Source organism: Nonomuraea sp. NPDC049750, assembly GCF_040659625.1.
Classification (GTDB): Bacteria; Actinomycetota; Actinomycetes; order Streptosporangiales; family Streptosporangiaceae; genus Nonomuraea.
Genome location: NZ_JBFANB010000057.1, coordinates 1 through 49,471, shown reverse-complemented (window position 1 = coordinate 49,471; position 49,471 = coordinate 1). Strand labels below are relative to the sequence as shown.

Sequence of the window (49,471 nt, the reverse complement as noted above, 5' to 3'; positions counted from 1 at the left end):
AAGCTCGTCGAGCGGCCGGACGAAGCGCCCTCCGAGGAGGAGTCGCCCATCGCCGCTTAAAAGATCTTGATCCACAAGTATTGACGATTGCTCCCCGGGTGCACGTTGCGATGCTCGGCCGTCCCAAAGGGCGACCGCCACGGCATCTGGTCAGGCAATACGCCTCTCAAGACCAGAAAACCATTCACAAACGATTCACCTATCAAGCAACATACAGGGCCATATCTCCTTCAGAACGCCAGGCGCGTCGCGTGAGCACTACAGGTTCCGAAGTACACAACCAGAAAAGCCCATCAGGAGTATCACCAACTCATGCTTCCCTTGCAAAGAGGGCTGACCACAGTATGAGCTTGGAACGCGTGATCGCCGCCGCCTCGAGGGGCTGGCAGAGCCCCAGGTAGAACAACCCCACCGGCCGTGGCCACGACGTTGCCGAATAACGCGTCGCCGAAAACAACCCTGTGGAGCAAACCTCCAGGTAATTCCCCCCGCTGAGCTACCTGGCCGTGCTCACACGACATGACCGGGTCCCATCTTCTGTCGGATCTCAACTCGGGCGACCGCCGCCGGTGCGCTGTTGTCGTCCAGGTGGCCGACGCGAACTTCCGCCCCGAGCGGCGCCTTACCTCGATCGAGCGACCAGTACACGTCCCCGACTCAGGGGCAACCACCCTGACGCAGGGGTGATCGCACAGCGCTGCGATCAGACTCCCTCACGGGGCATCTGACTGCAGGTCGAGAGTGAGCTGATCCTCATTCTCTCGTTCGGGCTGATGGAGCAGGCCAGCGACGCGCCTGAGCGTCGCCAGACTGGTGTCTGCCTTGTCCGGGAGCCGACCGACCAACTCGGCCAAAACCAGGGCGGCGCCCACCGTGTCCCACAGCGCCCGGTGAGGCTGCCCGTCCGGAACCAACGCCTTCACCTCGTCCTCGAGTCCGTACTGGGCGAGCAGCACGGTCAGGTTCCACCGCTTGATGTCCGGCCGCAGATGGCGGACGAGGCGGGCGGTGTCGATCAGGCCGGCGGGCTCGATGTCGGGCAAGCGCAGGTGGATGAGCCGCCAGTCCACGCCGATGTTGTGGCCGACCAGGATGCGGCCATGCAGCTTCTCGGCGATGCTGCCGCGCAGCGCGTCGAGGTTGGGGGCGTTGGTGAGGGCAGCGCCGGAAAGGCCAGGCGAAATCCAGGGGCGGGGCCGGATCCAGCGGCCGGGGTTGACGATACTGTGCCAGGCCGCGCCCATGTCAGGGCGGCCCTCAGCCAGCGGGACGACCGCGATCTCCAGGATCGCCTCGTTCTGGCGGTCCTGCGCGCCTGTGCCTTCGAGGTCGAGTGCGACGAGCTCGGCGGCCGTCCACGTCTGGTCTTGCATTCAGCGCTCCAGGTGTCGGGTCAGTCGTCTTCGTGGCGGGCGGCGGACGCGAGCCGTTCGCGAGCGCCGGCGAGCAGCGACTGGTCCTCGGTGCTCAGCTCATAGCCTTCCAGGGCGCGGCCGTGGGCGGCATGCACGTGCGGGTGCTCGACCTCCCAGAACTGGAAACCGAACAGGTGCTGAAGGGCGTAGCGGCGCTGCTCGCCGAGCTTGGCGGTCAGGACGTGCCCGTCCTCGATCAGGAAAGGCGTGTTCGTGTCGAATCCGAATGAGTCGAGTGCGGTGCGGATCTCCTCGGTCGTCGGCGGCGTGAGTGCGGCAGCGCAGCGGGCCACCTGCTCGGGCGGGCAGATGTCGCACAGTTCGGGCACGCCGAGGTGCCCGTTGTAGTCGGGGAGCTGCCAGCCGTACGTGACACCGCACGAGGTCTTGCGGAACAGCGGGACCGCGATCCCGGAGTCGCGCCACGCCTGGACAACGCGGGCATCCAACTCCTGAGGGAGGATTTTGCGGCGCTGCCAGTTCTCGCCGTACGGCACCGGCACTCCCAGGCTCTCAAGGTAGGCCGTGTTCTCCTCTTTGTGGTAGTAGCCGGTGAACACGATCGCGTCCACCCGGGCATCGGCCGCGACGCCCAGCACATGCGTCATGGTGTCGGGATCGTCGTTCCAGCCCGGGACAATCGGTCTCCAGTAGAGGATCACCTTCGTACGCAGCTTGTGGCGAGCCGCGGTGATGATGGAATCCACCGTGGTGGTGGACTTGGCGATCGGCTCCACCCGGTCGTCGCGGATGCCGGAGTAGGTGAACAGCAGCGTCGGCCGTACGTGCTTCAGGCCCTCCAGGCGCGCCATGTCGGCCTTGGTGACGTGGAAGCGAGTGATGACGAGTACCAAGTTGGTCAGGCCGCGCCGGTCGAGGTCCTCCAGTACGGCGAAGGTATGCGGCTTCACCCCCGGCAACATCGGGTCCGTCGCCTTGTTGAACAGCTGAATCGGCGTGGTGTCGGCCACGAACTCGGGGTGATCGACGAGCATCTGTACCGCCTCGTCGGTGGGAACGAGCAGTTGCGGGATCTTCTGCTCAAAGTTGCCCCAGAAGTGGCGAACGCAGTACGCGCAGTCCAGCGGGCAGCCGATGATGTGGTTCAGGCTGAGGCCGGATTTACGGTTCGTGATCATCTGCGCCATGTACGGGTGGAGCGTGGCCTGCTGGGTGGCGGGCATCAGGCGCAGGTTCGCGGGTCCGGCCGTGATGGTGTCGGCGGCGATGAAGACGGGCTTGCTCATCGTGTGTGCGCCTCCTGGTCCAGGATGTGTCGGTGCGGTTCGCCGAACCAGATCCTGAATTCGGCCGCCGCGTCGGTGGGGTTGTCGCTGGTGTGGACGAGGTTGCGGATGAACCGCCCCTCGGCGGCGGCTTTCTCGGCGCTGTCGTCGCCGTAGTAGCCGCGGATCGTGATGGACGGCGCGCGGGAGGGGTCATAGTGGCCGAGCAGGTCCCGTACGCGCTGCGCGGTGTCGTTGGTGTAGCCGCGGGCGAGTGCCACCGTCACGGTCGAGCCGACGTAGTGGTCGATGAGGTCGGCACGGACATCGAACGGGAAGCGATGTTGCAGCTCCAGCATGTCGGCGTAGTGCGCGAGGATCTGCTGGGCGGTGACGACCACTTCCCGGATCTGGACGATGGTCACGGTGCCGGCGATCCATTCGAGGATCGGCCTGACGAGCCTGCGCTCTGTCGCGTCGGGCTTGCACATGACGACCGTCCAGTAGTCCCATCCGCCTGGCGGTCTGAGATTCGTGCCGTTAGCCCTGCGCGTGATCATGCCGCTCCCTGCGGTATTCGGTTCGGCCAGCGCCGCTCGACCAGCCAGCGATAGCCCGGGTCCAGCGCTTGGAGGATGTCCGTGCTGACGGGCCGGTCGGTGTGGGTGATCTGCCGGTACGCCTCCCACGCCAGAAGGACCTGCTGCCAGTACGGAGCCAGTCCGGTGTCGGCGACGCTTTCCACGGTGTGCTGCTGGGTGTTGGACCGTAGCCCGCCCTCTTCCTGGGCGAGCAGGCGCAGCGAGGTGAGGCAGGCGTCGGCGGGCATGTCCGGGAAACGGAAGGCCGGCGGCTGGTAACCGTCCGCGCCCACCTCTGCGAGGATCTTCCGGACCTTGGGCCGGTTGGGCAGGTTGACGTGCATCGACCCGACGTGGTGGCTGTAGTGCCCGACCTGTACGCCGAGTTGGTGAGCGGCCAGTTCCTGGAAGACGGTGAAGGAGAAGACGTCGCTCGGCATGCCCATGAACGCGTCGTTGCCGCGCATGTAGCACGTCAGGTGCAGCCGATTCTCGCGAAGCAGGAACTGGGCGGCGATGGTGCAGGACACATCGGGGTTGTCGTCGATCATCAGTTCCGTCGGACTGAAGATCGACAGAACGGCACGTTTGGTGTCGTTGTCCTTGCCCAGCAGGTCCAGCACCCGTTGCCACTGGGTTCGGCCATCAGCTCCGGTGGTGAACAGGCTGCGGCCGTAAGCCGTACCCGTGAGAGTGCTGCCGTCGCGGCTACTGGCCCTCATCATGGGCGCGTAGTAGCCGATCATGTCCAGGTCGGCGCGGCCGGACCAGTACCAGAGCACCTCGGCCCAGTTGTAGGCGAGGTTGATCGGGCGTGTGGCCAGGTACGGCACACGCTGCGTCGGGTCTGTGATGCGGAAGGACACGTCGAGCGATTCCAGGGAGGCGTTGCCTCGCGTGGAGATCCGGTGATCGGGACTCGTCGTTACCTGTCGCAACACCCTGGTGTACGCCTCATGGAAGGTTTGTGCGCACTCAGGTGTCATCGGGGGATCCTTCGGTCGCGGACCATGCTCGTGCGGTCGGCACAGTGGTCCGGGCGTGGTTGTACGGACGAAGGGGTGACCGCTGTAGCGGGGATGGTCATCGGTACTGGCCCGCTCGGCACTCTCGTGCCCGGCAGAACCACCCACAGTTGCCAGGCGGAAGAGTCGTCAGCCTCGTTGCCCTCAAAGTCCAGGTGAGGACGTATGGGGTCGAACGCAAGAATCCGCTGCCACAGCCCTTGCGGGGTGCCGGCCTTCCGGTAGGCGCCGCCCTCGGCCGTTTCGCCGAGGTAGAAGGCGGTGAAGTGCTGGCTGCCGGGCTCCCAGAGCACGAGCCATTGGCCGCAGGTGTGGCGCTGTAGGTGGGCGGCCCACGCCCATCCGAGTTCGTCGGGGACGAACTGGATGCCGCTCGTGATCGGCGGAGAGTTGCTGGTCATCAGAATGCCTCGGGCGGATGTCAGGGGATGGAAACGGGTGCGGAAGGTCCGTATACCCTCCATCACGTACGGTGACGATTCCCTTCCACTCTGGATTCGTACGGCTCAGGCGGGAACACCAGCGAGTCGGGCAGTCAAGAGTCAGACCGCGGTCAGATCGCGGTCAGATTGGCGAGGCTTCGGGCAGGCCGCTGTGCGACGATGCGGACGGAGGGAGACAGCCGATGTCCGAGCCCAATCTGCTGATGCAGCAGGCGCGAGAACGATTGCCGTCCCCTGCCGATCCTGGCGAGCACGCCTCGCGTCAGGAACTGGCAGACCTGGTCAACACCTGGTTGTTCGAGAACCACCACCGGCGGGGCGGCCTGACTCAGGAGTATGTGGGGAAGTTGGAACGCGGCGAAGTGCGCTGGCCCAACCGCGACTATCGAGAGGCACTCCGTACCGTTCTCGGCGCGGAATGTGACCGGGACCTCGGGTTCAGTCGATCACGACGTACCGACTCGGCCGTTACCGTGACAGAAGTGGACCGGAAAGGCTTCATCCGTACCGCGCTGGGGGCAGTCGCCGCTGTCCCGCTCGCCGAGCTGGCCATGCCTGGCCAGATCATCGCACCGCCCCCGGTGGTACATCCCTCCGATATCGCCGAGCTGCGGACCATCGCCAGCGTCTTCACCACCTGGGATCACACCTACGGAGGCTGTCTCGTGCGTGAGGCGGTCGCCGGGCAACTGCGCTTCGCGGTGGGGCTCCTGAAGCAGTCCCGCTGCCCGGTAAAGCTGCATGCTCCCCTGTACTCCGCAGTTGGCTGGCTGGCACACGCGGCGGCATTCATGGCGTTCGACGCCTATGCGCACGAGGACGCCCGCAGGATGTTCGCCCTCGCGCTCACATGCGCGGAGGAGGCGAACGACTGGCATCTCCGGGCCAAGGTGCTGTCCTCGATGGCGCGGCAGGCCATCTGGTGCGGCGACGCCGACAACGGACTGACTCTGGTGGAATTCGCGATGGTGCGGGCCGACCGGTTGACGCCGGCCGAGCGCGCCATGCTGCGTTCGGCCCAGGCGCGGGCATTCGCCAAGCTGGGCCGGGCACAGGAGGCGTGGAGGGCCGTCGAGGACGCGGACACCGAGTTCGACCGCATCCGTCCCAGCGAAGAGAAGCCATGGATGCGGTACTACGACGCCGCCCAGCACTCGGGCGACACCGGCCATGCGCTGTTCGACCTGGTCATCGACGGGATGATCGTCGGCAAGCCAACGGACGGAAAGCCCGTTGGCGAAACAGTCAACGAGAGGTACTTGGGCGAGGCGTCCATGAGACTGACGAATGCGGTGACCGGCCACAGCGCCGCGTACGTTCGGTCTCGCGCGATCAGCGGAATCAAGCTGGCCTCCCTCACCATGGCCACAGGAGATCCTGAGGAAGCGGCCTCCATCGGAGGCCGTGCGGTCACCGACGCGGGGACGGTACGTTCTCGTCGAGCTCAAGACGACATGAAGGAGCTTGCCGGGTTCGCCCTCCCCCACAAGAGTCGGACGCCAGTGGCCGTGTTGCGACACCGCATCCGGGAGGCCGTCCAGGCATGACCCAGACCAGCGACGCCGAGGCGTCCGCGTGGGCCACGCTCGACATGGCCGGCCGCCGCTTAGGACTCGATCCGGCCGGTGCCGAGCTGATCCGGCTCGGCGAGAACGCCCTATACCGGCTTCCCGGCGGGATCGTCGCACGCATCTCCCGCGTCGGCCAGTTTGCCGCCGCGGCGCGCGAAGTGGCTGTGGCGCGCTGGCTCGAGGCCCACCACGTACCCGCCGTCCAGGTATGGCCTGATGTCGACCAGCCCATCGAGGTAGACGGCCGCGCGGTCACCTGGTGGCGAGAGCTACCACCCCACCAACAGGGCACGGCGCTGATGGTCGCGACGACGCTGCGCAGCCTTCACGATCTCCCGCCACCGACCGAGTTCGACATCGGCCGATTGGATCCGTTCGTACGACTCGCAGAGCGGATCGATCGTGCGGCCACTCTCGACGAGTCGGACCGGGCCTGGATGCGCGCCCGCCTGACCGATTTGAGGGCGCGCTACGCAGCGCTACCCGAGGGCCTGCCGGAGACCGTCGTGCATGGGGACGCATGGATCGGCAACGTGGTGAGCACAGACGACGGCGACGTTGTACTGCTCGACCTGGAACGCTGCTCGGTCGGCCCGCCCGAATGGGACCTGACCTCCACGGCCGTCAAGGCTTTCACCTTGGCCGGCATCACCGCCGAGGACTATGGCACCTTCGTCCGGGTATACGGGCACGACGTCACCTCGTGGGCCGGGTTCGAGACGCTGCGGGACATCCGTGAGTTCCGTATGACCTGCATGGCGGCCCAGGTCGCCGCCGAGAATCCCGCTCGACGCGACGAGGTAATGCTGAGGTTGGCGTGTCTCCGTGGCGAGCTTGGGCCGAGGCCCTGGCCCTGGACAGCCGTACCATAGCGTCGCATCGTTTCCATGATCGGCGTGGGCCTGAGTGGCCAGGTATCTCTCACACGCCCGTGATAGGACCTCGATCACCAGATCGTGCGCGAGGCCGCCATCAGCGCGGAGGCCGCCACGTGCCTGATTGGATACTAGACACCGGGACTTCTCCAGTTACGATGCTCGGCCGCCCCGAAGGGCGACCGCCACAGCACCAGCTCGACCGGGATACGCAGGCAGAACGAGTTGCGATGCTCGGCCACCCGGAAGGGTGACCGCCACCAGCGCGGTCACTACCGCGCCACCCACTGTGGACGCGTTGCGATGCTCGGCCACCCGGAAGGGTGACCGCCACGACTCGGCGTCAGCCGCGCTGCTGTACCAGTACGTGTTGCGATGCTCGACCGCGCCGAAGGGCGACCGACACCTCGGTGCGACGGTGCTGACGATCGCGTGGATCGTCGTTGCGATGCTCGGCCGCTCCGAAGGGCGACCGCCACCTGCGTCAGGTTCGGATTGTCGCAGAGCTGGAACGAGTTGCGATGCTCGGCCGCCCCGAAGGGCGACCGCCACCGCCACATCGATCAGCGTGTCCACGTCGTCAGTGGAGTTGCGATGCTCGGCCGCCCCGGAGGGCGACCGCCACGTCTTGAGCGGGATCAGCGGGTCCGGCAGGGGTCAGTTGCGATGCTCGGCCGCCCCGAAGGGCGACCGCCACGGCCCCTGATCAGGCAATACGCCTCTCAAGACCAGAAACCATTCACAAACGATTCACCTATCAAGCAACATACAGGGCTATATCTCCCTCGGAACACCCAGCGCATCGCATGAGCACTACAGGTTCCGAAGCACACGACCAGAAAAGCCCATCAGCAGTATCACCAACCCACATCCCCCTTGCACAGAGGACCTGGCCACAGTACGAGCCTGGAACGCATAATCGCCGCCACCCCGAGGACGGAAAGCGCTCCAGGCCCAGCACCCGGGCATCGTCAGCGCCCACGACATCGCCGACCCACGTATCGCCGCAAAGAACGCAGTGGAGCACGCCTCAAAACAAGTCCGGCCCCCGAGCCCTCAGAGCGGCGAGATCCTCACACAACCGTCCTGACCGGACCCGGCCAGGACGGTGGGTGTGGCCGGCCGGTCAGCCGATGGCGTAGGCGCGGGTGATCGTCTGGGTCAGTCCGATGCCCTCCGCGTCGGTCACCACCGCGCGGAGCGAGACGAACCCGGCCTCACCCGGGTTCGGCACCATGGCGGACCAGCCCGAGCCGGTACGGACGACCGGGATCTTGCGCCAGTTCGCGCCGTCGTCGCCGGACATCTCCAGCCGGACCGACTTCGCCTTCACCGGCGCGGACCCGGCGTTGCGCTCGATCCGGATGGGCAGGCGGGTCACGCTGCCCGGCTTGGCGCGGTTCGAGGTGTCCAGGCCCTCGGGGTCGTACCGGACCGCGGTCAGCGGCAGCGGCTGCGCCTTGGCCGTGGTCGCGGACGGGAAGGTCCAAACGGACTCCACCCCGGTGGACAGCGCCGAGTGCGGGACCTGCCTGCGCATCGACGCGGTCAGCGTGTACGAACCGCGCCCGGAGGGAAGGTCGGCGCGCAGCCGGCATCCGTCCTGCTCGTAGACCCAGCAGCCGGCGAGGTCGGCGGTGGCCAGCACCTGCCCGTCCTTGGCGAGGGTGGCGACGCCGGTGGCGGCGGTGTCCGACCCCGTCCGGCCCGCGCCTCCGTCGGAGAACAGCCCCACTCCCGAGAAGGTCAGCTTGTCGCCGGTACGGTCGCCGCCCGGCAGCAGGAACGCCGGCCCGATGACCGCGGCGTTCCAGACCTCGCTGGTCTGGCCGCGCTTCAGGGCCTTGCCGCCGTCGAACATCAGTGAGGTGCCGACCTGGAGCCCGCTCTCGTAGGTCAGCCCGGGGGTGCGGTACTGGATGAGCGTGCCGGGCAGGGTGATGTCGCCGACCAGCGGCCCCAAGGTCGAGCCGGGGAAATCAGGGTTACGCAGTCCGGACATCGGCGTGCCCGTGGCCGCCGCTCCCGCGGCCCGGTAGGTCGCGGTGACCTTCGCCAGATCCTTCTGCCGGAAGTTGTGGGCAGGATCCTCGGGGAGGCCGTCGGTGCGGTGGTCGACGATGTGGTAGGCGTACGGGCTGGGAGAGGCGTCCTTGCTGAGCCACGTGGTCTCCACACCGTAGGTCAGACCTGCCTGACGGCTGGGAACGACGAAGAGGTTGTCGTTGACGTCGCCATTCGTCGACCACCAGGAGTTCCAGGCGCCGTGGGTCACCCCGAGGGCGTAACCGCGCTGACGTTCGGCGCTCGGATCGTCAAGCGTGATCTTGGCCGCTTTGCCCTGGCGCGCGTCCACCGTCAGCTTCTGGTCGCCGCCGTCGATCTTCAGCGCGGGGTCGGCGATCGTCATCACCCACTTCCCGTCGACCTTCTCCGCGATCTCGGTGTAGACGCTCCAGTCGCCCTCGGGCAGTCGTACCTTGGCCACACCGTCCCGGAAGGCCGGCTGGTGGAGGGCTCCGGTCTTCGCGTCGTAGATCTGGCTCTGCATGGGGTTGATGGGCCGGCCCTGCTTGCCGACGACGGTGAGCGTGACGTCGTAGGACTCGGGCTCGACGTAGGCGCCGGCCAGCGTGCGGACCACCGTCTCGCCCGACCTGGCGGTGACCGTTCCCGGGTAGTCGCCCGGCGCCTTGCCACCGGCGTCGATGGTGAGCGTGACCGAGGCCGTGCCCTTGGCCGGGACCGTGACCTGATCGGCCGGCAGCTTCAGCACCTCGCCCTGAGCCGACAGGTCGAGGGTGATCGACGCGTCGCTGGCGTTGGCGTACGTGATCGTTTTGGTGGTGACCCGCTCGTCGGCGGCGTTCCAGGGGAAGGCCGCCCAAAGGTTGCCCGGCGCGACCGTGACCTGCTGTTTCAGCACGCGTACCAGGTCGATCAGCCCGGCTCCCTGCTGATAGAGCGTCGCGTCCTGAGCGGGCGCGGCGCTGCCGATCAGCGCGGCCTTGAGCTGCGCGCCGGTCCACTCCGGGTGGCGCTGAGCCAGGATCGCCGCTGCTCCCGCCACGTGCGGGCTGGCCATCGAGGTGCCGCTGAGCGGCCGGTGGAGGCCGTCGGCGGTGCCCGCCGCGGCCGCGGCGACGATGTTCACGCCCGGCGCGGTCACGTCGGGTTTGATCGCGTGGTCGCTCACTCGCGGCCCCGGGCTGGAGAATTCGGCCAGGCGGCCCTTCTTGTCCACCGCGCCCACGGTCAGCGCCGCCTCAGCGCTACCGGGACTGGTAACCCTGCCGCTGGCGCCGCCATTTCCCGCCGCCGCGACGAACAGCGTGCCGGTCCGCTCAGAAAGCGTGTTGACGGCCTGCTCCAGGGGGTCCAGATCGAGGCTGTCGGTGTCGCCGAAGCTCATGTTGACGACCTTGGCCTTGACTTCGACGGACGCCCACTCCATGCCGGCGAGGATGGCCGAATCGGTCGGACCCGCGGGGCCGCCCACTTTCCCGATGGCCAGCGTCGCCTCCGGTGCCACGCCCCGATACTTCTGGTCCCTTCCCGCCACGATCGAGGCGACATGAGTGCCGTGGCCGAGGGAGTCGCGGATGTCGGGTTCGTCGCTGAAGTTGCGCTCCTGCTGAACCGCGTCCTTCAGGTCCGGATGGTCGGGGTCGTAGCCGGAGTCAAGGACCGCGACGGTGACGCCCTTGCCCGTCATGCCCTGCTGCCACGCCTGCGGGGCGCCGATCTGCTTGACGCTCTCGTCCAGCGAGAACGACCTGCGGCCGTCCAGCCACAGCTTGGTACGGCCCGCCGTCAGGGCGCGGGCGCCGCCGCCCGTCAGGTCCTTCCAGGTCTGGGCGGCGTTCGCCTTCGGCACGCGCGCCGCGCTCATCCCGAGGCTGGATAACTGGCGGACCCGCTGGGCGCCCTGCGGTGCGACGGCCTGCCCGGCGGTCCCTTGCGAGATCACGGGTATGTCGGGGGTGTCGGCGTCGCCGTACTTCCAGGCCAGGAGCTGGGTGACGTCGAACAGTCGCCGGTCCAGCACACCCTGGGCGATCAGCGGCGTGGCGTCGGCGGGTATCACGTACAGGTGGCCTCCGAGCACCTGGCTCGTGAAGTCCGCCCGCCTGCCGGGACCGGGCACCACACGGTGCCCCGGCCCGGTGACCACGACCCGGTCACCGGTGATCAGGGTCACCCCGTTCTCCTGCCGAGGCGGGGCCGGCTGGGCCCACGCCGGCGTGACGCCGATTGCTCCCGCCGCGAGGGCGGCGATGAGCGACTTGCCTAAGTTCACGGTCTACCTCATAGACGTAGGTTGATGATCTTCTCCTCTACTATTCACCGAAAGGCGCATTCATCTTCCTGATCACAAAATTTCGTGCCGCCTGGTGACGCACAGCGAGACGCCCGGCGAGGAGCTTTCCCTGCCGAGCGTCCTTCGTTGGGGTGGAGCGTTGATCTCAACGGCGATGGCGGCGACGGCGGCGCGCGAGCGCCGCACCACTGCTGTCACTACTGGACAGACCCGGAGGCGCAGGAACCGGCGGGCGGCTCATGCCGAACAAGCACAGGATAGACATGGTGTTCTCCGTGGGATTCTGGTGTCAGCGGGGGCGGGTGCTGCCCCCGCTCTCCACGTTAGAACACCCCGTGCGCCCCCATCCTGCCCGCCGAAAGGGCTTCTGACCTGGATTTTCCTCTCCCGCACCCATGCTGAGAACCAAGCCCCGGCGCCGTCCACCGCGCTTTGCGCCGCGGATATGTCGTTGTGGCGTTCCGGCCCTGTTAGGAAAGACTCCGCCCGCTCAGAGAGCGGTGCTCTCCCGGACGATGAGGCGGTGGGGGACGACGATCTCCGACGGCGTGGGCGCCGAGCCGTTGATCGTCTCGATGAGGACGCCCACCGCCAGCCGGGCGATCTCCGCCTTGTCCGGGGCGACCGTGGTGAGGCTGGGCGTGCTGTACTGGCCCTCCTCGATGTCGTCGATGCCGACCACCGCGACGTCGTCCGGGATGCGGCGCCCGGCCCTGTTCAGGGCGCGCATCGCGCCGAGGGCGAGCAGGTCGTTGTAGCAGAACACGGCGTCGGGCGGGTCGGGCAGCGCGAGCAGCCGCTCCATCGCCTCCAGGCCCAGACGCCGGTGGAAGCGCGGGGTCGGGACGATGAGCCGCTCATCGACATCAAGTCCCATCCGGGCGTGCGCCTGACGGTAGCCGGACGTACGCAGCTGCGCGGTCTCGCCGGTCGCGTACGGCTGGTCGCCGATGGCGGCGACGCGGCGGCGGCCCTGCTCCAGCAGGTGCCCGGTGGCCGTACGGGCGGCGGCGACGTTGTCGATGGCGACGTGGTGGAAGCTGCCGTTGAAGATGTGCTCGCCGAGCAGCACGATCGGGACCCGGTTGCCCCGGCCGCGCAGCTCCTCGGCGGAGATGGCCAGCGGGCTCAGCAGCAGGCCGTCGAACATGCTGGCCCGCGAGTCACGGGCCAGCAGCTCACGCTCCCGCTCGGCGTCGCCGTCGGTCTGGTCGACCATCACGACGTAGCCGTGCGCCCGGGCCGCGGTGATCACCTCGCGCACCAGCTCGGCGAAGTAGGGGACGTCCAGCTCGGGGACGACCAGGCCGATCATCCCCGTGCGGCCCTGCTTGAGGTTGCGGGCGATCAGGTTGGGCCGGTAACCCACCTCGTCCAGCACGACCTGCACCCGGGCCCGCAGCTCGTCGGAGACCGGCGCGTAGCCGTTGACCACGTTGGACACCGTGCGGATTGAGACGTTCGCCCGCTTGGCGACGTCACGCAACGTTGGACGGGCCATGTTCCTCCTCTGCGGTTGGTGTGATCATAACTCACTCTTGCATCGTTGCAGAGGAGTATGCATGATGTCTGCATCGTTGCAGAGCATTTCCGCCGACTGTGCCGTACCCCCGTCCGAGGAGTAGAGATGTCCACACCCGCCATGGCCCGCCGCGGCTTCCTCAAGGGAGCGCTCGGAATCGGCGCGCTGGCCGCGGCCGGCGCCTGCGCTCCCGGCGGCGGCACCAGCGCGGCTCCGAGCAAGCTGGCCAAGCCCACCGTCACGGCGTCCACGTCCGCCAAGGGCGAGATCACGATCTGGAACCGGTCCGGTGACCTGTTCAAGGTGTTCGACGCGGCGATCGGCAAGTTCCGGGAGGCCTATCCCGGGGTCAAGGTGAACCACCTGGCCGTCGACATCGACGCCAAGCTGGCCAACACCCTGATCAGCGGCACCGACGTACCGGACGGCAGCTTCTGGGACGACGCCAAGATCGGCGGTCAGTCCGAGCACCTGTACGACCTGACCGACCTGATCGCCCCCTACCGCGACAAGGTCGCCCCGTACAAGCTGTCCGTCAACACCGTCGGCGGCAAGATCTTCGGCGTGCCGTGGGACCTGGACCCCGGCCTGCTCTGGTACCGCGAGGACATCCTCCAGGACGCCGGCGTCGACCCGGCCGGGATCGGCACCTACGACGACCTGCTGACCGCGGCCCGGACGATCAAGGAGAAGGACCCGAAGTCCAAGCCCATCCACTTGGACAAGAATCCGTTCCTCGGCCAGCTCTGGCTGGAGATGCTGGCCAACCAGCAGGGCACGAGCCTGGCCGACGCGCAGGGCAAGCTCCGGCTGGAGTCGGCCGAGTACCGGCGGACCCTGACCTGGATCCAGGACGCGGTCAAGGGCGACCTGGTCACCCACGCGCCCTACCTGGAAGCGGCCGACATCAACACCCTCGACAGCGGGCAGCAGGTGTTCGTCCCGTGGGCGATCTGGTGGTCGTTCGCGCCGCAGCAGCTGCTCAAGGCCACCAAGGGCAAGTGGCGGGCCGCGCCCCTGCCCGCGTGGACGCCCGGCGGCGCCCGCAGCGGCGCCATGGGCGGCAGCAGCTTCGTCATCCCCGCCAAGGCGAAGAACCCCGACCTGGCCTGGCTGCTGTATGAGTTCCTGTGCTTCACCGAGCCCGGCTGCACGGCCGTCTACGGCCCCAACAGCATCTACCCCGGTGGCCTGTCCACCTCCGTGCCCTCCTTCACCCCGGCGCTGAAGCCGGACAAGCCGCTGTTCAAGCCGATCGACGCGCTCGGCGGCCAGGACCTGTGGAAGGTCGCCGTCGAGGCCGCCGCCACCATCCCGGCCGCCGCGCCGATCCCCGTGTGGTGGGCCCAGTCCGTGGACTATCTCGGTGACAACACCCAGCGCCTGATCGAGGGGAAGATGTCCCCCGACGACGTGATCGCCGAGTCGGCCAAGAAGATCCAGCGCAACCTGATCGACCGGGCCTGATGTCGACTCTCACCGCCACGACGGCCGGGCGGGCCGCCACCGGCTCGCGGCGCCTGCCCCGGCTCTCGCCGTACCTGTTCATCGCGCCGTTCTTCGCGGTCTTCGCGGCCTTCGGCGTCTACCCGCTGATCTACGCGCTGCGCCTCAGTCTCACCCGCTGGCGCGGCGCGGGCGAGGCCACCTGGGTCGGCGTGGGCAACTACGTCTACCTGCTGACCAACCCCGACTTCTGGGCCTCGCTCGGCAACAGCGCGGTGATGTGGCTGCTGATCGTGCCGGTCCAGGTCATCGCCGGGCTGGGCGCGGCGGTGCTGCTGGCCAACGCGCGGCTGCGGCTGCGCGGGCTGTTCAGGGTCGCCTTCATCGCGCCGTTCGTGACGCCGCTGGTGGCCATGGCGCAGGTGTGGATCGTGGTGTTCGACGAGAACTACGGGCTGGTCAACCACGTGCTCGGGCTGGTGGGCCTGCCCGCCGTCGGCTGGCTGACCTCCACCGCGTGGGCCAAGCCGACGCTCGCGCTGCTGTTCCTGTGGAAGACCACCGGCTTCGCGATCATCATCCTGCTCGCCGGGCTCCAGGCCGTACCGGGTGCCGTGTACGAGGCCGCCTCGATCGACGGCGCCTCGCGGTGGCGGCAGTTCTGGTCGCTGACCGTGCCGCTCGTCCGGCGCAGCATCGCCTTCCTGGTGGTCGTGCAGACGCTGGCGGTCTTCCAGATGTTCGCCGAGCCGTACGTGGTCACCGAGGGCGGCCCCTACGGCTCCACCACCACGGCCGGCCTCTACCTCTATGACCACATCTCGGCATCCGACCTGGGCACCGGTGCCGCCAACTCCTTCCTGCTGGTGCTGCTGGTGTTCGGCCTCTCGCTGGGCGCGGTCCGGCTGCTGCGCCCGAAAGAGGAGGTCTCATGAAGCAGGCCAGGCCCGGTCCGGTGCAGTACGTGGTGCTCGCGCTGCTCGCCGTCGCGTTCCTGTACCCGATCTGGTGGGCGCTCAGCTCCTCGCTCAAGCCAGCCGCCGAGATCATCACCAGCCCGCTGTCGGTGGGCGGCCCGACCCTGGACAACTATCGGGCCATGTTCGCCGACGTGCCGATCGGCACCGGCTTCGTGAACACCGCGCTGGTCCTGGCGGTCAAGGGCGCGATGACGATGGTGTTCTGCCCGCTGGCCGGCTACGCCTTCGCCAAGTACACCTTCCCCGGCAAGAACGCGCTGTTCGGGGTGGTGATGCTCACGCTGATGCTGCCGACCCTGGTGCTGATCATCCCGCTGCTGCTGGAGATGAGCTCGCTGGGCTGGGTCAACACCTACCAGGCGCTGATCCTGCCGGGCAGCGTCGACGCCTTCAGCATCTTCTGGATGCGCCAGGTCATCGCCGCCATCCCGGACGAACTGCTCGACGCCGGGCGGGTGGACGGCGCGAGCGAGTTCGGGGTCTTCGCCCGGGTCGTCATCCCGGTGATCCGGCCCGGCCTGGCCGCGCTGGCCGTGCTGACCACCATGAACATCTACAACGACTTCGTCTGGCCGGTCGTCGCCGTCAACGACACCGCGCACCAGACGGTCCAGGTGGTGCTGTCGACCCTGGCGCAGAACGTCACCGGCAACCGCGTCGGCGCCGACTTCGCCACGGTCTGGGGTGAGCTGCTCGCCGCCGGCAGCATCGCCATGCTGCCGCTGCTGGTGATCTTCATCCTGCTGCAGCGCCACTTCATCAGCGGAATCCTCGCCGGCAGCGTCAAAGGCTGACCGCGCACACCTTCTCATGATCGGAGCACCCTTCCAATGACGCCGCGTGCGGAATACCCGCGCCCCCACTTCGACCGGTCGCACACCTGGTCGAGCCTGAACGGCGACTGGGACTTCCGGGCCGACGCCGACCAGCACTGGGACCGGACCATCAGCGTGCCGTTCGCCTGGGAGACCCCGGCCTCCGGCATCGAGGCCCACTGGCTGCCGGTCGCCTGGTACCGCCGCCGGATCACCGTCCCCGCCGGCTGGGCGGGGCAGCGGATCGTCCTGCACTTCGGGGCCGTGCACCACGAGGCCACCGTCTGGGTCAACGGCACCGAGGTGGCCCGCCACGTGGGCGGCTACACGCCGTTCGAGGCGGACATCACCGACGCGCTGCGCGAGGGCGAGCAGGAGATCCTGGTACGGGTCTCCTCCCCCGCCGACAAGCGGGAGATCGCGCACGGCAAGCAGCGCAGCATCCCGCGCGACGACTTCGACGGCGTGTGCTTCACTCCTTCGTCGGGCATCTGGCAGAGCGTCTGGCTGGAGGCGCGGCCCGCCACCCACGTGGCCGCGCTGAAGCTGCGCCCGGCCGAGGGGCTGGACGGCATCGAGGTCGAGGCCCGCGTCGAGGGCCCGGCTCCGGCGACACTCCGGCTGACCGTGCGCGGCCACGGAACGACGGTGGAGATCCCGGTCTCCGACGGCGCCGCGCCGCAGGCCGATGGCGACGCCGGTCACGCCGCACCGCAGGCCGATGGCGGTGTGGCGCGGGCCGTGCCGCAGGCCAGAGGCCGTGTCGTGCGAACCGTGCTGCAAATCGCCGAGCCGCGCCTGTGGTCGCCCGAGGACCCGCACCTGTACCACGTGGACGCCGAACTGGTCTCGGCCGACGGCACCGACCGGGTCGCCGGCTACACCGGGCTGCGCCGGATCGAGGTGTCCGGTGAGGACCTGTACCTCAACGGCCAGCGCCTGTTCGTGCGCGGCGTGCTCGACCAGGGCTACTGGCCGCGTACCGGCATCACCGCGCCCGACGACGCCGCGCTGCGCCGCGACCTCGAACTGGCCGCCGCGGCGGGCTACAACCTGGTGCGTAAGCATCTCAAGCTGGAGGATCCGCGCTTCGTTCACCATGCCGACACGCTCGGCATGCTCCTCTGGGCCGAACCCGCCGCCACCGGCCGGTTCTCGGCGGAGTCGGTCGCCGCCTTCGAGGCGCAGATCGCCCCGATGACCGAGCGCGACGGCAACTCCCCCGCGATCGTCATCTGGGGCCTGTACAACGAGGAGTGGGGCCTGGACTGGGACATTCCCGGCGACCCGGCCAAGCAGGAGGCCGCGGCCCGCGCGTACGACCTGCTCAAGGCCCTCGACCCGACCCGGCCCGCGGTCGAAAACTCCGGCTGGGCGCACGTGAAGACGGACCTGCTCGACTGGCACTACTACGACGAGTCGGCCGCCTCCTGGGGCCGGACGATCGCCGCGCTGCTGAACGGCGACCAGGACGACTTCCCCGTCCCGCTCGGCCCCGACTACGTGGTCCGCAAGAAGCTGACCGGGTCGCCGTCGCAGCCGCTGCGCGGTCTGCCCAACCTGAACAGCGAGTACGGGACCGGCTTCACCAGCGTGCAGCGCGGCTGGCAGCTGCGCTGGCAGACCCAGGAGATGCGCCGCCACGACCGGCTGGCCGGCTACGTCTACACCGAGATGTACGACATCGAGCACGAGTCGGCCGGGCTGCTGGACTTCGAGCGCCGCCCCAAGGACCTGGCCGGGGTGGATCCGGCGCACGTCAACGCCACGACGACGCTCGTCCTGGATGTGGTCCCGGTCGCCCCCGGCCGTGACCTGCTCAGCGAGACCGGGCGGGTCACGGTCCCGGTCCGGATCTCCCATCACGGAACGGACTCCGTCAGCGGCCACCTGCACACCGCCTGGTCCCCCGTCTTCGGGCCCGCGCCCGCGCGAGCGGGAACGGCCGGGGAGCGGGCCGAGGCCAAACCGTTCCTGCTCGGCGCGCCCGCCGAGGTGCACGCCGAACTGCCCGACGGCTGGACCAGCGGCCGCCTGCACATCGCCCTCGTGTCCGACGACGGCATCGTCCTGGCCCGCTCCGCAGTCGATGTGGACACCCACATCGCCCCGGTCATCGGCGACGACCCCCAGGCCCGCCCCTGAGCACAGCCGAAAACGTCCCGGTGAGATCCGCTCACCGGGCCCCACCCCAGGAGACACCGTGCGCATCGCACCACCCCCCAGACGCCCGTTACCGCTGGTGATGGCGCTGACCCTGATCGCCGGGCTGCTCGTGGCCCTGGCCGGTCCCGCCTCGGCCGCCCCGGCCGGGCAGGTGCTCTACTCCCCCAACCTGACCACCTATCCCCAGGGTGACGCCAGCTACCCCAGGGCCGTCCGGCTCGACTACGACGGCTCGCCGAACGAGACGATGCTGGCCACGTTCGCCCGCAACAACCACAACGCGCCCAACGCCTTCCCGATCTACCGCAGCACCGACGGCGGCCGTACCTGGACCGCCAACCCCATCTCCACGATCACCTCGCACACCTCCGGCTGGGACCTGGGCGCCCCGGTCCTGTACGAGGTGCCGCGCACCGCGAACGGCCTGAACCAGGGCGACCTGCTGGCGGCGGGCACGGCCTGGCACGTCGGCGACTTCACCGCGCAGAAGGTCGAGGTGTTCAAGAGCACCGACCACGGCGTCACCTGGACGTGGCTGTCCAACTGCACGCAGACCAGCGGCCAGCCCAACACCGTCGGGCACGGCATCTGGGAGCCGTGGTTCCTGCTCGCCCCGAACAACACCCTGGCCTGCTTCATCTCCGACGAGCGGCCCGCGAACACCCCGACCAACAACCAGGTCATCGGCCACTACACCTCCACCAACGGCGGCCAGACCTGGAGCGCCACGCTGACCCAGGACGTGGCCTTCCCCGCCGACAACCTGGCCAGGCCCGGCATGTCCATCCTCACGCCGCTGCCGAACGGCACGTTCCTGATGGCGTACGAGCTGTGCCGCGACGCCACCGACCCGGACCACGCCTGCGAGGTCTACACCAAGACCAGCCCCGACGGCCTCAACTGGAGCGCGGCCGGGACCATCGTCCGCACCTCCGACAGCCGGGAGCTGCTGCACACCCCGTATGTCGCCTGGCTGCCCGGCGGCGGGGCCAACGGCACGCTGCTGATGTCCGGCCAGCGCGTGGTCGCCGGCCCCACCGGCAACAAGACCGTGAACGGCGAGTCGGGCCTGGTCCTGTTCGCCAACACCAACCTGGGCGCCGGCGCGTGGACCGAGATCGAGGCCCCGGTGACCGTCAACCCCACCGGCGGCTACGCTCCCGGGGCTCCGGCCTGCCCCGGCTACAGCTCGCCGATCGTGCCCGCCGCCGACGGCACGAGCTTCCTCTACCTGGCCGGGACCCAGCTCACCGGCAACCAGTGCCAGGTCCGCTACGGCATCGGCACGCTGGGCGGCCCGGTCGGCCAGATCACCGGCCCGGCCACGGCCGGCAAGTGCCTGGACGTCGACACCAACACCAACGCCAACCGCAACGCCGTCCAGCTCTGGGACTGCGGCGTCGCCACCGGCCAGCGCTGGTCCATGCACCCGAACGGCACGATCCGGGCGTTCGGCAAGTGCCTCGACATCGACGCCAACGCCACCGCGAACTTCAGCAAGGTCCAGCTGTGGGAGTGCAACACCGCGGGCGGCCAGCAGTGGCGCAAGCAGGCCAACGGCTCGCTGCTCAACCCGCAGTCGGGCCGCTGCCTCGACAGCCCGCAGGGCGCCACGGCCAACGGCACCCGCCTGCAGATCTACGACTGCAACGGCCTCGACCCGCAGAAGTGGACCGTCCCCCAGTAGCCCCTACTTCACCGCGCCCCCGGTGATCCCGGAGATGATCCTGCGCTGCGCCACGGCGAAGACGATCAGCAGCGGCAGGCTCATGAGGATGATGTAGGCGAAGATCAAGTGCCAGTTGTTGAGGTAGAGCCCGGCGTTGGCCACCTGGAACAGGTTCAGGGGCAACGTGTCCATCCGTCCGCCGATGACGAAGAACGCGTAGAAGACGTCGTTCCACACGTACAGGCAGATGAGGATCGTGGCGGTGGCCAGCACCGGGCGCAACATCGGCAGGATGACCGAGACGAAGACCCGCACGGGGCCCGCGCCGTCCATACGGGCGGCCTCCTCGATCGACAGCGGCACCGTACGGACGAAGCCGGTGACGAAGAAGACCACGGTCGACAGGTAGATGCCGACGTAGACGCCGATCATGCCGGTGAGGGTCCCGGCCAGGCCGAGCTGGCGCAGCAGCAGCACGATCGTCACCACGGCGGGCGGCAGCACGATGCCGCTGATGGCCAGCGCGTACAGGACGGCGTTGAGCCGGGTGGCCCGGCGGGCCAGGATCCACGCCGCCATGGAGCCGAACGTCAGCACCAGGGCGACGGCCGGGACCACGATCAGTACGCTGCCGAGGAAGGCGGCCGGGATGTCGCCCTGGGTCCACACCTGCGCGAGGTTGTCCCACAGGAGCCAGCGCGACGGGAGCGACAGGTCCGGCGAGAGCGCCTCGGACTGCGACTTGGCCGCCGTCGAGACGATCAGCCACAGCGGCACGCCCATCACGGTGACGACGAGCGCGACGACGGCGAAGGGACGCAGCCGCGCCGCGAGGCCGCTCGCGCGGGGCGGCCGGACCCGGCGGCTGCGGACGCCGTAGGCGGGGATGGTCATGGGCGGGCACTCCCGCCCATACGAACGGTCACAGGATCTCCTCCCGCTTGCGCAGAATCCGGATGACAGGGAAGGCCAGCAGCCCGACCAGCAGGAACAGCACCAGGCTCATGGTCGTGGCCTGCGCGAACAGGCCCTGGCCGAAGGTGCGGTAGATGAAGATGTTGAGGATCTCGGTGCTGCGCGCCGGCCCGCCCCCGGTGGTGGCCTGGACGATGTCGAAGCCGTTCATGGAGCCGAGCAGCGCGGTGGCGACGTTGAAGGTCACCGCCGGCGCCAGCAGCGGAAAGCGGATCGACCAGAACGCCTGCCACGGCGAGGCGCCGTCCATCCTGGCGGCCTCGGTGACGTCCTCCGGCACGGTCTTCAGCCCGGCCAGGTAGATGAGCATGGACAGCCCCATCCACTTCCAGGCGTGGATGACCGAGACCACGACCAGCGTCCAGGTGGTGTCGCCGAGCCAGGCGACGCTCACCGGATGACCGAGCAGGCCGCCGAGCAGGCCGTTCAGGCTGCCGCTGGGTTTCAGCAGCGCCTGGAAGACGTAGCCGACCGCCAGCGCCGACATCAGCACCGGGATGAGGAAGAACAGCCGGGCGACCCGGTTCAGCCAGGTGTCGCGCTCCAGCAGCACGGCCAGGCCGAACCCGAACAGGTTCTGGAACAACGCCACCAGGACGGCGTAACTCACCGTGATGCGCAGCGCGCTGAACAGCGTGCCGTCCGACAGCAGGTCGGTGAGGTTGTCCAGCCCCACGGGGCGGATCTCGCTCTTGAAGCTGGACCAGTCGGTGAAGGCGTAGATGAAGTTGAACAGGGTCGGCAGGAAGAAGAACACGAACAGGATCGCGAAGGCCGGGATCAGGAACCACATCGGATGCGTGCGGCGCACGCTGGTAACGGTCATGTGGTCAGAACCCGGACGCGCCGGCCGCCTTCGCGAGCTGGGCGAACTGCTTCTGGGTCGCGGCGGCCACCTGCTCGGGCGTCAGGCTGCCGGTGATCATGTCGGCCAGGTTGAGGTACAGGTCGGGGTTGGCCACCGCGAGCGCCTGCATCGAGCCGACCGCGTCGCCGAGCGACTTGTGCACGTCGAGCAGCGCCTGCGGCACGCCCGCCGGGCTCGGCACGTCGGCGCGCAGCGAGACGGTCTTCCGGTCGGCGACGAAGCCCTGGTAGCCGGGGCCCATCCAGTACGACAGCAGCTGGCGGGCCGCCGCCTCGCGCTTGGCGTCGCCGGTCCTGAAGGCCACCAGCGCGTTGCTCTGGTCGGGGATGAAGGTGCCCACGTTGCCGGACGGCGAGACGGGGAAGAAGCCGATCTTCTTGTCCAACGTCGCGGTGTCGGCCTTGGCCTGGAGCTGGCCGAAGAACGAGTTCACCTGCACGGCCATCGCCGCCTTGCCCGACAGCAGCGCCGCGCCCTGGTCCTCGAACTTCGCCGTCTTGATGTCGGAGTTGAACAGGCCCTCGCCGATCAGCGCCTTGTACTTCTTGATCGCGTCCAGGATGGTCTCGTCGGAGAAGGTCTCCTTGCCGGTGTTGACCCGGTCCCACAGGCCATCGCGGGCGGCGTCGGCGAGCTGCACCTGTACCCACCACTGGGTGGCCCACTTGTCGCCGGCCATCTCGAAGAACGGGGTGACGCCCTTGGCCTTGAGCTTGCGGGCCGTCTCCACCATCTCGTCGAAGTTCTTGGGGGTCGCGGTGATGCCGTTGGCGGCGAAGACCTCCTTGTTGTAGTAGACGCCTTCGACGGCCGGGCTGGTGACGAGGGCGGCGTAGCGGGTCTTGTCCAGCAGGCCGGTGGTGTCGCGTAGTTCGGGGGTCATCGAGGCGATCCAGGGGGCGCCGTCCAGCGGCTGGAGGTTGGTCCTGGCGTTCAGGGCGGTGAGCATGGAGGCGGTCGGCTGCCAGAAGGCCAGGTCGGGCTTGTCGCCGGTGGCCACCTTGGTCTGTACGCCCTGCTCGTACGGGTCCGGGATGGTGACCACGTCGACCTTGGCGCCGGTGGCCTGGGTGAAGGCGTCGGTCACGGCTTTGGGCACGGTGTTGCTGTTCTGGGCGGCCCAGATGGTGAGCGTGGTGCCGTCGAGCCGGCCGGTGGGCGCGGCCCAGGCGGCGGGCTGCCCGCTCCCGGCCGGGGTGGCGGCGGGCCCGGAGGCCGGGTCGCTGCACGCGGTGAGGGTCAGGAGCGCGGTGGCGGCCGCGGCCGTGATCGCGGTGAGTTTCACGGTGTGTTTCCTTTTGGTCCGTGGGGGTCAGAGGGTGCGGAGCTTCAGGATTCGGGCGGTCGGTCCGGTAACGGTGCTGGTCACGGACAGCTCGGCGGTCTGCGGGTCCCACGAGTGGCCCCATCCTGCCTTATCGCCCGGGTAGACGGTCTCGATCTGGACGGCGTGCCCGGCCAGGTGGGGCAGCGACAAGATCGAGGTCTCGGCGGCGCCGGGGCGGCGCCACAGCCCGAGATGAGTGGTGTCCCCGGCGCGCAGGCCGAGGGCGAGCCAGTGATCGGCCCAGCCGGGCAGGCCGAGCGGCCAGCACGGGACCGCGCGCACCAGGTCGGCGCGCAGGTCGCGGTGCGCGCGTACGCCCGCCCGCACCAGGTCGAGCTGGGCGGCGCTCATGGCGGGCAGGTTGCCCGACAGGTAGAGCCGCCCCAGCACGCCGGTGCACATGGTGAAGACGAGCTCCTCGTCGGTCATCTCCGGTTGCGGGTACGCCCAGTTGGCGGCCTGTTCCGGCAGCATGGACAGCGGCGCGGCCACGGCTATCGGCGGGTAGCGCAGGAAGTCCTGCTGGTCGCTGGTCGACTGCAGGTTCAGCCGGGACAGCAGCGCGTAGTCCATGCGCATCGCGCCCGACGCGCAGTTCTCCAGGACGAGCTCGGGGTGCCGGTCCAGGACGCCGTCCAGCCAGGCGAGGTGGGCCCGGTTGCAGGCCAGCAGCCCGGCGCCGGCGCTGTCGGCGTCCAGGTCGGTCCCGGCGCCCGGGTTGATGTTGTAGTCGAGCTTGAAGTAACCGACGCCGAGCTCCTCCACCAGCCGGTCCACCACCCGGTCCAGGTGCCCGGTGGCCGCGGGGTGGCGCAGGTCCAGGTGGTAGCGGCCGTGCTCGGCCACGCGCCGGCCGCCGCGCTGCAGGAACGCCTCGGGGGGCAGCTTGTCGGCCATCGGGCTGCGTACGCCGATCACCTCGGGCTCCAGCCACAGCCCCGGCGTCATCCCCCGGTCCCTGATGTGGCCGAGTACCTCCTGGATGCCGCCGGGGAAACGGGTCCGCGACGGCTCCCACGCGCCGACGCTGTCCCACCAGGCGCCGTCGTCGTCGTACCAGCCCGCGTCGACGCAGAAGATCTCCGCCCCGGCCGCGGCGGCGGCGTCCACCAGCGGCAGCAGCTTGGCCGTCGTCGGGTCGCCCATCAGGGTGTTCATGTAGTCGTTGAACACGACGGGCAGCGCGGACCTGTCGGGGTGCGGGCGCAGCAGCGCGCGGCGGTGCGCGGTCAGCGCGGCCACCGCGCCTTCGAGCCCGTCGTCCGAGACGGCGACCGAGACCGGCACCGTGGTGAACGACTCCCCCGCCGCCAGGGTCTGGCTCCACTGGTGGTCGGCGTCGGTGGGGCCGGTGGCCACCACGTACACGCCGTCCAGCCGCTCACCGGTCTCCCACCCCCAGGCGCCGTTGTGCTCGATCTGCCACAGCCAGGTCTGGCCGGTGCGCCGGTCGGCCAGCCCGCCCATCGGCACGTACCGCCCGCTGGACCAGGTGCCGGTGCTGCTCAGCGCGAACCTGCCGCGCCCGTGCTGGCCGTGCGCGGCCAGGCCGAGGTCGGCGATGTGCTCGCCGAGCGGCCTCCTGCTCCACCTGCTCTCGCCCAGCCACTCGCTGTCGGCGGACAGGACGTCCACCTCGCTCACCGGGCGGCCGAGGAACCCACCGGCGAAGGAGGACACGGCGAGCAGGAGCACCGGGTCCGTACCCTGGTTGGTCACCCGTACCTGGGCCTGGCAGGCGGCCACGCCGTCGAAGGAGCGCAGCGTCAGCTCGGCCGCCAGCCCGGACACCTCGTCACGCAGCGCGACGCGCAGCGTGTGCCAGTCGCCGTCACGGCTCTGCTCGGCGCCGGTGTAGCGCAACCGGCAGCCGACGGCCGTCTCCGACAGCCGCTGCGAGGCCTTGGCCCGGCCCTCGCCGGGGATCAGCACCTCGACCAGCGGCTGCGACAGACGGGACGGCTCGCCGCCGGGCGGTCCCAGCCTCTGGAGGGCCACCGGCCGGTCCGGGTGGATCTCCACCACCGCCGCCAGGGCGCCATGTCCCCAGCGCAGGGTCTCGACCACGTCGGCAGGCTTCACGTAACTCTCCTTCGGTTGTGCGGTGGTTGTGCGGTGGTTGTTCGGTTGTGCGGTGGTCGCGAGACAGGCGTCAGCCGAGGGCGGCGGCGATCTGGATCCGGTCGACGTCGGGGCCGTACGCGGCGGCGTTGCCGAACTCGATCGTGTTGGCGCCGGCCCTGAGGTCGGCGGTCATCACGGTGGTGCGGAAGTTCGACCAGCCCAGCGTGTTGCGGAAGTAGACCCGGGTTGACGTGCCCCCGTTGACGCGGATGTCGGCGTAGCGGTCCACGATGTTGGTGTTGTAGTTGCTCGCGCCCTCACCCAGCTCGCCGTTGGCGTACGTGATCACCACGCGGTAGCGGCCGGCGGCCGGGGCGTTGACGCCGGTGAAGCGCAGGATGTTGGCGGCGCCCTTGCCGATGTAGCCGACGTACGAGCCGCCGGACGCCGCGCCGTTGGCGCCGACCACGGCCGTGCCGCCCAGGACGTTGGCGCCGCTCTCGGCCTCGTAGGCGGTGACGGTGCCGGTGGTGGCGGTCACGTCCAGGTAGTCGAGGTTGACGGCGTCGCGGTCGTCGGTGGTGAAGGCGTGCACGCCGATCCGGTTGACGCCGGCCTGGAGGAACACCTTGGTCGTCACCGTGTTCCAGGTGTTCCAGTCGGCGGTTCCCGGCAGCGTCAGGTCGGTTAACGCGGTGCCGTTGAGCACCAGGCGGGCGCCCCGGTTCTGCGGCGCGCCGGTGTACGGGCCCGCCGAGTAACGCAGTCCCAGGTTGTAGTAGCCGTCAGTGGGCGCGCTCACCACGAAAGTGGTCGCGGCCGTGTCGCTGGCGCCGTAGCCCTCGGAGAAGGAGGTGCCGGAGTAGCCGGTGTTGGGGCCGTAGGTGACGCGGGCGGTGCCGCCGAGCGCCGCGTACTCGGCCTGATAGCGGGTGGCCGGTCCCGCGGGCGTCAGGTCGGTGTTCGGGGTGACGATGACCTGGTACGCGGCGGCGCCGTTCAGTCCGGTGAGCGGAACGGTGATCTGGCCGCCCGAGACGGTGTAGTCGCCCTCGTGGATCAGGGCCGGGCCCGGGGAGGCGTTGAGGCCGGTGCTGTTCACCCCCCACACCGTCACGTGGACCGAGCTACCGAGGTACGGGGCCGAGGCGATGCCCTTGACCACGACGTCGGCGGCGTAGGTGTCGCTCACGTTGAGCGAGCCGCCGAAGATCACCCGGGCCTGCTTCCTGGCCGGGTCCAGGGCGGCCAGCCCCTGCAGGGAGCCGTTCCTGGTGGGCGGGGTGACGGTGACCGTGTGGCCGGTCAGCTCGCCGTACCACTTGTAGAGCCACCACCCGCCGGTGGCCTGGCTGTTCCTGGTCACCAGGTCGTTGAGCGCGCCGGCCGTGGTCCAGAAAGCCAGGCAGGCGTCGACTTTGCTGTTCTCGAACCGGGTCACGTACTGGACCAGGTTGCCGGGCACGCCCAGGTCACCGGAGTAGCGGGCGTACTCGTTGATCACGATGGGCCGGGGGCTGATGCCGAGGCTCGTCTCGATGGCCCGGTAGTCGGCGTGGTGGTCGTACCAGCTGGTAAAGAAGTCGTTGCCGAGCTCGTGCCAGGTGAACACGTCGGGCAGCACGTTGTTGGCCTTGGCGTAGGTGAGGAACGCGCGGTGGTCGGCCGAACGGTAGCTGGCGAAGTTGGGGCCCGCGATCCGGGCGCCGGGGTCGATCGAGCGGATCTTCTGGTAGACGCGCTTCCAGGCGTCGAGCAGGCCGTTGAGGTTGCCCTGGTACCAGATCTGGTCGGGCTCGTTGAAAGGCACGTACACGTACGACGTCCGGTACGGGTCCGCGACGATCTTGCGGGTCATCGTGTCGACCTTGGCCAGATAGTCGTCGATGCCGAGGTTCTCGTACGGCCATTGGCGGTAGACGTCCTGCATGTAGACCTGGATGTCACGGCCGCCGGTGCGCTTGAACATGGGCGCGATCTGGAGGGCGTCGCCGTTGGGATGCTGGAGGCCGTCGGGCGCCTTCTGCGCGGTGACCTGGGGCTTGAGGGCCGCCAGCATGGTGTCGGTGGGGATTCCGTCGTTTCCCAGGCCGTACAGGAAGCCGGTCGCGCCGTATTTCAGCGGGCCCGTGTCCGAGGCGAGGTCGACGACGAGGGCAGGGGACGCGGCCTGCGCCGGGGCGGCGGCGCAGAGCAGGGCCGAGACAAGTGCGGAGACGACGGTCGTGACACCCAGGAGCCGGAACGAAGTCAACGGGGGTACCTCCTGCCGGGAGAAGAGCGGCCATGTGACCGGTCACATGGAGTGTGAGCGGTCACACGGCAGGAACGGAAGGGCCCTTTGCCGGATTGTTACGCGCCGGTTTCGGGTGCGGTCTCAGGTTCAGACGCGGCGCGATCTCGGCGGGGGCGGTCTCAGGAGGTGGCGTGGCGCGGAGGGGCGGTCGACTCGCGCACGATCAGGCGGGGTGGGGTCAGCTCGGTCTGGGGCTGCGGCAGGCCAGTCAACTCGGCCACCGCCGCCAGGAAGCACGCCCGCCCCAGCCCGACGAAGTCCATCCGTACGGTGGTCAGCGCGGGGATCCAGAAGGCCGAGCCGGGAATGTCGTCGAACCCGACGATGCTCACGTCACCGGGTACGTCCCTGCCCGCGTCGTAGAGGGCGCGGCGCACCCCCTGGGCGATGTCGTCGTTGCCGCACAGCACCGCCGTGACGTCCGGATCGCCGGCCAGCCGCTGCCCGGCCAGGTAGGCGGCCCGGATGTCCCAGCCGGAGGCGACCACCTCGGGGATCTCGGCGCCCGCCCGTGACAGCGCGTCGCGCCAGCCGGCCTGCCGGCCACTGGAGCGCCCCTCGGACGGGATCGCCACGTGGTGCACGGTCCGGTGACCCAGGGCCAGCAGGTGCTCGGTGGCGTCGGCGGCGGCACCCCGTTCGTCCAGCGCGATCGTGACCCGGCCCGTGTCGGGCGCCACCGGCTCGGTCGCGGCGATCGCCGGTATGTCCGCCGGCAGCGCCTCCAGCACCGCCGTGCCCGCCGGGTCGAACGCGATGACGACCAGGCCGCCCGCGCTCGGGTCGCTCACGTAGTCGACGGTCTGCTTGATCTCGGCGGGCGAGTCGGACTCCACGACCCTGACCCCCACGGCCAGGCCCTCGGTCCGCGCCGCCTCCTCGATGCCCTGCAGCGTGGACGCGTAGCCGTACAGCATGGTGTTGGACGTCACCACGGTGATGCCCGGAGCGCGCCCCAGGCCGAGCGCCCGCGCGGCCCGGTTGGGCCGGAACCCCAGCGTCTCGATGGCCGCGCGCACCGCGGCCCTGGTGTCGGGGCGCACCCGCGGCGAGTCGTTGAGCACGCGCGAGACGGTCTGGTAGGAGACGCCCGCCGCGGCCGCGACGTCGCGGATGCTGGGCACGGCCCCTCTGCGGGCGCCGGAGCGCGGCTCGCGCCGAGGGCTCGGACTCACGATCACATCGTAAGGCGCCCCGGACCGCGGCTCCGCCCCGGCTCACCTGCCCGCCGAGAGCCGCCGGCGGGTGGCGTGGCGGTCGGGCTGGTGATAAATACCGCTATGTACCGGACAATGATGGGTGCGGGCAGCCGCCCTGCGGTTCGGAGCGCATCATGGGGGCAGACTCGCCGTGCCCGGCATCGGCAGAGGAAGGAACGCGCATGGAGGTGGTGTCAGTAGGCACCGTGACCGACGGCACGCTGGAAGTGGTGCTGCGCGGCGACATCGACTTCACGAACGCGGCCTGGGTACGGAGCACGGTCTCCGCCGCCGTGCTCGACCAGCGCCCTTCCGTGGTGTGGATCGAGATGGGCGAGGTGGCCTTCATCGACTCCTCCGGGATCGGCGTGCTCGTGGACGCGATGAAGGCGTCCGCCGAGGTCGAGGCGGCCTTCAGCGTGCGGCATCCCACGTCCCGGGTGTTCGACCAGCTGCGCATCACGGGGCTGCTGTCCGCGTTCGGTCTGGCCTGAGGAGGGCTCGCCTGAGGAGAGCTGGCCTGCGGAGAGTGGGGCTGCGGAGAATTGGGCTGGGGGCTGAGGAGAGCTGGGCGCGCCACCGTGGCCTCCGCTTCGCGGCCCCGGGCCGCCCGCGCCGGTCGGGGCGGACGCGCCGATGAGTGAACCCGCCGAAACCTTGGAGACACGGTACGACTTCGACTTCGACACGCTCGTCCTGCTGCGCCGGTTGGTGGAGCGGTACGCCGCGCGGCACGGTCTCACCGGGCAGGATCTGTACCGGTTCGTGGTGGCGGTCAACGAGATCACCACCAACGCGGTGCGCCATGGCGGCGAGGGCGGGCAGCTCAGCCTGTGGCAGGCCGGCGGCCGGCTCTACTGCCGGGTCACCGACAACGGCCCAGGGCTGGCGCGGCCGGACTCGCAGGGCCACCACGCCGTGCCCGCCGACAGCAGCAGCGGCCGGGGCCTGTGGCTGGCCCGGCAGTGCGTCAGCCAGCTGACCATCGAGAGCGACGCCAACGGCACCACCGTCACCCTGGAGGCCGCTCCCCCGCAGCCGGACCATCCCTGAGCAAGATCATTTAGTGAAGTGAAGATTCTTCGATACGTTCAGAATAATCCGCGTCGGTCTCACGCTGCCACTGGGGAAGAAGATCGACGCGCGGGCAGTGTGGTGCTGGAGGCGATGCGGACCGAGAACCGCGACGGCCTCGCCCACGCCCTGCAGGTGATGACCGAGCACTTCGGCGAGCTGCGTTTCCTGCTCGGCTCGGTGCTGGACGGCTTCGACCGGCTGATCGGCTGGCAGGTCAGCCAGGGCGCACTGTTACGCGCCGGCACCCAGACCGCTCAGCAGCAGCTTGCCGAGCTGACGTTGATCAGCGACATGATCGCCCCGGCTGCCGCAGTCCGGTCCCGCGCCCGTCCGTACGCTTCGGTCGTCCGTGGCCGGGCCGCTCCGGCTGGCCGTATCAGGCTTGGCCGGGCAAGCGCGGAACAATCCGCGTACGGCTCCAACTCCCCGGCCCCGAATCCGGCATGTCCGAGACGATCAGCGACGGAAACCCCGTCGGCGATCATCGTCACACCGTCCGCCCACAGCGAGCAGGAGGTGAGAAGGCCTCACCCCTTGCTCGACTTCTGTGCAACCGTATCTCAGGTCATCTGGTTTATGACTTGCCGCCCCAGGGGGTCAGGCGTTTGGGGACGGTCGGACGTAGAACTTCTCCCACGGCCCGGCGGTATCGGCGCGCGCCCGGAGCATGCCGTAGCCGCTACCCTCGTAGGCATACTCGGCACTCACGTATTTGTTGTTCTTGGAAGACTTGATGGCGCAGAGGCTTCCGGTGCACTCGAAACGGAACTTCTCCCAGTCTCCGACGCCGGTCGAGCGTGCGCGGAGCATGCCGTAGTCGGCGCCTGAGTAGTCGAGTTCGGCGCTCACATACTTTTTTGTCGTCAACGCGGCGATGACGTAGTTCGTATTGTCGAGGTTGCAGAGCTTAAAAGTCTCCCGGCTTCCCAGCAACGCCGCCGTAGCGGTAAGCATGCCCTCCTTGTATCCCACTTCGCTGTTGCTGGCACTCCAGGCACGGCTTTTTTCCTGGGATATGATGCCTACCCACTCACACTGGCCGGCAGCGGGGGTGGAGGCCGTGTCGGCGATCGCCGCAGGCGTTGCGGCCGGCACGACCGTCCCCACCGCTAACGTCGCGCCTAACGCGCGGAAGATATTCCGGAAGTTCATTTCCCTGCTTTCTTCGATCTTGGTGGCGCATCGATCGCGCCCTATCCATCGAATGCTGCCAGGAGGGAGTTGATTTTCACTGAATGCACCCTAAGTTCATTGTTTGGCCCGGGTAAACTGATAATCAACTCAGCCGGCTCTGTCCTGTGAGTGCCCGAAACTCGTGTCCGGTGCCAGAACCGATGCGGAGGGTCTGCTGGCCAGGCACCTGGAAGATCGTTCATCACGGAGTCGAGTTCACCGGCGCGACCAGCGTCAAAGTGATCCGATACCGCTACCGGGGGCACGGAATCCCAACCCCCTGGACCCCGACACCGGCAGCCGCCCAGAGCGGGGCACCACGGCAACGACACGTGGAGCGCCCGGTGCGTGGAGACGCGCACGCCGGGGGCGGCGGGCGGGCCGGGGAAACCCACCGTGAGCAATTACGGCAGGGCGTCCCGGTCCGACCCAACAACGAGCGGCTCGGGTACGGCAAGCCGCCACTCAGTTGGTCAATGAGTACGGCGGTTGGAAGGGACTTCGAAGATGAGTCCGAGACCGTCCTCTTCGTCCCAGTCTTCGCCGACTTGGACGAAGCCAAAGCCGGCGATCGTGGCCAGGGACGCCACATTATCGGGACTGATCGTCGCACGTACGGTCTTGACCGCCGGTTCGGCCGCGGCCCGACGCAGCAACTCGATCAAGATGGCTCGGCCATACCCCTGGCGACGGAAGTCAGGAGCAACCGCGTAGCCGATCTCTATCATGCCCGCCTCATCGGGCGGTCCGTGAAACCCGGCATGACCGACGACGACACCTTCAGGCCCCGTCACCGCCTGCCGCGCTATCCACGATGCGTGGCGGGGATCGGCGGCCATCTGGTCGATCCGAATCCGCCACAGCCATCGTGCTCTGTCTGTCACGAAGTACTCCGTCAGCGCGACCCCGGCCGCGTTGCTGGCCGCGGGCAGATCCCCATCGAGCAGAGCGGACAGCGCAGTGCTCGACAACTCGACGAAGCGCACGTGCTTCGAACTAGTGGGGAACGACGTCTGGCGATCGGCTTCATTTGTCACGGTGCGGACGATCGCAGGAGGTCCGACAGACGTCCAACGATTTTCGAGGGATCAGCATCCACCTCCACGACGAGCACCGACCCGTTGAGAGATCATGTCGGGACGTCGACCACCAGCCAGTTGGTCAGCTTGTCGGCGTCGGCGATCCCGCAATGGCGATTGGTACCAGTGGCCGGCGAACAGTGATACCTCACGGATGGCGTAGGGGTAGGCGAAAGCACCGGAGCGGATCCAGAGGATCTCCACGGCGGTATCGATGAGCGCGCCGGCCAGGGCACACGTCAGGTACGTGGGCACCGGCCCTGCTTTGGCTGACCAGGGCGGAGTCGACGCCCTCACCGACCGCCGTGACGATGCCCCCGGCGCCGTTGCCCGGGATCATCGGCAGCTCCCGCTTGAACGGCGACGGCGCGCCCGACCGGAACTGGGTCTCCACAAAGGTGATGTCGGCGTAGGCGACGTCGATCAACATCTGCCCAGGCCCCGGGACCGGGTCGGGCGCATCTCCAGGTAGGAGCACCTCGGGCCTGCCGAACTCCGTCAACCACACCACGCGCGCACGTTGCTCTCCCCTGTTCGGTTGATGTCACCCCCAGCCGGCAATCTCAACCGAACTCGAAGTCAACCCGCGATCACCAGCACAGCTCGACCGCAATGTCGAACTGGTTGCCGTGCCGTTCTCCTTCGTCGATGCCATTCACCCCGGCATCCAGTGGGTCTACGCTGTACGCACGGGCAACGGGCAGTTGCTTGCACGTGGTTTTGGAAGATCTCGACCCCTGCCTGTTACCGGGCTGCACCACCGCCGAGACGCGCGAGCGGTTCTTCATCGAGTTCGGCCGCGCCCTGCGCAGGCTCCTCGACGGCCCGCATCCCTGGCCCGTAGCCAGTCCTCCGAAACCTGTTCCGCACCCGCTGACCGCGCACCACGGTGAGCACTCGCCCGTTAGGGAAACCCAGATGCCCCTCACGCTCCCGCAGTTCACCATCAAACCGCATCCTCACCTGCGCCCTGATGCCGAGCGGCAGCAGATTCTGGCCGCGCCCGGCTTCGGCCGGTACATGACAGATCACATGGTCACCATCAAGTGGACCGGCGAGGCGGGCTGGCATGACGCCGCACTGGGCCCCTACGCCCCGCTGACCATCGACCCGGCCGCCACAGGGCTGCACTACGGCCAGTCGATCTTCGAGGGGCTCAAGGCGTACCGGCAGCCGGACGGTACGGTCGCGCTGTTCCGGCCCGAGGCCAACGCGCACCGCTTCCAGGCGAGCGCCCGCCGGATGGCCATGCCGGAGTTACCCGTCGAGCTGTTCATGAAGGCATGTGAGCTGCTCGTGAGTCAGGATCGGTGCTGGGTTCCCGACGCCGCTGAGCACTCTCTGTATCTGCGGCCGCTGATGTTCGCCACGGAGAGCACGCTCAGCGTCCGGCCCTCGGCCGAGTACCTGTTCCTGCTCATCGCTTCCCCGGCCGGGTCGTTCTTCCCCGACGGCATCAGACCCCTGTCGGTGTGGATCGCCGAGGACTATGTACGAGCCGCCCCGGGTGGCACCGGCGCCGCCAAGTTCGCCGGGAACTACGCCGCCGCATTCCTCGCCCAGAACGACGCCGCCGAGCACGGCTGCGACCAGGTGGTCTGGCTCGATGCGGTCGAGCGGCGCTGGATCGAGGAAGTGGGCGCCATGAACCTCTTCTTCGTACGCGGCCACGGCCCTGCCGCCGAGATCACCACCCCCGCCCTCACCGGCTCACTCCTGCCTGGGATCACCCGCGACTGCGTCCTCACCCTCGCCCGCGACCTCGGCCACCCCGTCAGCGAGAGCCGCATCAGCCTGGAGGAGTGGCAGACGGGCGCGGCGGACGGCTCGATCACCGAAGTCTTCGGCTGCGGCACCGCCGCTGTCATCACCCCCGTCGGCCGGGCCCGCACACGCACCACCGCCTGGCAGATGGCAGACGGCCGGCCCGGTCCCCTCACCCTCCGGTTGCGCGAGAAGCTCATGGCCGTACAGACCGGCCGTGCCCCCGACTCGCACGGCTGGGTGCACCATCCGCGCACGACAGCGCACTGACCTGCGCGAAGGACGCCATTCCCTGGGGTGGGCTCCCATGTGTACGGCTCTGTCGCCGTCGGGGAGCGCCGTCCGGAGACGCGGTACGACTTCGACTTCGGCACGCTCGTGCTGCTGCGCCGGTTGGTGGAGCGGTACGCCGCGCGGCACGGCCTCAGCGGGCCGGACCTGTACCGGTTCGTTGGTGGCGGTCAACGAGATCACCACCAACGCGGTGCGCCATGGCGGCGAGCGCGGGCGGCTCAGCCTGTGGCAGGCCCGGCAGTGGGTCAACCGGCTGACCATCGAGAGCGACGCCAACGGCACCACCGTCACCCTGGAGGCCACGCCCCCGCAGCCGGACCATCCCCGAGCAAGCTGCTTTAGCGATGCGCAGCGTCCTCTTCGATACGTTGAAAAATATCCGCGTCGGTCTCACGCTGCCACTCGGGAAGGTCCTCCCAATCGGCCACATAGGACGGCTTCGGAGTTTCAATGTGCTTATGGATTTGAGCGATCCAGCACAGGGCCACGAAGCGGCCTCTCTGTTCGCGGGTCAGCTTCGCGGTGCTGCCAGCACTAACCTCGACGAAGGTCCGCACTTGGATGTAGACAGCGGCAGCGGCTCGGCGTTCCCACTCGGGCGTCTCCTCCCACGGAGCGACGTAGGAAGACTTGGGCTCGCCTGGGTAGTGCTTGTTCACCCCGGCGATCCATGCTTCGCGGAAGGCGCGGCCCTGCTCGTCCGTCGCAGTCTGCATCATGGTCCTCTCAGTGTTGGGCGGGGGCCGACAGACGGGTGATGCGATCGTTCAACTGGACCACCCGCTTGTCGGCGAGAAGGGGTTGGAGCTGCTTTTGGATGCCGTGGAGCTTGCGGCCGACGTATCCGGCGGATTGCGTCTGCTCGGCCACGTCCACGGCGTGCCCCGCGTGATGCAGGAATTGATCCATGTTGCGGCGTTGAATGCCGAGGGCTGCCAGGTCAGTGAGGAGGCTGCCACGGCGCCGAAGCGAGGTGGCCTGGTTGAGTGCCGCGAGGAGTGATGCCTCGGCGAGGTCCGTCTGCCCGAGAGTGAGATAACAGGTACCGCGTTCCTCAGCCAGGCGGGAGCCGTCGAAGCGGAGCCAACCTCCAGGGCTGCCGGGACCTGCGAGGTCGAGAACCTGGTCGGCGGTGTCGAGGGCGCGTTCACAGGCTGCTCGGTCGCCGTCTCTGGCAAATGCCTCGGCCTGTACGGCGGCGACCCAGTGCCGCGTGGACAGCTGGCTGTCGCCCTGCTCGGCGATGCGGGCAGCCGCCGAGAGCACCGCAGTGGCCTCGGGGTATTCATGGTCGTACATGTTGACGAACGCCTGGCGAGTGAGAGCGCAGGCCCAGCGGTCGTAGCAGCGAGCTTCGCGGCCGGCGGTCACGGCCATGGTGTAGCAGTAGGTGGCGTCGGTGTAGCGGTTGCTGTCGAAGCAGATCTCTCCCGCAAGCTGGAAAAGGTCACAGGCCAAGACGCACAGTTGCTGGCGGGCTCGTGCTGAATGGGCCTGGTCCAGTTGCTTGACGAGAAGCTTGAGCTGGTCATGGACCAGTGGGTAGACCAGGCGCTTCGACTTGGACAAGGCGAAGACCTGCCAGAGGTGGCTGCTGAGCAGCGCATGCTGTTCTAGGTCATCGGCTTCGTCGGATTGGCCGGCCCAATCCTGGATGTCGGCGTTGGCCAGCGAGGGAAGCACCATGAGCGTGCCCGCGATGCTCAGCAGGCGGAGGAGTTCGCGACGGTACATGTCGTCAGCTTCACCCGTCGGCTGGGGTTCAGTCACGACCTGGCCTATGACGACCGGTGCCGAGGTGGAGGCGAGAGAAGGCTTCTCGGGTTCTTCACAAAGAACCAGGAGGTGATCCAACTCGTCCGCGGTGACCTTCAGAAGATCGCAGATCTTGGGCCGGATGTACGGGCAGGGCTCGGTCTTCCCCAGTTCCCACCGTCCCGCGGTGGTCCGGTCGATCCCAAGCTGATCAGCGAAGAATTCCTGACTGTAGCCGAGCGCCTTCCTTCGATCGGCGAGGCGTCTGCGTTTGCCAGCCACAGCGCACCTCCGCCCACATGTGGTCCCGTCAAGGGCAGCGTACGGGACGTGCCCACTCAGCGGCTGCGATGCCGCATAGGTGCCGCATGGATGCGTCACTGATGCCGTGGCCTGCGCCGTTGCCGCGCGATTGGCTAAGGGTGCTCGCCGGGACTTCGATCGGAGGAGATCAGGTGCTCATCGCACACCCCGAAAGCAATCGCCTGCCCGCAGACCTGTTCCCGGGATCGCCAGGCATCGACGTGGAAGCGGCTGAACGAGCCGCCGCTGCCCTCCTCGCGGCCATCGGCGTGAGCGGTGACAGCGAGGCCACTGACCGAACGCCGGCCCGGATGCTGGCGGGCTGGCGGAACTGCTCGGCTGTCCAGCGTGGGAATTCACTACTTTCCCCAATCGGGAAGGGCAGCACGAGCTGATGCTGGCCCGTGATGCGCCGTTCTCCTCGCTGTGTGCGCACCATCTGCTTCCGTTCTTGGGGGTAGCGCACGTGGGGGCACTTCCCGGCCAGCGAATCGTCGCCGGCTTGTCGGTGGACTTGTCATCAAGCAACCACGGTACGTTACGCGGCTTCCCGGCCACAGAGAACGCCGGATGAACGGGGGGATGTCGACGGTGATCCGGCCAGACGAGACAAGCAAGACGTCGCCCTGCCCTGCTGGCCGGGGTCGGGGGATCAAGCTGCGCAACTCGCGCCGGGCGCTCCTCATCGGCGACGGAGATCAGAGCACAGGTGGGGAGCGGAAGTGTCTCGACTGCCTCGGAAGCGGCCGGGCCGAAAGGAGCGGGAGATGAATCCGATCATGCTGGCGGCGGTGTCTGGCTTTCCGCAGGGCCAGGAGGAGGGTGAGCTGCTCATGCGGTTGCGCGACGCGCTCACGAGGCTCGGCGTCAATGCCGACCTGCGGGACAACAACAGCGCGCTTCTGGTGCGCAAGCCTGAACCGGGGCTGCCGGTGTGGGTGTTCATCGGGTACGGCGGCGCGTACTTCTCCTGGCAGAGCGCTGAGAAGCGGCATCCGGTCGATGACGTGGAGGGTGCGGCGAACGTCTTGGCGGAGTACATCGCCAAGTAACAGGCGGGCGCGGCGGGGCGGTGAGTCCCCGTTCGGAGGGGGACGGGGCAGGTCCTTCCCCGTCTCGTCGCGCCTCATCGTCCGGCAGGTAGTCGAGTCCACGCCCCTGGAAGGGTCGCCCCGCCCCTCCGCGGCTGCCTGCCGGGCCTTCTCCTGCTTGTCCGCGCGTGGCCGAGGTGGACAAGGACGCCCGCGTCCACGACGCACGCCATACCGCCGCGACACTCCTCATCGAACGGGGCATGGACATCAGCGTCGTTCAAGAAATTCTCAGCCGCCCACAACTGACCACGACCAAGACCTACACCCACATCATGGCGACGCTCCCCACCGAAGCAGCAGTTCGCATGGGCCACGCACTCTGGACCTAACTGCAACTCGAAATGCAACCGGGCGGACTTTCTGATCACAACGATCGGGGAGTCCGCCCATGTCATTGACGGTGAGGCGCCCGGGGCTCGACCCGGAACCTCAGCCGCGAGGAATGGATCGCGGACATCCGGGCATCCGGGCCCGCACGGCGCTGTGGCGCCTGGTCGAGACGCTGGACCATCGAACAACTCCAGGCCGAGGGCGAGACCCGCGCCGCGCTGGTCGAAGATCTCGCCACCGACGCGAGTAGCTGTGTTACGAGTTCCTCGGCGCTCAGCCGCAGCTGGAGCTCTACGCCGCGGTTGCGCGAGGCGATCGCCGCCGTCCTCGGGAAGCGCGGCCAGGTCGCTCTGGTGCGCACTGAGCGGCCCCACAGACGTCGTCGTCGGGTCAGGTGCCGATCGCGCGTCAGTAGAGTGTCAGCGTGACGGCGCTGTCGGCCTATTCCAGGGCGCTCAGGAGCGTACGCGAATGACGGTCTTGCCCTTGCGCCGCTCGGTCGGGTTGAGCGCGGGGATGGCGTCGTCGAGGGTGGCCACTGTTCCGATGTGAGTGCGAAGGCGCCCGTCTCGCACCCGGTCGACGATCTCCACCAGCTGACTAGGAACGGACTCGACGACGAAGTCGACCGCCAAGCCGTCGACAGGGCGAGCCTCAACAGATCCGACCACCGACACCAGCGTCCCGCCAGGCCGGATGATGCTCGCCGAGCGCCTTTGGATATCACCGCCGATGACATCGAAGACCAGGTCGACCCCGCCGATGTCGTCGAGATCCTCGTGGTCGAGGTCGAGGAACTCGTTCGCGCCGAAGTCGAGCGCCGCCTGGCGGTCCGCCGCCCGACCGGTACCGATGACGTAGGCGCCGAACTCCCGGGCGAGCTGCGTCACCATAGATCCGACCGCGCCGGCGGCGCCGTGTGCGAGGACGCTCTGCCCCGCCTGAAGACGACCGTGCTGGAACAGGCCCTGCCACGCGGTCAGGCCGGAGATCGGCAGACTCGCACCCACCGTGAAGTCGACGTTCCCCGGCAGCGGCGCAAGGTTGCGTGCCTCCACGGCCGCGTACTCGGCCAGCGTTCCATCGCGGTGCCAGTCCGTGATCCCGAACACCCGCTGTCCCAGCGAGAGTCCCGTCGTGCCGTAGCCGAGGGAGGAGACCACTCCGGCGAACTCGTGGCCGATGATCGCCTGGGCACGATCGTGACCGGAGCGATCGACCCACGTCGAGGGCCACTCCCACTCCGCGGGGACGAAGCCCGACGCGTGGACTTCAACGACGACGTCGTTGATCGCCGGCGTCGGCTCAGGCCGCTCCGCGAGTGTGATCCCGGCTGCTTCCGCGGTCTGATCCATCACGACGATTGCCTTCATGGGTGCCCCCGAATATCTTGTGCTCGCCAGCTCTGTGCGCCTATTTTCGGGCCTGCTAGCCCACTAGCGGCAGTCAACACGACGCAGTAACGGATCTGGGCCAAGGAGCCGAGCCTGGTCATTGACCTCCTGGCGGTCGAAGGCCGCGCCGTCCCAGCGGCTGGCGCCCAGCAGTTCCCCGGGGGGTTGAGGAACAGCGGGACGGCCTATAGCGGTTCGGGTGAGTAATCGCGCGCTGGCCCCTCGCGGGAGACAGCGGAGTTTGGTGGTGGGGGTCGCCGTCGTCTACCGGACGGTGCCGACATCTGGCTTCGCGCCGTCCCCCGCCCATCGCGATCTTAGCCAGCTCATCGTGGCGCGTCTGGAATGCTCTCGCCGTTTGCGCAGGTGGGGTGCGTGGTCGGGGCTGGGTAGCGTGGCCGTGTGGGTCCAGTAGCTGCCGAGCGCCACGAGGAAGGCGTTCACCCGCAGGGGATCGGCGTTGCGTCCGGCCGGACTAGCGAGGAAGATCTTTTGCGGATCGCGCGCCCCGAGGTCCGACTCCATCAGCAGGCATACGAGGTCCACCCACGCGGGGCCGGTGCACGCGCGCGACCGGTCGACCAGGCGGGCGGTGCGGTGATCGTCGATGAGGATGTTGTCGAACCTGGGGTCGAAGTGCAGCAACGTCTCCCCGACGACGAGTTCGTCCCAGTGGAGCTCGAGGTCGGCGAGCAGGCGCAGGTGCTCGCGTTCCCACCTGCCGAGCGCGGCGGTGGACACGATGTCGTGCGTGCCGTCGCGCTCGAGCGCCCGCCATGTCTCGCAACGCCCTTCCATGCGCGCGGCGACGGTGGGGACGCCCGTGACCGGCGACGGCGTCAGCGCCTTCGCCGCCGCGCAGAGACGCCGATCTCGGACCGGTGGTCGTCGACGGCGTCCGGGCTCGACTGGATCGCCTTGACGAAGACCTTCTCGCCGTTGGCGAGGGTGGCCAAGCCCACGATCCCCCATGAGAAGCCGCCTTTTCGGTCCTCGACCTCTCGCACCGGGGACCCTAGGTGCCGCTCGACCTCGTCTCTGAGCGCGGGGGGAGTCTCCGCCCACGCCCGCCGTGCCGTTCGCATGTCTCCAGCCAACCAGTGATCCCACCCGCCGATCGCGCCGTTTTCAGCTCGCGTTAACGCCGCTGGCCGTTCCGTTCTCGATCAAGCCCCGAATAGGGCCGATCTTGCCGATAGCTCGCTAACACCCCGGCGGGGAAGACTCAGGAGCCACCACTGATGCCCAACTCGGACTCGCAGTACGCCGCGCGCCTGGCCGCCTACGGGGCGGTCTCTACCCAACTGTCACTGCTGAGCGACCGCCGACTCAGCCAGGCCGTGGCGGAAGCCCGCGGGCTCGGGTCCGGCATCGGCGGCAGGTCGGCGGAGATGGACGTCAGCGGGAGGCGGGTCTTCATCAAGCGGATCCCGCTGACCGACGTCGAGTTGCGGCCTGAGAATGTGCGCTCGACGGCGAATCTGTTCGGGCTGCCGCTGTTCTACCAGTACGGGGTGGGGTCGGCCGGGTTCGGAGGCTGGCGTGAGCTGGCCGTCCACATCATGACCACCAACTGGGTCCTCGGACGGGAGTATGAGGGCTTTCCCCTGATGTACCACTGGCGGGTTCTACCCGACTCCCGGCCCGAAGGGTTCGCCGACGAGTTCGGTGGCATCGATGGGGCGGTCGCGCATTGGGAGGGCTCGCCGGCCGTCCGTGAACGCCTGGAGGCCGTCGGCCGCTCAACATGCAGTCTCGTGCTCTTCTTGGAACACCTGCCGCAGACGCTTGCCGCCTGGCTGGCCGACTCGCCCCAGGCCCCGCTGGGTCAAGGAGGAGGATCGCCGTACCGTTGGGTGGAGGAGGCTCTGGTACGCGGAACCGCCTTCATGAGCTCTCGCGGGCTCGTCCACTTCGACGCCCATTTCGTCAACATCTTGACCGACGGCCAGCGGCTCTACTTCGCCGACTTCGGGCTCGCCCTGAGCTCCGGCTTCGAGCTCAGCGCGGCCGAGCGGGCGTTCCTGTCCGAGCATCTCGACTACGACCACTGCTACACAACGGGCCATCTGCTGCACCACCACCTGCTCGACGACCTGCGCGGCGACCTCGACCAGCGGGCGTTCCTGCGGGAATGGATCGCAGGGCGACAGCCCGACGACGTCCCGCCCGCGACGACCGCGATCATCGACCGGCACGCCCCGGCGGCCGTCATCTTGAACGAGTTCCACCACCGCCTACTCAACACGAGCAAGCGGACGCCGTTCCCGTCCGCCGAGATCAAGCACGCCAGGCACGCCACCTGAGACGCTACCGGGCGAGCCGTGGTTGCCCCTGAAGCTTCTCCGGCCCAGCTCCCCCCGTAGCTGGGCCGGGCGCAGCGGCCGCCAGCCGTCACTCAGTTTGGGCAGCCCACGCCGCCTCGCACAACGCGCCGACGGCGCGCGATGGCGAGGTCATCGCGTACAAATACGTATGAGGTTCTGTCTTATCTGACTTGGTATGTCCGTGTCCGTGTCCTGCGCTGGCGCGCGTGCCTCAGCGTCAGTGATTTCTCATCCGGCGTGTTGTGGCACGTGAGTTTGCTCGATACCTGACGCATGTGCTCGGGTTGCCCATGATGCATTCTGTGGAGGTTGCGAACGCAGATCTGAGGGCTATTCCTCGCTGGAGAACCGCTCCCACGCGGACTGCCGGGTGATCTGGAGGGCGGCGCCGATGCGCGCCCAGGTCACCCTCAGCTCGCGCAAGATGGTGACCAGCCGCTGGAGGCTCGCCTCGGTCCGCGCGGCGATTCCCGGCCCGGCCGGGGTGGCGGGCGGATGTGGGATCCACAGCGAACCGCACGCCGGTGTCAGCCCTTGACCGCGCCGGCGCTCAACCCCTGGATGAGGAAGCGCTGGACGTACGCGAAGAGCACGACGACGGGCGCGACGGCGATCAGGCCCCCGGCGGCGAGAGCGCCGAAGTCGCTGCCGAACTCGCCCAGCAGGTAGCTCAGCCCGACGGGCACGGTGAACCGGTCCTGCGAGCTGATGAACATGATGGCGAACAAGAAGTTGTTCCACGCGCTGATGAACGCGAAGGATCCGACGGCGACGATTCCGGGTTTCAGCAGCGGCAGGACGACCGCGCAGAACGCGCGGATCCGGCCGCACCCGTCCACCTGAGCCGCCTCCTCCAGGGAGACCGGCACATTTCTGATGAAGCCCGCCATGAGAACGAGGGAGAGCGGCAGGTGGAAGACGGTGTCGGCGATGATCAGGCTCCACAGGCTGTTCGTCAGATAGAGCCCGTTGAAGATCTGGAAGAGCGGGATGAGCATCATGGCGCCCGGGATGAACTGCGTGCACAGCATGATGACCAGGAAGACGTTCTTGCCGCGGAAGGTGAGGCGGGCGAGCGCGTACCCGCCGAGCATGCCGATCACCGTCGACACGACGAGGCTGGCGACCGCGACGGCGATGCTGTTGCGGAAGTAGACGCCGAAGCCCGAGCCCTCCCAGACCCTGCTGAAGTTCTCCAGGGTGATGGGCCACGGCACGAGGGCCGTGGAACCCGTCGGCCGGAAGGCGAACAGCACCATCCAGTACAACGGGACGAGTGTGAAAAGCAGGAACAGCGTCAGCGGCAACCACAGCATCAGGCGGTCGCCCACCGAGCGCCGTCGCTTGCGGGCCGCGTGCGCGCCGGTCGGGTCCCGCCGGGTCGGTGGTTCCGCCGGGACTCGCCCGACGTCGTCACGGGTGGCGAGGCTCACTTGCCCTCCTTGGGATCGCCGGAGCTGATGCGGAGGCTCACTTGCCCTCCTTCGAATCGCCGTTGCTGATGCGCAGGTAGACCATGGACGCGAAGGTCAGCAGCAGGAACGCCGTGACGGTGAGCGCGGAGCCGTAGCCGAAGTCCTGGTCGTGGATGGCGGTCTGGGCCACGTAGAGCGGCAGCGTGGTCGTCGAACCCGCCGGCCCGCCGGCGGTCATGGTGTACAGCAGGTCGACGTTGTTGAACTCCCACACCGCCCGCAGCAGCGTGGCGATGACCACGGCCTTGCGGATGTGCGGCCAGGTCACCGACGAGAAGCGGCGCAACGGCCCGGCGCCATCGACGTTCGCCGCCTCGTACAGCTCCAGCGGCACCGACTGCAGGTCGGCGAGGATGAGGATGGCGAAGAACGGGATGCCCTTCCACAGCTCGGCGATGACCAGGGCCCAGAAGGTCGTGCCGGGCTCCGACAGCAGGGAGGTCCCGTACTCGCCGATGCCCATGGACGCCAGGTAGTGCCCGATGCCGGTGGTGGGGTTGTAGAGCAGGATCCAGATCGTCGTCGTGAGGATGCCCGACACCGCCCATGGACTGAACGCCAGGGCGCGGGCCAGCCCGCGGCCCACGAAGGTGCGGTTCAGCACCAGCGCCAGCGCCAGGCCGAACACGAACTGCAGCCCCACCTCCACGAACACCCACTGGGCGGTGAAGCGCAGGCTCCGCCAGAACACCTCGTCGGCCAGCAGTGCCCGGTAGTTGTCCAGGCCGGCGAACCCGTCGTCGAGGGGCCGGGTGAGGTTGTGGTGGCGCAGGCTCTCCCAGAAGACGCTGAGCACGGGATAGAACAGGAAGACCAGCACCAGCACGACGGCCGGCGCGATCAGCAGGTACGCGTGCCCGGCCCGGGACCCGGTGGGGCGGCGGCGCGCCGCGAGTGGGCGGCGCACCGGTTCGGCGGTCGTGGAGCTCATCCGTGCTCCTTGTCGTACTTGCGCTTGGCCGTGGTCAGGGCCGCGGCCGCGGCGGTGAGGAAGTCACGGGGTGTCAGGCTGCCCTGCAGCACCTTCTGCCACTCCGGAAGCAGGTCCGTGACGGTGATGGAGGAGAATTCCGGCAGGTAGTAGGGCTGTTCCAGGGTCACGACGCCGGGCTTCGCGGCGGCGTCCAGCGCGGCCTTCATGGCGGCGTTCTCGGTCACCCACTTCTCTTTCGCGACCGTCTTGTTGCCCGGGAGGTATCCGGACTTCTGGGCCCAGAAGCTGTTGCCCTCGGGCTCCATCGTGTAGGCGAGGAACTTCCAGGCCTCCTCCTGGTGCTCGCTCTTCTGGAACATCGCGAACCCGGTCGTCATCCAGCCGGTCAGCACCTGGTTGTCCGGCCCGGGGAAGGGGGCGACGGCGCCGACCTTCTCGGCTCCCAGGGCGGCGACGTGGTTGGGGTAGGAGCCGATGCTGTGGCTCAACATGGCCGCGCCGCCGTTGCCGAACTGGGCCACCATGGTCTTGAAGTCGGCGGTCAGATCGCTGCGCGCGGTCTGCTTGCCGAACAGGGCCACGTACTTCTCGCAGGCGGCGATCACCGCGGGGTCGTCCAGCGTGGAGGAGCCGTCCTCGCGGAAGAACGTGCTCACGCCCGCGCGTGGATAGACCATCTGCACGAGCTGGCCGAAGAAGCCGTTGCCGCCGCGCAGCGTGTAGCCGAAGCGGCCGGAGGAGGCGTCGGTGAGGCGGCTCGCGGCCGCGTCGAAGTCCGCCCAGGTGGTCGGCGGCTTCAGCCCGGCCTCCTTGAACCAGTCGGCGCGATAGTAGATCACGTCGGCGAGGCTGGTGGTGGGCGTCAGGTAGAGCTTGCCGTCAGGAGCGGCGGCCCGGGAGGACTTGAGCATCTGCTCGGAGATCTGCTGTTCGAGGCCGGCCTTCTTCAGGCGTTCGTCCAGGGGAGCGAGCGCGTTCTGGGCCACCAGGGCCGCGAGGTCGGACGCCTTCGGGGTGAGCAGGTCGGGTGTGGAGCGCGTGGCGATCGCGGTGTTGATCTTCTGCATGTACTGGTCAGTGGGCAGGCCCAGGTAGTTGATGCGGATGCCGGGGTTCTTGGCCTCGAACATCGAGATCAGCTTCTTAAGGTTGGCCGTGCGCTCCGGGCGGGTGTCGGTGTCCCACAGCTGCAGCGTGACGGCGCCGCCGCTGCCGCCGCCTGAGCCGCCGCACGCGCTCACCGCGGACGCCAGGCCCATGGCGACGCCGGCCTGTGCCGCCGTCCGGATGAAGCCGCGCCGGGACAAGGCGTGCCGGCCGAGGACCTCGGCCGGATGCTGCTGACGGGTCATGGGTCTTTCCTCTCGTTCACCAAGAACTGCGCTCCGCTGTGCGGTTGCCATACGGTACATGAGATATGAGATTTAGGGTATGGTCGGTTCTATACAACGGGCCATGTGCCCCCCGATCCCCGGACGGCGAGACGGAGCGCCGGTTACGGTGGTCGACGACAAGTGAAGGAGTGCGGGTGAGTGAGACAGCGTTGGGCGCGATCAAAGCGTCTTCCAGGACGGCTCTCGTCCTCGAAGCGCTGCGTCGCGGCATTCTGAGCGGCGAGCTGCCGGCCGGGCGGTCCCTCGTGGAGGTGGAGCTCGCCAGCCGTTTCGGTGTCTCCAAGACTCCGGTGCGCGAGGCGCTCAAGACGCTCAGCGGCGCCGGCCTGGTCACCATCAGCGAATACACCGGGGTGACGGTCCGCAAGGTCGACGAGCGCCTCACCCGAAGCGTGTTCGACGCCCGGTGCCTGATCGAGCCGGCCGCGGTGCGGCGAAGCGTCGAGGCGGGACTGCGCGACGGCGGCCGGCTCGCCCGCGAGGCCCTGCGCAAGTCGGACGAGGCCACGGACGAGGTGACCCGCAGCCTCGCCAATCGCGACTTCCACCGCGCCCTCTACGCCGACTGCGACAACGAGGTGCTGGTCGGCGTGCTCGACCAGCTGCGCGACCAGACGGCCCTCATCTCCGTCAACGTCTGGTCCCAGCGTCCCTCCTGGGAGGACGAGGCGCAGGAGCACCGGCAGATTCTCGAGGCGGCACTGAACGGGCAGGCCGACGAGGCGGCCCGGCTCGTGTCGCAGCACATCAGTGTGTTCCAGGAGCGGGCGCTCCAGCAGATCAAGGAGGCCGGCAATGAGGTTCGGTGAGCTCTCCCGGGCCCTGCGCGACGTCGTCGCCATCCCGGTCACGCCCTACGTCGGCGGCGTCCCCGACCTCGCGCTGTACCGTACGCTGCTGCGCCGCCTGGTCGACGCGGGCGTCAACGTGCTCACCCCGAACGGCAACACCGGCGAGTTCTACGCCCTGAGCGCCGAGGAGCGGCTTCAGCTGATCACGGCCGCCGCGGAGGCCGCGCGGGGAGAGGCGCACCTCCTGGCCGGGATCGGCCTCGACGTCGCCACCGCCGTCGAGGAGGCCCGCCACGCGGCGGCGCACGGCATCCGGATGGTCATGGTGCACCAGCCGGTGCACCCGCACGTGTCGGCCCAGGGCTGGCTCGACTACCACAGGGAGATCGCCGACGCGGTGCCGGACCTGGCCCTGGTCCTCTACCTGCGCAACGCCTGGGTGGACGGTCGGCTGCTGGCGCGGCTGGGCGACCTGTGCCCCAACGTGATCGCCGTGAAGTACGCCGTCACGGACGTGAACCGCTTCGCGCAGCTACGCGCGGAGACAGGCCCCGACCGGTTCGTCTGGATCGCCGGGCTGGCCGAACCGTACGCGCTGTCCTACGCCGTCCACGGGGCCGAGGGCTTCACCTCCGGTCTGGTGAACGTCAACCCCGCCTTCTCGCTCCGGCTCAGGGACGCCCTGCGCGAGGAGCGCTATCCGGCGGCGGAGCGGATGCTCCTCGACATCGCGCGGTTCGAGCACCTTCGCGCGGTCGACGGCGGAGCCAACAACGTCAGCGTCGTCAAGGAGGCGATGCACCAGCTCGGCCTGTGCGACCGCGCGGTCCGGGCGCCGAGCACCGTCCTCGGCGAACCCGAACGGCAGGAGGTCGCGCGGATCCTCACCGAGTGGGCGAAGGCCGACGACCTCGGGCCCCTGCCCGTGGCCGCGTCATGAGGATCAGCGGCCTGCGCTCGTTCGTGCAGCGCGTCGGCGAGCGTCCCCGGGTGCTGGTGCGCGTCGACACCGATGAGGGCGTCAGCGGCTGGGGCGAGGCCTACAACCACGGTCCCGACCTGGCCCTCGGCCCTCTGCTCGACTACCTCGGCGAGCAGATCAGGGGTGCGGACCCGCGGCGCGTGGAATACGTGTCCCAGCTCCTCCTGCGCACCGCCAGGTTCCCGCAGGGGGCGCTCGGGCTGGCGGCGATCGCCGCCATCGACCACGCGCTGTGGGACATCACCGCCAAGGCGCTCGGCGTGCCCGTCTACCAGGTGCTCGGTGGCGCCGTACGGGATCGGGTGCGCGTCTACTGCGGGCTCTACTCCGCGCCCGACCCCGACGAGTGCCGCCGCCAGGCCACCGAGCTGCATCGGAGCCACGGATTCAGCGCCTTCAAGCTGAGCCCGTTCCGTACGGACCTGCACGCCAGACGCTGGGGCCTCGTCGTCGCCGAGACGGCGGAATGGGCTCAGGAGGTCAGGCGGCGCTGCCCGGAGGAGTTCGACTTCGCCTTTGACGCGCACGCCAAGATCTTCGAGCCCTACCAGGCGGTTCAGCTCGGCAACGCCCTGGAGCCGATGGACCCGCTCTTCCTGGAGGAGCCGCTGCGCCCGGAGCACTTCGCCTCCTGGGGCTACCTGCGCCAGCAGTTGCGGGTGCCCCTGGCCACCGGGGAGAGCCTGTACTCTCCCCACGAGTTCCTGAACCTGCTCACCCACGGGGGCGCCGACATCGTCCAGCCGGACATCTGCGTGGTGGGCGGCATGTCCCAGATGCGGCGCATCGCGACCCTCGCCGAGACCTTCAACACCATGGTGGCGCCCCACAACCCGATGGGGCCACTGGCCACCGCGCACAACGTGCACTTCGCCGCGGCGTGCAGCAACTTCTCGATCCTGGAGTACAAGCCGGAGACGACGAGTTGGTGCCCGGACCCGTACGAGCCGGTCGACGGGCACCTGGAGCTGCGGCCCGACCGGCCCGGCTGGGGGGTCACCATCGACGAGGACGCCCTGGCGGAGGACGACTACGTGCACTGGGAACGCCGGGTTCCCGTCCGGCCGGACGGGTCCCTCGCGTTCTGCTGACATCGCGGGGCCCTGGAAGGTGCGGGGGGCGAGCGTCATCGGCGCATGCTGAACCCGAGGCGCGGGATCGATTTCGGCCCAGGCCCGGCCGGCTCGTCGCGGTGGCCGCCCGTCTGCGCAGCCGCCAGTGTTCGGGCACCTATCCTTGCTTGCATGGGTGACGTACTGAAGGGGCGAGGTTGCGCGTGGGAGTTCGAGGACGGGGGGCTGCGCATTACGCCTGAGCCGGGTAAGGCGTCGAAACTGAGCATGGAGCTCGGTGAGCGGTTCGTGCCGTACCACGCGTTGGCCGATGTCATGCTGGAGCCTGGTGCACGCGGCAGGGTGGTGTTGCGGGTGGTTCCCCGGGAGGGAGCCGATCCGGTCATGTCCGCGGCAACGGGGCAGCTCCAGGAGTCGCTCGATCCGTACCGGCTGGTGCTGCCCGCCGCCACGAAGACGCTGGCCGACCAGTATGCCGACGAGATGCGCGCGGCCCTGTCCGAGCGCGGTCCGGCTGAGCGGTTCCTGATCGCCGGTCCTTCGGTGCCGCGTAGTTTCAAGGCATGGGACGGTGAGGCCGCCTTCGACGGGCAGGCTGTCACCTTCACCTGGTTCTCGTCCGGAGCTTCCCCGGCCAAGTACACGGCAGGTGACCGGCGTTACCCGATCACCGAGATCGAGGGCGTCGAGTGGCATGCGCTGGAGGACGCTCGCGGGTCGTTGCGGCTGCGCATCCGTGGGCACCAGGCCCTCTCCAACCCCAACAACGATCCCGCTTCCGTGGTGTTCGGCATCGGCTGGGGAGCCACGCATCACTCCCTGCCCTTCGCCGCCGCCGTGCTGGCCGCCGTACAAGCTCCCATGATCGAACAGGTCGCGGCGGAAGGCTGAGCTGCCGCCGCAGCACCGCCACCTCATGACGCGACACCATGATCTCCGCGTCCTTCGACGCCTGGCCGCGGCCCGGCAACATCAGCCGGCCGAACACTCGAAGCGTGATCAGACAGAGCAGGCGAACAGGCACAAGACGCGATCTTTCGTGCGGGTACGAACCCCGGCAAACCACAGGTCAGAGCCGTCGTGGTCGCGTTTTGACGCGGTACATGGTCAGCCGGGGTCGGTCAGGACCTCGCCGCCTTCCACCGCGCCGGTGAGCAGAGGACGAGGCTTCGTCGCGGTAGGGTTCTGGCGGACTTTCTTCAAGGTGGACGGCACGTGTGAGTAAGGCTGATGAGCTGATCGGCGCGGCGATGGAGGCCCTCACCCGCGAGGATGAGGCAGCCTTCGACTCCGCCGCCGCCTTCCTGGCCGACCGGGACGACGCCGATCGCGTGCTGGTGGAGGTCGTGACCCGTGCGATCTCGGGGTTGTGGCGCAACGGCTGGCAGCCCGCCGACGTGGTCAGGATCGCGGCCAGGCGGCTGACCGACTGGCACGGGCGGGCGGCG

At 68.6% G+C, this 49,471-nt stretch carries 44 protein-coding genes and 1 pseudogene; 20 read left to right on the top strand and 25 right to left on the bottom strand.

Going from position 1 to position 49,471, the window contains the following annotated elements:
* Positions 1-713: 713 nt before the first annotated feature.
* From AB0J16_RS58180 to AB0J16_RS58160, 5 genes are read right to left on the bottom strand one after another with little or no spacing between them, the layout of a single operon-like run.
* Positions 714-1,373, bottom strand: a complete 660-nt coding sequence (locus AB0J16_RS58180) for a 3'-5' exonuclease (protein WP_358557571.1) — start codon at positions 1,371-1,373, stop codon at positions 714-716.
* A gap of 20 nt (positions 1,374-1,393) precedes the next feature.
* On the bottom strand, positions 1,394-2,662 hold the full coding sequence (locus AB0J16_RS58175; protein WP_358557568.1) for a hypothetical protein: 1,269 nt from the start codon (positions 2,660-2,662) through the stop codon (positions 1,394-1,396).
* Positions 2,659-3,201 (bottom strand): nucleoside-diphosphate kinase, encoded by a 543-nt coding sequence (locus AB0J16_RS58170; protein ID WP_358557566.1) that lies wholly within the window; start codon positions 3,199-3,201, stop codon positions 2,659-2,661. The genes AB0J16_RS58175 and AB0J16_RS58170 overlap by 4 nt, the downstream gene beginning before the upstream one ends.
* Complete coding sequence (locus AB0J16_RS58165) at positions 3,198-4,208, bottom strand: thymidylate synthase (protein WP_358557563.1); 1,011 nt, start codon at positions 4,206-4,208, stop codon at positions 3,198-3,200. The genes AB0J16_RS58170 and AB0J16_RS58165 overlap by 4 nt, the downstream gene beginning before the upstream one ends.
* Positions 4,205-4,648 carry a hypothetical protein gene (locus AB0J16_RS58160; protein WP_358557560.1) on the bottom strand — a complete coding sequence of 148 codons (444 nt, stop codon included), beginning with the start codon at positions 4,646-4,648 and terminating at the stop codon, positions 4,205-4,207. Before AB0J16_RS58160 ends, AB0J16_RS58165 begins: the two co-directional genes overlap by 4 nt.
* Positions 4,649-4,872: 224 nt before the next feature.
* Between AB0J16_RS58160 and AB0J16_RS58155 the strand changes: the two genes are divergently transcribed.
* Positions 4,873-6,237, top strand: coding sequence for a hypothetical protein (locus tag AB0J16_RS58155; RefSeq protein ID WP_358557557.1), 1,365 nt, complete (start codon positions 4,873-4,875; stop codon positions 6,235-6,237).
* Positions 6,234-7,133: an aminoglycoside phosphotransferase family protein gene (locus tag AB0J16_RS58150; protein WP_358557554.1), complete on the top strand. Its 900-nt coding sequence runs from the start codon at positions 6,234-6,236 to the stop codon at positions 7,131-7,133. Before AB0J16_RS58155 ends, AB0J16_RS58150 begins: the two co-directional genes overlap by 4 nt.
* A gap of 1,129 nt (positions 7,134-8,262) precedes the next feature.
* On the opposite strand, the gene AB0J16_RS58145 is transcribed toward AB0J16_RS58150, so the two are convergent.
* Entirely contained in the window at positions 8,263-11,436 is a 3,174-nt protein-coding gene (locus AB0J16_RS58145) for a S8 family serine peptidase (RefSeq protein ID WP_358557551.1), read from the bottom strand.
* A gap of 511 nt (positions 11,437-11,947) precedes the next feature.
* Complete coding sequence (locus AB0J16_RS58140; RefSeq protein ID WP_358557548.1) at positions 11,948-12,958, bottom strand: LacI family DNA-binding transcriptional regulator; 1,011 nt, start codon at positions 12,956-12,958, stop codon at positions 11,948-11,950.
* Between the two features lie 126 nt (positions 12,959-13,084).
* Here AB0J16_RS58140 and AB0J16_RS58135 point away from each other — a divergent pair, with 126 nt between their 5' ends.
* The 5 genes from AB0J16_RS58135 to AB0J16_RS58115 are packed head-to-tail and all read left to right on the top strand — an operon-like array spanning position 13,085 to position 20,073.
* The gene (locus AB0J16_RS58135) at positions 13,085-14,446 is read left to right on the top strand and encodes an extracellular solute-binding protein (protein WP_358557545.1); all 1,362 of its coding nucleotides are present in this window, start codon (positions 13,085-13,087) and stop codon (positions 14,444-14,446) included.
* Entirely contained in the window at positions 14,446-15,360 is a 915-nt protein-coding gene (locus AB0J16_RS58130; protein ID WP_358557542.1) for a sugar ABC transporter permease, read from the top strand. The genes AB0J16_RS58135 and AB0J16_RS58130 overlap by 1 nt, the downstream gene beginning before the upstream one ends.
* Positions 15,357-16,199 carry a carbohydrate ABC transporter permease gene (locus AB0J16_RS58125; RefSeq protein ID WP_357952753.1) on the top strand — a complete coding sequence of 281 codons (843 nt, stop codon included), beginning with the start codon at positions 15,357-15,359 and terminating at the stop codon, positions 16,197-16,199. The genes AB0J16_RS58130 and AB0J16_RS58125 overlap by 4 nt, the downstream gene beginning before the upstream one ends.
* A gap of 36 nt (positions 16,200-16,235) precedes the next feature.
* A complete protein-coding gene (locus AB0J16_RS58120; RefSeq protein ID WP_358557539.1) occupies positions 16,236-18,365 on the top strand; it encodes a sugar-binding domain-containing protein in 2,130 nt (709 codons plus the stop codon).
* Between the two features lie 58 nt (positions 18,366-18,423).
* On the top strand, positions 18,424-20,073 hold the full coding sequence (locus tag AB0J16_RS58115) for a ricin-type beta-trefoil lectin domain protein (RefSeq protein WP_358557536.1): 1,650 nt from the start codon (positions 18,424-18,426) through the stop codon (positions 20,071-20,073).
* 3 nt (positions 20,074-20,076) lie between these two features.
* On the opposite strand, the gene AB0J16_RS58110 is transcribed toward AB0J16_RS58115, so the two are convergent.
* The 6 genes from AB0J16_RS58110 to AB0J16_RS58085 all read right to left on the bottom strand — a co-directional run bounded on the left by AB0J16_RS58110 (position 20,077) and on the right by AB0J16_RS58085 (position 28,760).
* Positions 20,077-20,949, bottom strand: coding sequence for a carbohydrate ABC transporter permease (locus AB0J16_RS58110; RefSeq protein ID WP_358557533.1), 873 nt, complete (start codon positions 20,947-20,949; stop codon positions 20,077-20,079).
* Positions 20,950-20,977: 28 nt separating this feature from the next.
* On the bottom strand, positions 20,978-21,856 hold the full coding sequence (locus AB0J16_RS58105; RefSeq protein WP_358557530.1) for a sugar ABC transporter permease: 879 nt from the start codon (positions 21,854-21,856) through the stop codon (positions 20,978-20,980).
* A gap of 4 nt (positions 21,857-21,860) precedes the next feature.
* Positions 21,861-23,183, bottom strand: a complete 1,323-nt coding sequence (locus AB0J16_RS58100) for an extracellular solute-binding protein (protein WP_358557527.1) — start codon at positions 23,181-23,183, stop codon at positions 21,861-21,863.
* Positions 23,184-23,210: 27 nt separating this feature from the next.
* On the bottom strand, positions 23,211-25,307 hold the full coding sequence (locus AB0J16_RS58095; protein ID WP_358557524.1) for a glycoside hydrolase family 36 protein: 2,097 nt from the start codon (positions 25,305-25,307) through the stop codon (positions 23,211-23,213).
* Positions 25,308-25,377: 70 nt separating this feature from the next.
* Positions 25,378-27,543, bottom strand: coding sequence for a CBM35 domain-containing protein (locus tag AB0J16_RS58090; protein ID WP_358557521.1), 2,166 nt, complete (start codon positions 27,541-27,543; stop codon positions 25,378-25,380).
* A 161-nt stretch (positions 27,544-27,704) separates the two neighbouring features.
* Positions 27,705-28,760, bottom strand: coding sequence for a LacI family DNA-binding transcriptional regulator (locus tag AB0J16_RS58085; protein ID WP_358557518.1), 1,056 nt, complete (start codon positions 28,758-28,760; stop codon positions 27,705-27,707).
* Positions 28,761-28,966: 206 nt separating this feature from the next.
* On the opposite strand from AB0J16_RS58085, the gene AB0J16_RS58080 reads away from it, so the two are divergent.
* Both AB0J16_RS58080 and AB0J16_RS58075 read left to right on the top strand, forming a co-directional pair.
* Positions 28,967-29,278, top strand: coding sequence for an STAS domain-containing protein (locus tag AB0J16_RS58080; protein WP_357952741.1), 312 nt, complete (start codon positions 28,967-28,969; stop codon positions 29,276-29,278).
* Between the two features lie 142 nt (positions 29,279-29,420).
* Complete coding sequence (locus tag AB0J16_RS58075; protein WP_358557515.1) at positions 29,421-29,837, top strand: ATP-binding protein; 417 nt, start codon at positions 29,421-29,423, stop codon at positions 29,835-29,837.
* Between the two features lie 621 nt (positions 29,838-30,458).
* Here the strand turns inward: AB0J16_RS58075 and AB0J16_RS58070 are convergent.
* From AB0J16_RS58070 to AB0J16_RS58055, 4 genes are all read right to left on the bottom strand, one after another.
* Entirely contained in the window at positions 30,459-31,013 is a 555-nt protein-coding gene (locus AB0J16_RS58070; RefSeq protein WP_358557512.1) for a hypothetical protein, read from the bottom strand.
* 494 nt (positions 31,014-31,507) lie between these two features.
* Entirely contained in the window at positions 31,508-32,071 is a 564-nt protein-coding gene (locus AB0J16_RS58065) for a GNAT family protein (RefSeq protein WP_358557510.1), read from the bottom strand.
* Between the two features lie 51 nt (positions 32,072-32,122).
* A complete protein-coding gene (locus tag AB0J16_RS58060; protein WP_358557574.1) occupies positions 32,123-32,317 on the bottom strand; it encodes a spirocyclase AveC family protein in 195 nt (64 codons plus the stop codon).
* Positions 32,262-32,624, bottom strand: coding sequence for a hypothetical protein (locus tag AB0J16_RS58055; RefSeq protein WP_358557577.1), 363 nt, complete (start codon positions 32,622-32,624; stop codon positions 32,262-32,264). The genes AB0J16_RS58060 and AB0J16_RS58055 overlap by 56 nt, the downstream gene beginning before the upstream one ends.
* Positions 32,625-33,031: 407 nt before the next feature.
* Between AB0J16_RS58055 and AB0J16_RS58050 the strand changes: the two genes are divergently transcribed.
* Positions 33,032-34,147, top strand: coding sequence for a branched-chain amino acid aminotransferase (locus tag AB0J16_RS58050; RefSeq protein ID WP_358557507.1), 1,116 nt, complete (start codon positions 33,032-33,034; stop codon positions 34,145-34,147).
* Between the two features lie 362 nt (positions 34,148-34,509).
* Here the strand turns inward: AB0J16_RS58050 and AB0J16_RS58045 are convergent, their stop codons facing one another.
* Complete coding sequence (locus AB0J16_RS58045) at positions 34,510-34,890, bottom strand: hypothetical protein (RefSeq protein WP_358557504.1); 381 nt, start codon at positions 34,888-34,890, stop codon at positions 34,510-34,512.
* Positions 34,891-34,897: 7 nt separating this feature from the next.
* On the bottom strand, positions 34,898-36,208 hold the full coding sequence (locus AB0J16_RS58040) for a helix-turn-helix transcriptional regulator (RefSeq protein WP_358557501.1): 1,311 nt from the start codon (positions 36,206-36,208) through the stop codon (positions 34,898-34,900).
* A gap of 86 nt (positions 36,209-36,294) precedes the next feature.
* Here AB0J16_RS58040 and AB0J16_RS58035 point away from each other — a divergent pair, with 86 nt between their 5' ends.
* The 4 genes from AB0J16_RS58035 to AB0J16_RS58020 all read left to right on the top strand — a co-directional run bounded on the left by AB0J16_RS58035 (position 36,295) and on the right by AB0J16_RS58020 (position 37,652).
* Positions 36,295-36,624 (top strand): hypothetical protein, encoded by a 330-nt coding sequence (locus tag AB0J16_RS58035; RefSeq protein ID WP_358557498.1) that lies wholly within the window; start codon positions 36,295-36,297, stop codon positions 36,622-36,624.
* The gene (locus tag AB0J16_RS58030; protein WP_358557495.1) at positions 36,624-36,803 is read left to right on the top strand and encodes a GTP cyclohydrolase I; all 180 of its coding nucleotides are present in this window, start codon (positions 36,624-36,626) and stop codon (positions 36,801-36,803) included. The genes AB0J16_RS58035 and AB0J16_RS58030 overlap by 1 nt, the downstream gene beginning before the upstream one ends.
* Before the next feature lie 193 nt (positions 36,804-36,996).
* Positions 36,997-37,281 carry a hypothetical protein gene (locus tag AB0J16_RS58025; protein ID WP_358557492.1) on the top strand — a complete coding sequence of 95 codons (285 nt, stop codon included), beginning with the start codon at positions 36,997-36,999 and terminating at the stop codon, positions 37,279-37,281.
* 167 nt (positions 37,282-37,448) lie between these two features.
* Positions 37,449-37,652, top strand: a complete 204-nt coding sequence (locus AB0J16_RS58020; protein WP_358557490.1) for a tyrosine-type recombinase/integrase — start codon at positions 37,449-37,451, stop codon at positions 37,650-37,652.
* A gap of 456 nt (positions 37,653-38,108) precedes the next feature.
* Here AB0J16_RS58020 and AB0J16_RS58015 read toward each other — a convergent pair whose 3' ends face one another.
* From AB0J16_RS58015 to AB0J16_RS58005, 3 genes are all read right to left on the bottom strand, one after another.
* Positions 38,109-39,026 carry an NADP-dependent oxidoreductase gene (locus tag AB0J16_RS58015; protein ID WP_358557487.1) on the bottom strand — a complete coding sequence of 306 codons (918 nt, stop codon included), beginning with the start codon at positions 39,024-39,026 and terminating at the stop codon, positions 38,109-38,111.
* 285 nt (positions 39,027-39,311) lie between these two features.
* Positions 39,312-39,845 (bottom strand): phosphotransferase, encoded by a 534-nt coding sequence (locus AB0J16_RS58010; protein ID WP_358557484.1) that lies wholly within the window; start codon positions 39,843-39,845, stop codon positions 39,312-39,314.
* 41 nt (positions 39,846-39,886) lie between these two features.
* Positions 39,887-40,132, bottom strand: coding sequence for a hypothetical protein (locus AB0J16_RS58005; RefSeq protein WP_358557481.1), 246 nt, complete (start codon positions 40,130-40,132; stop codon positions 39,887-39,889).
* A 156-nt stretch (positions 40,133-40,288) separates the two neighbouring features.
* On the opposite strand from AB0J16_RS58005, the gene AB0J16_RS58000 reads away from it, so the two are divergent.
* Positions 40,289-41,353: a protein kinase family protein gene (locus tag AB0J16_RS58000; RefSeq protein ID WP_358557478.1), complete on the top strand. Its 1,065-nt coding sequence runs from the start codon at positions 40,289-40,291 to the stop codon at positions 41,351-41,353.
* Positions 41,354-41,901: 548 nt separating this feature from the next.
* Here the strand turns inward: AB0J16_RS58000 and AB0J16_RS57995 are convergent.
* The 3 genes from AB0J16_RS57995 to AB0J16_RS57985 are packed head-to-tail and all read right to left on the bottom strand — an operon-like array spanning position 41,902 to position 45,135.
* Positions 41,902-42,807 carry a carbohydrate ABC transporter permease gene (locus AB0J16_RS57995; RefSeq protein WP_358557475.1) on the bottom strand — a complete coding sequence of 302 codons (906 nt, stop codon included), beginning with the start codon at positions 42,805-42,807 and terminating at the stop codon, positions 41,902-41,904.
* 37 nt (positions 42,808-42,844) lie between these two features.
* Positions 42,845-43,780 carry a sugar ABC transporter permease gene (locus AB0J16_RS57990; RefSeq protein ID WP_358557473.1) on the bottom strand — a complete coding sequence of 312 codons (936 nt, stop codon included), beginning with the start codon at positions 43,778-43,780 and terminating at the stop codon, positions 42,845-42,847.
* Positions 43,777-45,135 (bottom strand): sugar ABC transporter substrate-binding protein, encoded by a 1,359-nt coding sequence (locus AB0J16_RS57985; RefSeq protein ID WP_358557470.1) that lies wholly within the window; start codon positions 45,133-45,135, stop codon positions 43,777-43,779. Before AB0J16_RS57985 ends, AB0J16_RS57990 begins: the two co-directional genes overlap by 4 nt.
* A 176-nt stretch (positions 45,136-45,311) precedes the next feature.
* Between AB0J16_RS57985 and AB0J16_RS57980 the strand changes: the two genes are divergently transcribed.
* The 5 genes and pseudogenes from AB0J16_RS57980 to AB0J16_RS57960 form a co-directional block, all read left to right on the top strand.
* Positions 45,312-45,986 (top strand): GntR family transcriptional regulator, encoded by a 675-nt coding sequence (locus tag AB0J16_RS57980; protein WP_358557467.1) that lies wholly within the window; start codon positions 45,312-45,314, stop codon positions 45,984-45,986.
* Positions 45,973-46,908, top strand: a complete 936-nt coding sequence (locus AB0J16_RS57975) for a dihydrodipicolinate synthase family protein (RefSeq protein WP_358557464.1) — start codon at positions 45,973-45,975, stop codon at positions 46,906-46,908. The genes AB0J16_RS57980 and AB0J16_RS57975 overlap by 14 nt, the downstream gene beginning before the upstream one ends.
* Positions 46,905-48,041: a mandelate racemase/muconate lactonizing enzyme family protein gene (locus tag AB0J16_RS57970; RefSeq protein ID WP_358557461.1), complete on the top strand. Its 1,137-nt coding sequence runs from the start codon at positions 46,905-46,907 to the stop codon at positions 48,039-48,041. The genes AB0J16_RS57975 and AB0J16_RS57970 overlap by 4 nt, the downstream gene beginning before the upstream one ends.
* 153 nt (positions 48,042-48,194) lie before the next feature.
* Positions 48,195-48,914 carry a DUF4429 domain-containing protein gene (locus AB0J16_RS57965; RefSeq protein WP_225294783.1) on the top strand — a complete coding sequence of 240 codons (720 nt, stop codon included), beginning with the start codon at positions 48,195-48,197 and terminating at the stop codon, positions 48,912-48,914.
* 326 nt (positions 48,915-49,240) lie between these two features.
* Positions 49,241-49,471: pseudogene (locus AB0J16_RS57960) on the top strand (hypothetical protein); the annotation flags it as partial.

What these genes read in the sequence shown, in the direction of transcription:
- AB0J16_RS58025 (WP_358557492.1), top strand. Translation starts at nt 36,997, where the DNA reads ATGAATCCGATCATGCTGGCGGCGGTGTCTGGCTTTCCGCAGGGCCAG.
- AB0J16_RS58165 (WP_358557563.1), bottom strand. Translation starts at nt 4,208, where the DNA reads ATGACACCTGAGTGCGCACAAACCTTCCATGAGGCGTACACCAGGGTG.
- AB0J16_RS58000 (WP_358557478.1), top strand. Translation starts at nt 40,289, where the DNA reads ATGCCCAACTCGGACTCGCAGTACGCCGCGCGCCTGGCCGCCTACGGG.
- AB0J16_RS58105 (WP_358557530.1), bottom strand. Translation starts at nt 21,856, where the DNA reads ATGACCGTTACCAGCGTGCGCCGCACGCATCCGATGTGGTTCCTGATC.
- AB0J16_RS58070 (WP_358557512.1), bottom strand. Translation starts at nt 31,013, where the DNA reads ATGAACTTCCGGAATATCTTCCGCGCGTTAGGCGCGACGTTAGCGGTG.
- AB0J16_RS58075 (WP_358557515.1), top strand. Translation starts at nt 29,421, where the DNA reads ATGAGTGAACCCGCCGAAACCTTGGAGACACGGTACGACTTCGACTTC.
- AB0J16_RS58030 (WP_358557495.1), top strand. Translation starts at nt 36,624, where the DNA reads ATGCTGGCCCGTGATGCGCCGTTCTCCTCGCTGTGTGCGCACCATCTG.
- AB0J16_RS58175 (WP_358557568.1), bottom strand. Translation starts at nt 2,662, where the DNA reads ATGAGCAAGCCCGTCTTCATCGCCGCCGACACCATCACGGCCGGACCC.
- AB0J16_RS58045 (WP_358557504.1), bottom strand. Translation starts at nt 34,890, where the DNA reads ATGATGCAGACTGCGACGGACGAGCAGGGCCGCGCCTTCCGCGAAGCA.
- AB0J16_RS58130 (WP_358557542.1), top strand. Translation starts at nt 14,446, where the DNA reads ATGTCGACTCTCACCGCCACGACGGCCGGGCGGGCCGCCACCGGCTCG.
- AB0J16_RS58125 (WP_357952753.1), top strand. Translation starts at nt 15,357, where the DNA reads ATGAAGCAGGCCAGGCCCGGTCCGGTGCAGTACGTGGTGCTCGCGCTG.
- AB0J16_RS57970 (WP_358557461.1), top strand. Translation starts at nt 46,905, where the DNA reads ATGAGGATCAGCGGCCTGCGCTCGTTCGTGCAGCGCGTCGGCGAGCGT.
- AB0J16_RS58035 (WP_358557498.1), top strand. Translation starts at nt 36,295, where the DNA reads ATGGATGCGTCACTGATGCCGTGGCCTGCGCCGTTGCCGCGCGATTGG.
- AB0J16_RS58155 (WP_358557557.1), top strand. Translation starts at nt 4,873, where the DNA reads ATGTCCGAGCCCAATCTGCTGATGCAGCAGGCGCGAGAACGATTGCCG.
- AB0J16_RS58170 (WP_358557566.1), bottom strand. Translation starts at nt 3,201, where the DNA reads ATGATCACGCGCAGGGCTAACGGCACGAATCTCAGACCGCCAGGCGGA.
- AB0J16_RS57985 (WP_358557470.1), bottom strand. Translation starts at nt 45,135, where the DNA reads ATGACCCGTCAGCAGCATCCGGCCGAGGTCCTCGGCCGGCACGCCTTG.
- AB0J16_RS57965 (WP_225294783.1), top strand. Translation starts at nt 48,195, where the DNA reads ATGGGTGACGTACTGAAGGGGCGAGGTTGCGCGTGGGAGTTCGAGGAC.
- AB0J16_RS58120 (WP_358557539.1), top strand. Translation starts at nt 16,236, where the DNA reads ATGACGCCGCGTGCGGAATACCCGCGCCCCCACTTCGACCGGTCGCAC.
- AB0J16_RS58180 (WP_358557571.1), bottom strand. Translation starts at nt 1,373, where the DNA reads ATGCAAGACCAGACGTGGACGGCCGCCGAGCTCGTCGCACTCGACCTC.
- AB0J16_RS58080 (WP_357952741.1), top strand. Translation starts at nt 28,967, where the DNA reads ATGGAGGTGGTGTCAGTAGGCACCGTGACCGACGGCACGCTGGAAGTG.
- AB0J16_RS57975 (WP_358557464.1), top strand. Translation starts at nt 45,973, where the DNA reads ATGAGGTTCGGTGAGCTCTCCCGGGCCCTGCGCGACGTCGTCGCCATC.
- AB0J16_RS57990 (WP_358557473.1), bottom strand. Translation starts at nt 43,780, where the DNA reads ATGAGCTCCACGACCGCCGAACCGGTGCGCCGCCCACTCGCGGCGCGC.
- AB0J16_RS58015 (WP_358557487.1), bottom strand. Translation starts at nt 39,026, where the DNA reads ATGAAGGCAATCGTCGTGATGGATCAGACCGCGGAAGCAGCCGGGATC.
- AB0J16_RS58150 (WP_358557554.1), top strand. Translation starts at nt 6,234, where the DNA reads ATGACCCAGACCAGCGACGCCGAGGCGTCCGCGTGGGCCACGCTCGAC.
- AB0J16_RS58010 (WP_358557484.1), bottom strand. Translation starts at nt 39,845, where the DNA reads ATGGAAGGGCGTTGCGAGACATGGCGGGCGCTCGAGCGCGACGGCACG.
- AB0J16_RS58135 (WP_358557545.1), top strand. Translation starts at nt 13,085, where the DNA reads ATGTCCACACCCGCCATGGCCCGCCGCGGCTTCCTCAAGGGAGCGCTC.
- AB0J16_RS58160 (WP_358557560.1), bottom strand. Translation starts at nt 4,648, where the DNA reads ATGACCAGCAACTCTCCGCCGATCACGAGCGGCATCCAGTTCGTCCCC.
- AB0J16_RS58050 (WP_358557507.1), top strand. Translation starts at nt 33,032, where the DNA reads ATGCCCCTCACGCTCCCGCAGTTCACCATCAAACCGCATCCTCACCTG.
- AB0J16_RS58110 (WP_358557533.1), bottom strand. Translation starts at nt 20,949, where the DNA reads ATGACCATCCCCGCCTACGGCGTCCGCAGCCGCCGGGTCCGGCCGCCC.
- AB0J16_RS58140 (WP_358557548.1), bottom strand. Translation starts at nt 12,958, where the DNA reads ATGGCCCGTCCAACGTTGCGTGACGTCGCCAAGCGGGCGAACGTCTCA.
- AB0J16_RS58005 (WP_358557481.1), bottom strand. Translation starts at nt 40,132, where the DNA reads ATGCGAACGGCACGGCGGGCGTGGGCGGAGACTCCCCCCGCGCTCAGA.